The organism is Streptomyces sp. SID8352, assembly GCF_009862265.1.
Lineage (GTDB): Bacteria > Actinomycetota > Actinomycetes > Streptomycetales > Streptomycetaceae > Streptomyces.
Genome location: NZ_WWGX01000075.1, coordinates 1 through 51,906, shown reverse-complemented (window position 1 = coordinate 51,906; position 51,906 = coordinate 1). Strand labels below are relative to the sequence as shown.

75 protein-coding genes and 1 pseudogene (1 of these 76 only partly in view) are annotated in these 51,906 nt (G+C 68.7%); 27 read left to right on the top strand and 49 right to left on the bottom strand.

All coding sequences use genetic code 11. The annotated features are described in order from the left end of the window. Together GTY84_RS23235 and ctaD are read right to left on the bottom strand one after the other, a co-directional pair. Positions 1-237 carry the 5' portion of a hypothetical protein gene (locus GTY84_RS23235; protein WP_202551634.1) on the bottom strand. 333 nt of this gene lie to the left of the window's left edge, so only the first 237 of its 570 coding nucleotides appear in the window; the start codon lies at positions 235-237; its stop codon lies beyond the left edge, outside the window. A 3-nt stretch (positions 238-240) separates the two neighbouring features. Continuing rightward, the gene (gene ctaD / locus GTY84_RS23230) at positions 241-1,941 is read right to left on the bottom strand and encodes a cytochrome c oxidase subunit I (RefSeq protein WP_161228316.1); all 1,701 of its coding nucleotides are present in this window, start codon (positions 1,939-1,941) and stop codon (positions 241-243) included. A gap of 485 nt (positions 1,942-2,426) precedes the next feature. Here ctaD and GTY84_RS23225 point away from each other — a divergent pair. Continuing rightward, a pseudogene (locus GTY84_RS23225) lies at positions 2,427-2,801 on the top strand (lamin tail domain-containing protein); the annotation flags it as partial. 199 nt (positions 2,802-3,000) lie between these two features. On the opposite strand, the gene GTY84_RS23220 reads toward GTY84_RS23225, so the two are convergent. Next, positions 3,001-3,342 carry a hypothetical protein gene (locus GTY84_RS23220; RefSeq protein WP_161228314.1) on the bottom strand — a complete coding sequence of 114 codons (342 nt, stop codon included), beginning with the start codon at positions 3,340-3,342 and terminating at the stop codon, positions 3,001-3,003. Positions 3,343-3,448: 106 nt separating this feature from the next. On the opposite strand from GTY84_RS23220, the gene GTY84_RS23215 reads away from it, so the two are divergent. The 4 genes from GTY84_RS23215 to GTY84_RS23200 all read left to right on the top strand — a co-directional run bounded on the left by GTY84_RS23215 (position 3,449) and on the right by GTY84_RS23200 (position 4,917). Further along, a complete protein-coding gene (locus GTY84_RS23215; RefSeq protein WP_345943502.1) occupies positions 3,449-3,688 on the top strand; it encodes a helix-turn-helix transcriptional regulator in 240 nt (79 codons plus the stop codon). Between the two features lie 424 nt (positions 3,689-4,112). Continuing rightward, on the top strand, positions 4,113-4,376 hold the full coding sequence (locus GTY84_RS23210; protein ID WP_161228313.1) for a GntR family transcriptional regulator: 264 nt from the start codon (positions 4,113-4,115) through the stop codon (positions 4,374-4,376). A 33-nt stretch (positions 4,377-4,409) separates the two neighbouring features. Continuing rightward, the gene (locus GTY84_RS23205; protein ID WP_161228312.1) at positions 4,410-4,589 is read left to right on the top strand and encodes a hypothetical protein; all 180 of its coding nucleotides are present in this window, start codon (positions 4,410-4,412) and stop codon (positions 4,587-4,589) included. Between the two features lie 100 nt (positions 4,590-4,689). Further along, positions 4,690-4,917, top strand: coding sequence for a hypothetical protein (locus GTY84_RS23200; protein WP_161228311.1), 228 nt, complete (start codon positions 4,690-4,692; stop codon positions 4,915-4,917). Positions 4,918-5,242: 325 nt separating this feature from the next. On the opposite strand, the gene GTY84_RS23195 is transcribed toward GTY84_RS23200, so the two are convergent. Beyond that, a complete protein-coding gene (locus GTY84_RS23195) occupies positions 5,243-5,440 on the bottom strand; it encodes a hypothetical protein (RefSeq protein ID WP_161228310.1) in 198 nt (65 codons plus the stop codon). After that, complete coding sequence (locus tag GTY84_RS23190) at positions 5,437-5,661, bottom strand: hypothetical protein (protein WP_161228309.1); 225 nt, start codon at positions 5,659-5,661, stop codon at positions 5,437-5,439. The genes GTY84_RS23195 and GTY84_RS23190 overlap by 4 nt, the downstream gene beginning before the upstream one ends. A gap of 45 nt (positions 5,662-5,706) precedes the next feature. On the opposite strand from GTY84_RS23190, the gene GTY84_RS23185 reads away from it, so the two are divergent. After that, positions 5,707-6,045: a DUF6233 domain-containing protein gene (locus tag GTY84_RS23185; RefSeq protein ID WP_161228308.1), complete on the top strand. Its 339-nt coding sequence runs from the start codon at positions 5,707-5,709 to the stop codon at positions 6,043-6,045. Here GTY84_RS23185 and GTY84_RS23180 read toward each other — a convergent pair. The 6 genes from GTY84_RS23180 to GTY84_RS34710 all read right to left on the bottom strand — a co-directional run bounded on the left by GTY84_RS23180 (position 6,042) and on the right by GTY84_RS34710 (position 8,174). Further along, on the bottom strand, positions 6,042-6,965 hold the full coding sequence (locus tag GTY84_RS23180; RefSeq protein ID WP_161228307.1) for a Ku protein: 924 nt from the start codon (positions 6,963-6,965) through the stop codon (positions 6,042-6,044). The two genes, GTY84_RS23185 and GTY84_RS23180, sit on opposite strands and share 4 nt — an antisense overlap. A gap of 120 nt (positions 6,966-7,085) precedes the next feature. Beyond that, positions 7,086-7,337, bottom strand: a complete 252-nt coding sequence (locus GTY84_RS23175; protein ID WP_161228306.1) for a hypothetical protein — start codon at positions 7,335-7,337, stop codon at positions 7,086-7,088. A 17-nt stretch (positions 7,338-7,354) separates the two neighbouring features. Next, positions 7,355-7,561, bottom strand: a complete 207-nt coding sequence (locus GTY84_RS23170) for a hypothetical protein (RefSeq protein WP_161228305.1) — start codon at positions 7,559-7,561, stop codon at positions 7,355-7,357. 11 nt (positions 7,562-7,572) lie between these two features. Next, positions 7,573-7,698 (bottom strand): hypothetical protein, encoded by a 126-nt coding sequence (locus tag GTY84_RS34715; RefSeq protein WP_272919254.1) that lies wholly within the window; start codon positions 7,696-7,698, stop codon positions 7,573-7,575. A gap of 83 nt (positions 7,699-7,781) precedes the next feature. Then, positions 7,782-7,943: a hypothetical protein gene (locus tag GTY84_RS33115; RefSeq protein ID WP_202551655.1), complete on the bottom strand. Its 162-nt coding sequence runs from the start codon at positions 7,941-7,943 to the stop codon at positions 7,782-7,784. A 99-nt stretch (positions 7,944-8,042) separates the two neighbouring features. Continuing rightward, positions 8,043-8,174 (bottom strand): hypothetical protein, encoded by a 132-nt coding sequence (locus GTY84_RS34710; protein WP_272919253.1) that lies wholly within the window; start codon positions 8,172-8,174, stop codon positions 8,043-8,045. A 148-nt stretch (positions 8,175-8,322) separates the two neighbouring features. Here GTY84_RS34710 and GTY84_RS23165 point away from each other — a divergent pair, with 148 nt between their 5' ends. The 4 genes from GTY84_RS23165 (at position 8,323) to GTY84_RS33110 (ending at position 12,709) form a co-directional block, all read left to right on the top strand. Further along, a complete protein-coding gene (locus tag GTY84_RS23165; protein ID WP_161228304.1) occupies positions 8,323-8,829 on the top strand; it encodes a helix-turn-helix domain-containing protein in 507 nt (168 codons plus the stop codon). Positions 8,830-8,860: 31 nt separating this feature from the next. After that, positions 8,861-9,436: a hypothetical protein gene (locus tag GTY84_RS23160; protein ID WP_161228303.1), complete on the top strand. Its 576-nt coding sequence runs from the start codon at positions 8,861-8,863 to the stop codon at positions 9,434-9,436. Positions 9,437-9,495: 59 nt separating this feature from the next. Continuing rightward, positions 9,496-12,408 carry a DEAD/DEAH box helicase gene (locus GTY84_RS23155; RefSeq protein WP_161228302.1) on the top strand — a complete coding sequence of 971 codons (2,913 nt, stop codon included), beginning with the start codon at positions 9,496-9,498 and terminating at the stop codon, positions 12,406-12,408. Positions 12,409-12,523: 115 nt separating this feature from the next. After that, positions 12,524-12,709: a hypothetical protein gene (locus GTY84_RS33110; protein ID WP_202551654.1), complete on the top strand. Its 186-nt coding sequence runs from the start codon at positions 12,524-12,526 to the stop codon at positions 12,707-12,709. 216 nt (positions 12,710-12,925) lie between these two features. Here GTY84_RS33110 and GTY84_RS23150 read toward each other — a convergent pair whose 3' ends face one another. The 5 genes from GTY84_RS23150 to GTY84_RS23130 form a co-directional block, all read right to left on the bottom strand. Next, positions 12,926-13,294 (bottom strand): helix-turn-helix domain-containing protein, encoded by a 369-nt coding sequence (locus GTY84_RS23150; protein ID WP_161228301.1) that lies wholly within the window; start codon positions 13,292-13,294, stop codon positions 12,926-12,928. A gap of 96 nt (positions 13,295-13,390) precedes the next feature. Then, positions 13,391-13,648, bottom strand: coding sequence for a hypothetical protein (locus GTY84_RS23145; protein ID WP_237532543.1), 258 nt, complete (start codon positions 13,646-13,648; stop codon positions 13,391-13,393). Positions 13,649-13,812: 164 nt separating this feature from the next. Further along, a complete protein-coding gene (locus GTY84_RS23140; RefSeq protein WP_161228299.1) occupies positions 13,813-14,835 on the bottom strand; it encodes a tyrosine-type recombinase/integrase in 1,023 nt (340 codons plus the stop codon). Then, positions 14,832-15,236: a hypothetical protein gene (locus GTY84_RS23135; protein WP_161228298.1), complete on the bottom strand. Its 405-nt coding sequence runs from the start codon at positions 15,234-15,236 to the stop codon at positions 14,832-14,834. Before GTY84_RS23135 ends, GTY84_RS23140 begins: the two co-directional genes overlap by 4 nt. After that, positions 15,233-15,493, bottom strand: coding sequence for a hypothetical protein (locus tag GTY84_RS23130; RefSeq protein ID WP_161228297.1), 261 nt, complete (start codon positions 15,491-15,493; stop codon positions 15,233-15,235). Before GTY84_RS23130 ends, GTY84_RS23135 begins: the two co-directional genes overlap by 4 nt. A 110-nt stretch (positions 15,494-15,603) precedes the next feature. Here GTY84_RS23130 and GTY84_RS23125 point away from each other — a divergent pair, with 110 nt between their 5' ends. The 3 genes from GTY84_RS23125 (at position 15,604) to GTY84_RS23115 (ending at position 17,378) form a co-directional block, all read left to right on the top strand. Then, positions 15,604-15,954 carry a hypothetical protein gene (locus GTY84_RS23125; RefSeq protein ID WP_161228296.1) on the top strand — a complete coding sequence of 117 codons (351 nt, stop codon included), beginning with the start codon at positions 15,604-15,606 and terminating at the stop codon, positions 15,952-15,954. Positions 15,955-16,064: 110 nt separating this feature from the next. Beyond that, positions 16,065-16,643 (top strand): hypothetical protein, encoded by a 579-nt coding sequence (locus GTY84_RS23120; RefSeq protein WP_161228295.1) that lies wholly within the window; start codon positions 16,065-16,067, stop codon positions 16,641-16,643. A 45-nt stretch (positions 16,644-16,688) separates the two neighbouring features. After that, positions 16,689-17,378: a hypothetical protein gene (locus tag GTY84_RS23115; protein WP_161228294.1), complete on the top strand. Its 690-nt coding sequence runs from the start codon at positions 16,689-16,691 to the stop codon at positions 17,376-17,378. Between the two features lie 62 nt (positions 17,379-17,440). Here the strand turns inward: GTY84_RS23115 and GTY84_RS23110 are convergent, their stop codons facing one another. From GTY84_RS23110 to GTY84_RS23095, 4 genes are read right to left on the bottom strand one after another with little or no spacing between them, the layout of a single operon-like run. After that, positions 17,441-17,803, bottom strand: a complete 363-nt coding sequence (locus GTY84_RS23110; protein ID WP_161228293.1) for a hypothetical protein — start codon at positions 17,801-17,803, stop codon at positions 17,441-17,443. Continuing rightward, on the bottom strand, positions 17,800-18,240 hold the full coding sequence (locus GTY84_RS23105) for a hypothetical protein (RefSeq protein WP_161228292.1): 441 nt from the start codon (positions 18,238-18,240) through the stop codon (positions 17,800-17,802). The genes GTY84_RS23110 and GTY84_RS23105 overlap by 4 nt, the downstream gene beginning before the upstream one ends. Then, the gene (locus tag GTY84_RS23100) at positions 18,240-18,509 is read right to left on the bottom strand and encodes a hypothetical protein (protein WP_161228291.1); all 270 of its coding nucleotides are present in this window, start codon (positions 18,507-18,509) and stop codon (positions 18,240-18,242) included. Before GTY84_RS23100 ends, GTY84_RS23105 begins: the two co-directional genes overlap by 1 nt. A 2-nt stretch (positions 18,510-18,511) precedes the next feature. Continuing rightward, entirely contained in the window at positions 18,512-19,258 is a 747-nt protein-coding gene (locus GTY84_RS23095) for an N-acetylmuramoyl-L-alanine amidase (protein ID WP_161228290.1), read from the bottom strand. 218 nt (positions 19,259-19,476) lie between these two features. Between GTY84_RS23095 and GTY84_RS23090 the strand changes: the two genes are divergently transcribed. From GTY84_RS23090 to GTY84_RS23080, 3 genes are read left to right on the top strand one after another with little or no spacing between them, the layout of a single operon-like run. Beyond that, positions 19,477-20,199: a hypothetical protein gene (locus tag GTY84_RS23090; RefSeq protein WP_161228289.1), complete on the top strand. Its 723-nt coding sequence runs from the start codon at positions 19,477-19,479 to the stop codon at positions 20,197-20,199. 12 nt (positions 20,200-20,211) lie between these two features. Further along, positions 20,212-20,424, top strand: a complete 213-nt coding sequence (locus GTY84_RS23085; protein WP_161228288.1) for a hypothetical protein — start codon at positions 20,212-20,214, stop codon at positions 20,422-20,424. Then, complete coding sequence (locus GTY84_RS23080) at positions 20,421-20,786, top strand: hypothetical protein (protein WP_161228287.1); 366 nt, start codon at positions 20,421-20,423, stop codon at positions 20,784-20,786. The genes GTY84_RS23085 and GTY84_RS23080 overlap by 4 nt, the downstream gene beginning before the upstream one ends. A 203-nt stretch (positions 20,787-20,989) precedes the next feature. Here the strand turns inward: GTY84_RS23080 and GTY84_RS23075 are convergent, their stop codons facing one another. The 20 genes from GTY84_RS23075 to GTY84_RS22985 form a co-directional block, all read right to left on the bottom strand. Then, positions 20,990-21,280 carry a hypothetical protein gene (locus GTY84_RS23075; RefSeq protein WP_161228286.1) on the bottom strand — a complete coding sequence of 97 codons (291 nt, stop codon included), beginning with the start codon at positions 21,278-21,280 and terminating at the stop codon, positions 20,990-20,992. Then, positions 21,280-22,830 (bottom strand): C40 family peptidase, encoded by a 1,551-nt coding sequence (locus tag GTY84_RS23070; RefSeq protein WP_161228285.1) that lies wholly within the window; start codon positions 22,828-22,830, stop codon positions 21,280-21,282. Before GTY84_RS23070 ends, GTY84_RS23075 begins: the two co-directional genes overlap by 1 nt. Further along, positions 22,830-23,540 carry a hypothetical protein gene (locus GTY84_RS23065; RefSeq protein ID WP_161228284.1) on the bottom strand — a complete coding sequence of 237 codons (711 nt, stop codon included), beginning with the start codon at positions 23,538-23,540 and terminating at the stop codon, positions 22,830-22,832. The genes GTY84_RS23070 and GTY84_RS23065 overlap by 1 nt, the downstream gene beginning before the upstream one ends. Positions 23,541-23,560: 20 nt before the next feature. Beyond that, positions 23,561-24,568, bottom strand: a complete 1,008-nt coding sequence (locus GTY84_RS23060; RefSeq protein WP_161228283.1) for a hypothetical protein — start codon at positions 24,566-24,568, stop codon at positions 23,561-23,563. Further along, complete coding sequence (locus GTY84_RS23055) at positions 24,568-25,740, bottom strand: siphovirus ReqiPepy6 Gp37-like family protein (protein WP_161228282.1); 1,173 nt, start codon at positions 25,738-25,740, stop codon at positions 24,568-24,570. Before GTY84_RS23055 ends, GTY84_RS23060 begins: the two co-directional genes overlap by 1 nt. 10 nt (positions 25,741-25,750) lie before the next feature. Beyond that, entirely contained in the window at positions 25,751-26,692 is a 942-nt protein-coding gene (locus GTY84_RS23050; RefSeq protein ID WP_237532542.1) for a phage tail domain-containing protein, read from the bottom strand. Beyond that, positions 26,692-32,592: a peptidoglycan DD-metalloendopeptidase family protein gene (locus tag GTY84_RS23045; protein WP_161228281.1), complete on the bottom strand. Its 5,901-nt coding sequence runs from the start codon at positions 32,590-32,592 to the stop codon at positions 26,692-26,694. The genes GTY84_RS23050 and GTY84_RS23045 overlap by 1 nt, the downstream gene beginning before the upstream one ends. A 15-nt stretch (positions 32,593-32,607) precedes the next feature. Then, positions 32,608-33,006: a hypothetical protein gene (locus GTY84_RS23040; RefSeq protein WP_161228280.1), complete on the bottom strand. Its 399-nt coding sequence runs from the start codon at positions 33,004-33,006 to the stop codon at positions 32,608-32,610. A gap of 14 nt (positions 33,007-33,020) precedes the next feature. Further along, entirely contained in the window at positions 33,021-33,461 is a 441-nt protein-coding gene (locus GTY84_RS23035) for a hypothetical protein (RefSeq protein ID WP_161228279.1), read from the bottom strand. A gap of 104 nt (positions 33,462-33,565) precedes the next feature. Next, positions 33,566-34,162: a phage tail protein gene (locus tag GTY84_RS23030; RefSeq protein ID WP_161228278.1), complete on the bottom strand. Its 597-nt coding sequence runs from the start codon at positions 34,160-34,162 to the stop codon at positions 33,566-33,568. A 10-nt stretch (positions 34,163-34,172) separates the two neighbouring features. Beyond that, positions 34,173-34,607, bottom strand: a complete 435-nt coding sequence (locus tag GTY84_RS23025; RefSeq protein WP_161228277.1) for a hypothetical protein — start codon at positions 34,605-34,607, stop codon at positions 34,173-34,175. A 2-nt stretch (positions 34,608-34,609) separates the two neighbouring features. Then, a complete protein-coding gene (locus tag GTY84_RS33105) occupies positions 34,610-34,909 on the bottom strand; it encodes a hypothetical protein (RefSeq protein WP_202551653.1) in 300 nt (99 codons plus the stop codon). Next, positions 34,902-35,183 (bottom strand): RyR domain-containing protein, encoded by a 282-nt coding sequence (locus tag GTY84_RS23020; protein ID WP_202551633.1) that lies wholly within the window; start codon positions 35,181-35,183, stop codon positions 34,902-34,904. The genes GTY84_RS33105 and GTY84_RS23020 overlap by 8 nt, the downstream gene beginning before the upstream one ends. Positions 35,184-35,269: 86 nt before the next feature. Beyond that, positions 35,270-35,605: an HK97 gp10 family phage protein gene (locus GTY84_RS23015; protein ID WP_202551632.1), complete on the bottom strand. Its 336-nt coding sequence runs from the start codon at positions 35,603-35,605 to the stop codon at positions 35,270-35,272. Continuing rightward, positions 35,605-35,943 carry a hypothetical protein gene (locus GTY84_RS23010; protein ID WP_161228274.1) on the bottom strand — a complete coding sequence of 113 codons (339 nt, stop codon included), beginning with the start codon at positions 35,941-35,943 and terminating at the stop codon, positions 35,605-35,607. The genes GTY84_RS23015 and GTY84_RS23010 overlap by 1 nt, the downstream gene beginning before the upstream one ends. Beyond that, on the bottom strand, positions 35,943-36,317 hold the full coding sequence (locus GTY84_RS23005; RefSeq protein WP_161228272.1) for a hypothetical protein: 375 nt from the start codon (positions 36,315-36,317) through the stop codon (positions 35,943-35,945). The genes GTY84_RS23010 and GTY84_RS23005 overlap by 1 nt, the downstream gene beginning before the upstream one ends. Positions 36,318-36,320: 3 nt before the next feature. Then, positions 36,321-36,653, bottom strand: coding sequence for a hypothetical protein (locus GTY84_RS23000; RefSeq protein ID WP_237532541.1), 333 nt, complete (start codon positions 36,651-36,653; stop codon positions 36,321-36,323). A 68-nt stretch (positions 36,654-36,721) separates the two neighbouring features. Continuing rightward, positions 36,722-37,102 carry a hypothetical protein gene (locus GTY84_RS22995; protein WP_161228270.1) on the bottom strand — a complete coding sequence of 127 codons (381 nt, stop codon included), beginning with the start codon at positions 37,100-37,102 and terminating at the stop codon, positions 36,722-36,724. A 32-nt stretch (positions 37,103-37,134) separates the two neighbouring features. Further along, entirely contained in the window at positions 37,135-37,986 is an 852-nt protein-coding gene (locus GTY84_RS22990; protein ID WP_161228269.1) for a P22 phage major capsid protein family protein, read from the bottom strand. Positions 37,987-38,004: 18 nt separating this feature from the next. After that, entirely contained in the window at positions 38,005-38,790 is a 786-nt protein-coding gene (locus GTY84_RS22985) for a hypothetical protein (RefSeq protein ID WP_161228268.1), read from the bottom strand. 147 nt (positions 38,791-38,937) lie between these two features. Here GTY84_RS22985 and GTY84_RS22980 point away from each other — a divergent pair, with 147 nt between their 5' ends. The 6 genes from GTY84_RS22980 (at position 38,938) to GTY84_RS22955 (ending at position 44,743) form a co-directional block, all read left to right on the top strand. After that, positions 38,938-39,798: a hypothetical protein gene (locus tag GTY84_RS22980; RefSeq protein ID WP_202551631.1), complete on the top strand. Its 861-nt coding sequence runs from the start codon at positions 38,938-38,940 to the stop codon at positions 39,796-39,798. Then, on the top strand, positions 39,798-40,322 hold the full coding sequence (locus GTY84_RS22975; protein ID WP_161228266.1) for a hypothetical protein: 525 nt from the start codon (positions 39,798-39,800) through the stop codon (positions 40,320-40,322). The genes GTY84_RS22980 and GTY84_RS22975 overlap by 1 nt, the downstream gene beginning before the upstream one ends. Positions 40,323-40,441: 119 nt before the next feature. Continuing rightward, complete coding sequence (locus tag GTY84_RS35030) at positions 40,442-41,647, top strand: HNH endonuclease (RefSeq protein WP_161228265.1); 1,206 nt, start codon at positions 40,442-40,444, stop codon at positions 41,645-41,647. After that, positions 41,616-42,872, top strand: coding sequence for a PBSX family phage terminase large subunit (locus GTY84_RS22965; protein WP_345943501.1), 1,257 nt, complete (start codon positions 41,616-41,618; stop codon positions 42,870-42,872). Before GTY84_RS35030 ends, GTY84_RS22965 begins: the two co-directional genes overlap by 32 nt. A gap of 78 nt (positions 42,873-42,950) precedes the next feature. Next, positions 42,951-44,555 (top strand): hypothetical protein, encoded by a 1,605-nt coding sequence (locus GTY84_RS22960; protein ID WP_237532540.1) that lies wholly within the window; start codon positions 42,951-42,953, stop codon positions 44,553-44,555. A gap of 35 nt (positions 44,556-44,590) precedes the next feature. Then, the gene (locus tag GTY84_RS22955; RefSeq protein ID WP_161228262.1) at positions 44,591-44,743 is read left to right on the top strand and encodes a hypothetical protein; all 153 of its coding nucleotides are present in this window, start codon (positions 44,591-44,593) and stop codon (positions 44,741-44,743) included. Between the two features lie 323 nt (positions 44,744-45,066). Here the strand turns inward: GTY84_RS22955 and GTY84_RS22950 are convergent, their stop codons facing one another. The 8 genes from GTY84_RS22950 to GTY84_RS22920 form a co-directional block, all read right to left on the bottom strand. Then, entirely contained in the window at positions 45,067-45,249 is a 183-nt protein-coding gene (locus GTY84_RS22950) for a hypothetical protein (protein WP_161228261.1), read from the bottom strand. 10 nt (positions 45,250-45,259) lie between these two features. Then, entirely contained in the window at positions 45,260-45,553 is a 294-nt protein-coding gene (locus tag GTY84_RS22945) for a hypothetical protein (protein WP_161228259.1), read from the bottom strand. A gap of 267 nt (positions 45,554-45,820) precedes the next feature. After that, positions 45,821-46,120, bottom strand: coding sequence for a hypothetical protein (locus GTY84_RS22940; protein ID WP_161228257.1), 300 nt, complete (start codon positions 46,118-46,120; stop codon positions 45,821-45,823). After that, positions 46,120-46,251, bottom strand: a complete 132-nt coding sequence (locus GTY84_RS34705; protein ID WP_272919252.1) for a hypothetical protein — start codon at positions 46,249-46,251, stop codon at positions 46,120-46,122. Before GTY84_RS34705 ends, GTY84_RS22940 begins: the two co-directional genes overlap by 1 nt. Then, on the bottom strand, positions 46,248-46,556 hold the full coding sequence (locus GTY84_RS22935; protein WP_161228255.1) for a hypothetical protein: 309 nt from the start codon (positions 46,554-46,556) through the stop codon (positions 46,248-46,250). Before GTY84_RS22935 ends, GTY84_RS34705 begins: the two co-directional genes overlap by 4 nt. Before the next feature lie 89 nt (positions 46,557-46,645). After that, entirely contained in the window at positions 46,646-46,846 is a 201-nt protein-coding gene (locus GTY84_RS22930) for a hypothetical protein (RefSeq protein WP_161228253.1), read from the bottom strand. A gap of 97 nt (positions 46,847-46,943) precedes the next feature. Next, entirely contained in the window at positions 46,944-47,534 is a 591-nt protein-coding gene (locus GTY84_RS22925; protein WP_161228251.1) for a hypothetical protein, read from the bottom strand. 37 nt (positions 47,535-47,571) lie between these two features. Then, positions 47,572-47,910 (bottom strand): hypothetical protein, encoded by a 339-nt coding sequence (locus GTY84_RS22920; protein ID WP_161228249.1) that lies wholly within the window; start codon positions 47,908-47,910, stop codon positions 47,572-47,574. A gap of 87 nt (positions 47,911-47,997) precedes the next feature. On the opposite strand from GTY84_RS22920, the gene GTY84_RS22915 reads away from it, so the two are divergent. Genes GTY84_RS22915 through GTY84_RS22900 form a run of 4 tightly spaced genes read left to right on the top strand, consistent with a single transcriptional unit; the run spans position 47,998 to position 49,838 of the window. After that, on the top strand, positions 47,998-48,327 hold the full coding sequence (locus GTY84_RS22915) for a hypothetical protein (RefSeq protein WP_161228247.1): 330 nt from the start codon (positions 47,998-48,000) through the stop codon (positions 48,325-48,327). Further along, positions 48,324-48,821 carry a GIY-YIG nuclease family protein gene (locus GTY84_RS22910; RefSeq protein WP_161228245.1) on the top strand — a complete coding sequence of 166 codons (498 nt, stop codon included), beginning with the start codon at positions 48,324-48,326 and terminating at the stop codon, positions 48,819-48,821. The genes GTY84_RS22915 and GTY84_RS22910 overlap by 4 nt, the downstream gene beginning before the upstream one ends. Beyond that, entirely contained in the window at positions 48,818-49,357 is a 540-nt protein-coding gene (locus tag GTY84_RS22905) for an HD domain-containing protein (RefSeq protein ID WP_161228243.1), read from the top strand. Before GTY84_RS22910 ends, GTY84_RS22905 begins: the two co-directional genes overlap by 4 nt. Beyond that, positions 49,350-49,838 (top strand): DUF6221 family protein, encoded by a 489-nt coding sequence (locus tag GTY84_RS22900; protein ID WP_161228241.1) that lies wholly within the window; start codon positions 49,350-49,352, stop codon positions 49,836-49,838. Before GTY84_RS22905 ends, GTY84_RS22900 begins: the two co-directional genes overlap by 8 nt. Positions 49,839-49,953: 115 nt before the next feature. Here the strand turns inward: GTY84_RS22900 and GTY84_RS22895 are convergent, their stop codons facing one another. Next, positions 49,954-50,565, bottom strand: a complete 612-nt coding sequence (locus GTY84_RS22895) for a hypothetical protein (RefSeq protein WP_161228239.1) — start codon at positions 50,563-50,565, stop codon at positions 49,954-49,956. A 626-nt stretch (positions 50,566-51,191) separates the two neighbouring features. On the opposite strand from GTY84_RS22895, the gene GTY84_RS22890 reads away from it, so the two are divergent. Then, on the top strand, positions 51,192-51,906 hold a 715-nt coding region (locus GTY84_RS22890), incomplete at its 3' end, for an HNH endonuclease family protein (protein ID WP_161228237.1).

Below are 51,906 nucleotides of genomic sequence, written 5' to 3'. Positions count from 1 at the left end.
GGTGACGGCGGCCCCAGCCGAAGCCGCTGCGGCGGGCCAGTGCCACGCCTCGGTCAGCAGCAGGAGCAGGGCCACGCACCCGGCCGTGCTCCAAGCGCTCAGACAGGCGGCCGCCGTGCTCCTCCGGGAGTCCGGGCGGTCGGCCCCCGCGCGGACCTCGGAGAGGGCCGGGAGGTACCAGACGCAGCCGGACGCGGTGGCCAGGGCCGTGCCCAGGGCGAGGACGGGATGCGCCACGGCTCACTTCACCAACTCGGCGGCGGCGATCTCCGGGTGGCGCAGATCCAGGGCCGGGGACTCGGAGCGGATGCGGGGCAGGGAGGTGAAGTTGTGGCGCGGCGGCGGGCAGGAGGTCGCCCACTCCAGCGAGCGGCCGTAGCCCCAGGGGTCGTCCACACCGACCGGCTTGCCGTACTTGGCGGTCTTCCAGACGTTGTAGAAGAACGGCAGCAGCGACATGCCCAGCAGGAACGAGCCGATGGTGGAGAGGGTGTTGAGGGCGGTGAAGCCGTCGGCGGCCAGGTAGTCGGCGTAGCGGCGGGGCATTCCCTCGGTGCCGAGCCAGTGCTGGACGAGGAACGTCAGGTGGAAGCCGACCGTGAGCGTCCAGAAGGTGATCTTGCCGAGGCGCTCGTCGAGGATCTTGCCGGTGAACTTGGGCCACCAGAAGTGGAACCCGGCGAACATGGCGTACACGACCGTGCCGAACACGGTGTAGTGGAAGTGCGCGACCACGAAGTACGAGTCGGTGAGGTGGAAGTCGAGCGGCGGCGAGGCCAGGATGACACCGGTCAGACCACCGAAGACGAAGGTGATCAGGAAGCCCATGGTCCAGAGCATCGGCGTCTCGAAGGAGAGGCTGCCCTTCCACATGGTGCCGATCCAGTTGAAGAACTTCACCCCGGTCGGGACCGCGATCAGGAAGGTCATGAACGAGAAGAACGGCAGCAGCACCCCGCCGGTGGCGTACATGTGGTGCGCCCACACGGTCACCGACAGGCCCGCGATGGAGATCGTGGCCGCGATCAGGCCCATGTAGCCGAACATCGGCTTGCGGGAGAAGACCGGGATGACCTCGGAGACGATGCCGAAGAACGGCAGCGCCAGGATGTAGACCTCGGGGTGGCCGAAGAACCAGAAGAGGTGCTGCCAGAGCAGCGCCCCGCCGTTGGCCGGGTCGAAGACGTGGCTGCCGAACTTGCGGTCCGCCTCCAGCGCGAACAGGGCCGCGGCCAGCACCGGGAAGACCAGCAGGACCAGTAGCGCGGTCAGCAGCACGTTCCAGGTGAAGATCGGCATGCGGAACATCGTCATGCCGGGCGCGCGCATGCAGATGATCGTGGTGATGAAGTTGACGGCGCCCAGGATGGAGCCGAATCCGGACAGCGCGACGCCCATGATCCAGAGGTCGGCACCGAGTCCCGGCGAGTGCACCGCGTCGGAGAGCGGCGCGTAGAGGAACCAGCCGAAGTCGGCGGCGCCGCCGGGGGTGAGGAAGCCGCCGGCGGCTATCAGCGAGCCGAACAGGAAGAGCCAGAAGGCGAGCATGTTCAGCCGGGGGAAGGCCACGTCCGGGGCGCCGATCTGGAGCGGCATGATCCAGTTGGCGAAGCCGGTGAACAGCGGCATGGCGAACATCAGCAGCATGATCGAGCCGTGCATGGTGAAGGCCTGGTTGAACTGCTCGTTCGACATGATCTGCAGACCCGGCCGGGCGAGTTCGGCCCGCATCATCAGGGCCATGACACCGCCGAGGACGAAGAACACGAAGGCGGAGACCAGATAGAGCGTCCCGATCCTCTTGTGGTCGGTGGTGGTGAGCCAGTCCGTCCAGGACGGCCGCGCCGCCGCTCCGGCGACCGCTGGTCCGTCCCCGTGGACCACGGGGCGCGGCGGCACCTCCTTCACCGGGCCCGTCTGGTTGTGCTGCGCCTCGTCCATCGGACGGCGTCCTCCCCATCTGTTCCTGTCGATCGAGGGGCCGGGAACGCGGTGCGCACAGCGTGGCGCGGCGTTCCCGGCCGCCGCCACATGATCGTCCGCGGGCCCCGGGGGGCGGGTAGGGGCGAACGGTCCCCGCCTCGGTCCGGCCCGGGGACCTTCGGCCCCCCTGCGACCAGGGCCGGGTGGCCGCCGCGACGGCCCGTGCCGGGGTGCGGCGCGGTGCGGGAAGAGGGTGGCGGGGTGGCCGAGTGGACGGGTGACGGGAGAGGCCCCTGGGGGCCGGGCGGAATGGATGGAGGGGTCGAGGGGCCGGGGAGGCAGTGGGGACCGGGAGCTGCGTGGTACCGCGAGAGAGTTCAGGCGGAGTGCGTCAACCCTCCACGCAGGGCGCACATTTCCCTCACGTTTCACCCTCTGGCCAATCATATTTTCGGTATGCTCCGGACGCTCTATTCGCACCACTGAGGGGGGAACAGATCCTCATGCGCGTCCGCCGCACCCTGACCACCGCCGTCACCACCGCGTCCGCCGCCGCTCTCGGCCTCGTCGTGGCCGTTCCGGCGCAGGCCGCCGAGTACTCCTCGGCGCTGAAGATCAAGGGTGTCCAGTACGACGCCCCCGGCCGGGACTCCAACAAGTGCTCCGGCGGCAACACCAAGGACGAGTACCTGACCATCAAGAACTACTCGCGCACCGCGAAGGTGAACCTCAAGGGGTACGTGGTCAAGGACGCGACCGGCAACAAGTTCGTCTTCACCGCGAACCACACCCTGGAGCCCGGCGACTACGTCAAGCTGCGCGGGGGTAAGGGCAAGGACTCCGACGCGGGGAATGTCGTCTTCCGCCAGAACTGCAATAACTAGCGGTACACTCTCTGGCCTCCTGGCCGTATGCGGCGCGACCAAACCGAAGCCCTACGACCAGGCTCTTTTGACTTCCCTTCACTCCCCTCATCCTCCTTTGAGTGTTGATTCTGCGGCTCCCCAGCCGCTCCCCCGCCAGTCATTCTCCCCACGCTCTCCCCAGCTTTCGCCCCCCTTGCACCGCTGGGACGGGTCATCCCGTTGCTTCTCCGAGCTGTCCCGGCCGGTACGGCTCGTCGGCGCGCGCGAGCCGCTCGCGAGTCGCGTTTTCCAGGTCGATGACGCAGTCGGTGCAGGCTCTGATGTCGCGCTGGCCTTCGCCCCTCGGGTGGATGACACCGATGACGGTGGTGGGGATGGCCCCCTTGCCGGGGTGACGGAAGCAGATTCCGGGGTGCCAGTCGTAGAGGTGGAGGATCTGCTCGCGGTCCATGGCTCCGTCTCCTGATGTGGTGGCAGTTGTGTGGGGCTGATGCCCGTGCGGGTGGGCTGGATGCGTGGTGGCGGCGTGGTTCACCCGAAGAAGTGAACACATGTTCGGTTTTGGCGAGCATACGGCTTTGCAGCGAAGTCGACGACCGGATTGATGATCAAAGAATGCGTCAGTTTTGCTGCTGACATGCGCCCATGATCGTTAAAGCGTGGCTGAGGTGCCTGCCAGCCACCCCCAATGGGTCCTCGACGCTCGCCGGGCTACCGGCGACCGCATCCGCGTCCGACGCCTGCACCTGAACCTCACCCAGGAGGGCCTCGCCCACACCGCCGGCGTGGACCGGTCGACCCTCCAGCGCATGGAAGCCGGCGCGGAGATGAAGCTGTCGCACCTGCTGCTGGTCTCCTCGGCGTTGCGGGTTCATGTCACCGACCTCCTGCATGGCTGAGGACGGTAGGGACGCGTCCTGACCTGCTACCGACGGTACGGGGAGTCAACAACAAGTTGAGTCCGGGCGGAAGCCCTGCCACACGGGGGTCTACGCGGGTTTCTGCGCTACTGCGGCTTGGGCTGCGCTGGCGGCGGCCTCCCAGGCCCGGTAGAGGGGCAGCACCTTGCGGCACCTGGACGCGGTGTCGACGTCTCGGCACGTGGGGCAGCGAAGTCGGTGGTCGACGTAGGCGCTCCAAGCCTGCTGGGTAGCGGGAAGCCTGGTGTGCGCGGCGACCATCGGGCCGGACTCGGGGCCTGATGGTTCGGGTTCGGGGTCTGGCATAACGGCAGGCTAGCGGGACTTGTATCGGCTTGTCTCGCTACGTCTCGACACGTAGCTCAAGGTGCTGACGTGTATCTGGCTGCCTAGCGTCGTGTTCATGGCCATGAGTGCGGATGCCGAGATTGATCACGAGGGGCCGGTGACCCCGTACCGGCAGCTCGCCGAGATCCTGAAGGCCCGGATCGTTCGCGGGGACTGGGCGCCGGGCCGTCCGATCCCTAGCGAGACGCGGCTGGTGCAGGAGTACGGGATCGCCCGGTCGACGGTGCGGCGGGCTCTGGACATGCTGGTCGAGGAACGGGTGGTGTGGAAGGTGCAGGGGCGTGGTACCTACGTCGGGCAGCCGCCTGCCGATTCCTAGGTGCCTGTCGGGCCTCGCCGATACGATCGGCGCATGTCCTCCACTCCCCCGCCTTCGGGTGCTTCGCGGTCCGCTGCGGTCGTGGATGCGGAGATCCGCGCCCTGCTCCAGGCGACGGGCGGTTGGCTGTGGGGGCCGACGCGGGAGCGGTACGAGGCGTTGCGGGATGAGTGGGTGGGTGCCGTTCGTGAGGAGGTCACGGCGGCGGCTTGATCAGTTTCGCGGCGCTGCGGAAGTGATGCCTGACCTGCTGGTTCGATCATCTTGCGGACACCCGCACAGTGATCATTCGCTCTCGACGTAGACTCCGGGCGTGACCCACACCTTCGATGATCTTGTGGCCCTGGAGCGGGCCGCCGAGGATGCTCGCGCAGCCTACGCCGCCAGCCCCGGCGACGACACCCGCGCCGCCTGGCGGACGGCCGCCGACGGGTTCCTCACCGCCGTCGCGGAACACGCCGAGGCGGAAGACAAGTCCCGGATCGAGGTGGAGATGGCGGCGAAGAAGGCCGTCCGGCACCCCGAGGCCGAAGCCGCCTGATCACGGTTCCTTTGAGGCCTGCCTTCACAAGCAGACCTACCCCAAAGGCTCATCAAAGCGATCCGCCCCTGACCCGGTGCTGTACGGGCAGGGGCGGTCCTACAGCGCCAGCATGGGCTGATAGCGGGCTCAGCCTACGCCGGGTCGCTGACAGTCCCGGGGCGTCGCGTTGAGAGGACGTACACGCCGGGTGTGCCCTGCGGGGCGGGCGGGGGCGGCAGCAGATGAACCGGCAGCCATCCGCCGTGGCGGCGCATTACCTGCCGCAGTGCACGGTCACGGGACGGGAACGGGCGGACGCTCATGACGCCAGGATGGCAGACGATCATGGGGTGTCCGGCCACTCCGTCAGCACGGTGCCGGTCTCCTCATCCGTGAGCGTGACCCGGGTCCCGGGCCGGTCCCCGTGCTCGCCCACCCACACGGCGAACTTCCGCCGGGCCACCTCCTCGCTCCCCCACCACCCGTCCAGCATCGGGCGGCCCCCGACGACCAGCGCGACGTGGTAGCGGCTGAGGCTCATGCGAGCCGAATCCCTCGGGCCCGGCCGGGGTCGCGCCGGATCGCGCCCTTCACTTCCAGCTCGCAGAGCTGGTAGTGGACCCCCGACCAGGACCGCATCCCGACCGCAGCAGCGATCTCCCCGATCGTAGGGGCGACACCCTGGTCGGTGATGGCCGTGCGGATGCAGCGGAGGATCTCCTCCTGTCTGGGGGTGAGGTAGTCGACGCGGTACCGGCTCATGCCCCCAGTAGAAACCTTGTTCGAATATTGGTGCAAGCTGGGCTCATGCCCGATCTGCCGCCCGACCTGCCCCGACTCCGGATCCTGGAGACCTGGCTCACCATGGCGCTCGCCGAGGTGCGGGCCGCGATCACGGCGGCGGAGCGGGCGGAGGCCGAGCGGCAGCGCGGGGCGGAGGCCCGGCCACCGGCGCCGGACTGGCTGCTGGAGGGTGGCCTCAGCCGGGATGCGCCGCCCGTGCAGGTGCATGTCGGCGGCTGCTGGAACGCGGGCAAACGGGGGCGCGCACTCACCCGAGACGACGCCCTGCGGGCCCTGGCCGGCGGAGTCCGCGCCTGCGACGCGTGCCGGCCCGACACCGAGCTGGGCTACCTGGACAGCTAGGCACTGCGCCGCGGCTTCCGCCCGGCCGCCTTCCCCGTGGTCTTCTTCCCTGCGGTCTTCTTCGCCGGCGCCTTCTTCGCGGCCCGCTTGGTCGGCATCTCGTGCACGTCGGCGTCCCGCCCCGCGGGCTCGCCGCGGGAGGCCTTGGCCTTGGCGACGCTCTCGTTGAGGGCGGCCATGAGGTCGACGAGTTGCCCGGACTCCTCCGCCGGCTCCGGCGCGGGGGCGGCGGGCTCGCGGTGCTCGCGTTTCGCTTCGATCAGTTCAACGACGGCCTCGGTGTAGGTGTCGCGGAACTGGGGGTCGTCGAGGTCGTCGCGGGTCATGGTGTCCATGAGGGCGAGGGCCCCGGTGATCTCCTCGTCAGATACCTCGGTGGGTGGGGGAAGGAGTTCGGCGGGGTCGCGGATCTCGTCCGGCCAGCGCATGGCGTGCAGCACGATCGCCTCGTCACGGACCCGGAGCAGGCCGAGGCGTTCGCGGCCGGACCAGGCGTAGCGGGCCACGGCCACCCGCGAGGAGCGTTCCAGGGCCTGGCGGAGAAGCTTGTAGGGCTTGGCAGCGACCTGGCCGTCGGGGGTGAGGTAGTAGCCGTCGCCGATACGGATGGGATCAATGGCGTCCCACGGCATGAACGCCACGATGTCGATGGCCTTCGCGGTAGGGAGGGGGAGGTCGCGGAGTTCCTGGTCGGAGATCGGCACGATCGTGTCGCGGCTGATCTCGTAGCCCTTGCCGATCTCGGCTTGGGTGACTTCCCGGTCTTCCAGCTCGCAGATCTTGCGGTTGCGGACGCGGCCGCCGTCTTCGAGGTGGATGCGGTGGAAGTGGATCGCGTGGTCCTCGGTCGCTGAGACGACGTGGATGGGGACGGTGACGAGGCCGAAGCTGATGGCGCCGGTCCAGATGGTGCGGGGCATGGGGTACCTCCGTGAGGGCCCCGAGCGTGTCCAGCCTACGAGCGGGCCGGGTAGCGTGCATGCCGGTGCCCCCGCCTGCTTTCCTCAGGCGGGGGCACTTCAGTGTGCGAGTTCGGGGCCCTACTTCTCAGCGGGGGGAGCAGTGGTGCAGGAGGGGCAGAATCGGTACATGTGCGCGGCCCAGCTGCTCTGGATCTCGGCACGGGTTCGGAGTGTCATGTACGGCTCCCGGTAGGCGTCCCGGTCGGTGATCCGGCTGTAGGTGCGGATGGCGGGGTCGCAGGCGGCCCGCCGGTCGGGGCCGAAGCGGTGGAGGTCGTACATGTCCTCGGTGGTACCAGCCCACTCCGGCACCTCGGCGACACTGGTCATGATCACTGTCGCTGCCCTCACTTCTCGGTGGCGGCTTTGCCTTTCCGGCGGGCGCGTTGCCGCTGGGTGCAGTTGTGCGGGGGCAGGGTCTCCAGCGTCTTCGTGCGGAGCATGGTGCCGCAGTCCGCGCACCGGATTCGGCCGGTACGCCACCAGTCGCGTTCCTCGTTCTCGATCAGGGCATCCTCGTGCAGCCCGTCCAAGAGCTGTTCCTCCACGGTCATGGCAGGTGTCCTCACTTCGGGGTGGTGGGGTTCTCCTGAGTCATGAGGCTCAGGGCTTCACGGCTCGCCTTGATCTGGGAGCCGCGCTGGATCAGGTCCGTCAGCCGCTGGGACAGGCGGGTCAGCTCGCCGGTCACAGTCAGCGAAGTCGTCCGCGTCAGGTCCGTATCCTTTCGATGGTGTCCCCGCCCGGGGGTTCCGGGCGGGGGTTGAGCAGTGGTCAGGCGCGGCGGTCCTGGACGACCAGCCACACCGTCGCGGCGGCCAGCACGACCCACACCGTCCACACCCACCAGTACGCGCCCACGCCGACCGTGATGGCGACAGCCGCGACCAGGCTCGACACGGTGCACACGATGAGGCGCTTCAACGAGGCCCTCACGTCCGCTCTCCCTTCGGTTTCCGCTCGCGCGGGGGGTTGTCGGGCTATTCTGGGGAGCGGCCCCCGGAGTTGGTGTAAGCATCTCCGGGGGCCTTCCTTTCACCCCTTGCGGTGTCGGCCCTTCGGCTTCCGCTTCCGGTCCTTCCACGCGATGACCGCCGATGCCGTGTTCACCAGGAGGGTGGCGGCTGCGAGGGCCAGGGTGATCTCCCCGATATTCAGTTGTTTCACCTCCCTTCTCTCTAGGAGGTAGTTCTACTATGACGTACGTACGGCAAAGTGTCAAGAGGCGGACCCTGGGGAGTTTTCGCAGGACCCTCTCCTTGCATCTTCGCTGTATGTACGGCATAGTGGAGTCATCGAGAGGGAGGGACACCCGATGAACACCACCACCGCCGCCACCGAAGCCCACGTCACCGTCGCCACCATCCGCGACTGGTGCCGCCGCGGCGTCATCGCCGCCACCAAGACCGCCGGCCGCTGGGTCATCGACCACGTCTCCCTCGCCGCCCGTATCGCCATCGGCAAGATGAGGCGCCCCGCCCGCGCCGTCGTCTACACGGTCGAGGCGATGACCGCGATCGGCGGACGCCGCTGGCAGAAGAACGGCATGGACCGCGTCTACCTCAACGGCTTCACCATCGTCCCCGGTCTGGAGCTGGACCACTACAAGTCCGGAAGCATCTGCTACGCCGCCCTCGACGGCGACAAGGTCTCCAACGCCGAGGGCGGCAGGCTCGCCTGCGCCGTCGACAAGGTCTACTTCGACAACACGGACGGCAAGGTCTACATCAAGTGGGGCTGGGGCAACCCCCGCTCCCTGGACCGCGACGAGATCGCCGACCGGGTCTTCGCTGCCGTCCGCGCCGCTGTCGCCGCCCTCTGACCCCGCACCGCAAACCGACAGGAGAACCCTCATGTCCGACACCACCACCAGCTACGGCACCTGGTGCAACCGCGTCGAGCAGTACTCCACCAGCCCCGACGCCGACGTCGCCGACTACATCGGCGGCGCCGACACCGCCTGGCGGGAGCGCGTGGAGAGGTCCGGCGCCCTGGACGCGATGACGGCCGACTACCGGACCGCGATCAACTCGGCGCTCCCCGACAGCGTCAGCCTGTGCGGAGACGAGTTCATCGGCCCCGCCTACCCGGACGACGACGAGTGGGACGGCTACCCCACCGACGAGGACGGCGGCCTGGACATCGCCGCCTGCGTGGAGGACATCAGCCTTGACCCGATCGTGGAGGCCAACGACCCGCTCTCCCTGGAGGAGATCGGCCGCGACGAGCTGAAGTCCGCGGCGAAGAACCCGGCGAAGGTGGCGTCCGCCGCGATGTCCCGGCTCGGGCTGAAGCCCCACGCCTACGTCCCGCACCCCGACTCCGGCCGCCCCCAGGCCATCTACCTGGCCGGGCAGGTCCGTGCCGCCCTCGCCAAGCGGCCCGGGCAGGGCAAGCGCACCGACCTCACCGACACCGACCAGACGTGACCGTCCCGGCCCCGGATCCGTTATGCCCAGGCAGCCCCGACACCGGCGAGAAGGAACCCGTGAACCACGCACTGCGCCCGTATCAGCAGGAGGCCGTCAAGGCGATCAGGGGAGGAATCGGCAGCGGCGGAGCGGGCCAGGTCCACATGGCCTGCGGGTCGGGCAAGACCATCACCGCGCAGCGGGCGGCCGAAGAACTCCTCCCCGGCGGAGGGACGGTCGCGGTGCTGGCCCCGTCCCTTGCGCTGGTCGCCCAGACCCTGGCCTCCTGGAGGGAGTGTGCGAACGTACCGCTGGAGAAGGCCCTCGCCGTGTGCTCGGACGACACGGTCATGGACGCGCCCGTCCACACCGGCGACCTGCCCGGCCCCAGCACCACCAGCGCCGACGAGATCCGTGCCTGGCTGGACGAGCCCGGCAGCGGGCTGCGGCTGATCGCAGGTACCTACATGTCCGCCGGGCGGCTGGCCGACGCCGTCCGCGGCACCGGCCGCCCGCTGGACCTGCTGGTGCTCGACGAAGCGCACCACCTCACCGGGCGGCCCGACTTCTCCGAGAGCAGCGCGCGCCGTGTGGTCGACCAGGCGTGGATGCCGGCGCGTCGTCGTCTGTACATGACCGCGACGCCGCGGATTGATGCGGCTGCGGCGGAGCGGCACGGCTATCTGTCCATGGATGACCGTGCGCTGTTCGGGCCGGTCCTGTACTCCTATTCCTTCAGCCGGGCGATCGCCGAGGGGTACCTGGAGGACTACCGGCTGCTGGTCCTCGGTGTGTCCGACAAGGAAGCCCGCGCTCTGCTTGCCGATGCGGACCGCGAGTACGTCGACGCGCCCGGCTCCCAGTCCTTACGGACCATGGCCGCCCAGGCCGCGCTGATCAAGGCGAGCCGGTTGTACGGGCTGAAGCGGGTGCTGAGCTTTCACCCGCGGGTGGAGCAGGCGGCCGAGTTCGCGCGGAGCCTGCCGGGGGTGGCCCGTTCGCTGGGCGCGCCCGAGCCGTATTCCGCGCATGTTCACGGAGGGATGGACCACCAGGCCCGGGCCCGGATCGTCAGCCGGCTGCATACCCCGCCGGGCCAGGGCTGGGCCGTGCTGTCCAACGCCCGCTGCCTGGGCGAGGGCGTCGATGTGCCAGCGGTCGACGGCATCCTGTTTGCGCACCCCAAGCGGAGCGCGGTCGACATCGTGCAGGCGGTGGGCCGGGCGCTGCGCCGGGACCCGGACACGCCGGGCCCGTCCACGGTCATCGTGCCGGTCGTCGTGCCCGACGAGGACGGCGAGATCGGCGACCTGGACGCGGGCGACTACAGCACCTTGTGGCAGGTGGTGCGTGCTCTGCGGGCGCATGACGAGCCGCTGGGCCTGGAGCTGGACCATCAGCGGTCCCATCTGTCGGCCGACAATCCGCAACTGCCCGGGAAGATCACCGTCGTGCTGCCCGACGGGACGTCCCGGAGCATCCTGGACACGCTCACCGTTCTGACCGTCCGGCAGTCCACGTCCCCGTGGTGGGAGGGGTACGGGCATGCCTCCGCTTTCCGGGACGCGCACGGTCATCTGGAGGTCAAGGACAGCTACCAGTCGCCCGCCGGGTACACCCTGGGGAAGTGGCTCACCCAGCAGCGCTCCGCCTACCGGAAGGGGTGGCTGGCGGCGGATCGCGTGGCGGCGCTGGAGGAACTCGGGATCGCATGGGACCCGACGGCCGCCCGCTGGCAGCGTCTCCTGGCCGCCGCGCGGTCTTATCGTGCCGAGCACGGGCACCTGCGGGTCCCAACCGGCTACACCGCGCCCGACGGGTATCCGCTGGGAAAGCAGTTGTCGGCACGCCGCAGTCAGTACAGGAGCGGGGAACTGAACCCGGCGTGGGCGGCGGACCTGACCGGGCTGGGCATGGTGTGGGGGCCGCTCCGCAGCGCCTTCTGGGACACCCACGACCGGCTCGCCCGCTGCCTCCGGGACCATGGTCACCTCGATGTGCCGGATTCCTACACCGACCCTGACGGGTATGCGCTCGGACGTCGGATGCGGAAGGTCCGCAGGGCCGGGCCCGGTGCCCTGTCCGCGGAAGAAGCCGCCGCCCTGGACCGGCTGGGTTTCTGCTGGTCGGGCCAGGAGCAGCGGAACCGGCTGATCGCCACGGTGGAGGAGTTCCACGCCGCTCACGGGCACGTCGACATCCCCGTCGCCTTCGAGGCGCCCGCCGGGCGGGTCCGGCCGGCCGGGTGGATAGCCGTGGCCCTCAGCGGTGAGCGTCATCTGACGCGGGCTGAAGTGGCCCGGCTGCACGCTGTCGGCCTTCCCGTTCCGGGCCAGGCCGATCCCCAGTGGGAGTCGAACCTCGCGGCGTTGCGCGCCTACCGTGCGCAGCACGGACACCTGGATGTGCCGGCGAAGTACGTCACTCCCGGCGGGGCCGCCCTGGGCACGGCGCTGGCGACACTGCGCTACAAGCACCGGCAGGGACGGTTGTCCGCGGACCGGGTCGCGGCTCTGGAGAAACTGGGAGTGGTGTGGTCGCCGCGCGAGGAGCAGTGGGGCGACTTCCTCGCGGCCTGCGACCGGTACATCACGGAGCACGGGCATCTGAGGGTGCGGGTGGACTACGTCGATGCCGGGGGGTTCCCGCTCGGCGCCAGGATCGTGTTCTACCGGCAGCTCGCGAAGGGCCGGGCGCGTGGCGGGCTGTCACCCGAGCGCCGTGCGGACCTGGACAGCCGGGGCATGGTCTGGCGTGCCGTTCCCTCCCGCGCCATCACCGCAGAAGAACAGCACTGCCTGCAAGGGCTCACCGGCCCTGAGCTGGGCGCCGCGATCCTCCGTCTGATCGACAACGAGGACGTCACCCAGTCCAGCATCGCCGCGGCCCTGGGCATGAGGCGTTCCGCCCTGCACACCAAGCTCAAACGGTTCCGGGACACGGGCGCCTGGCCCGAACGGGCAAGGTCCCGCACCGGCCGCGCCACGTGAAGGGGAAGCCCCAGCCCCGCCGTCTGCACGGCGGGGCACGAGCAGCAGCCCAGGGCGGGTGCCCCCGCGCCGGGTCCTGGAGGCTGCTGTCAGTGCTGCGAGGCAGGATGCATCCATGACTAAGACGATGCAGAGCTACGGTTTCACCTGGACCGATCCCGACGGCCGCCCCCAGGCGTCCGCCGTCGCCTACGACCGGACCAGTGCCGACCGGCGGCGCACCGAGCTGGAGCAGGCCGGGGCCACGGACATCGTCGAGGTGGCGGTCAAACCCGGAGAGATGCCCGCGGTCAAAGGCTGAACACCCGAGTGCCCTCCCCCGCGTCTCAGGGGAGGGCACTCGGAGTTTGGCCGTCGCGCCACGGTGGCAGCACCGAAACCACGACCACTGAGCACCGCACACGGCGCGTCAGCGCTTACAGCCCGCCCGGCTATGAACCGATCTGATCTCGGGTGCCCCGGTTTCCCGCAAGCAGACGAGCGTGACCACCACCAGGATGCCAGAGCAGGCAACCGATCAGCAGTCCTTTGCCATCACGCGGACCAGCTCGACCAGCGCAGCCTGCTGGTGCTGTGGCAGAGCGCCCACCATGCGGAGCAGTTCGGCTGCCTCTCCCGACGCCTCCCACTCCACGCGCACACCGAAGAACTGCGCGGCAGCAGCCTCCCGAAGCCTCGTCGGCTCCAACCTGAGACCGGCGGCCAGCGTGTCCAGGCCCTCCAGAGACGGAGCGTTGACCGGGGCGCCGGTCTCCAGCCGATGCAGCCAGGCCGACGACACCGCCGCGCCGCCACCAGTCTCCCGGCATGCGGCAGCCAGCGACTGGTACGACAAGCCGACCTCCCGCCGTCGACTGCCCACCAAGCTGCGCAACTCGTCACCCACAGCAGCATCCTTCCGGCAGATAGCCCCGTCGCGACGGGGGATGCACGACGGGGCCGAGGTCAGTCTGGCATGAGACGCCGATCGTCGACGGACACTTCAGAAGCCGATGTTGTCAGGCCGTGCGATGTAGTGCCGCTCCACGCGACCCACAGGACCAACGAGCACGCCTTCGCCGACCAACTGCCACTGGGTCCAGTAGGTGCCGCCGCCGTGGTGCTCCCCTCGGCAGGAACAGGTGCAGTCGTCACCGGCCGCCGTCTGGCACTTGTCGTGGCACTGCTCGGTGGTTGAGAACTCCAGGTAGACGTGCACCTCTCCGAACCGGTTGGCGAGGGCTTCGACTAGCGTCCTCAAGTGCGGCTTGGCTATCTCCCACCGTCCGGGGCGTACCGTGTTGTTCCAGTCCGGGCGGATGCGGTCGCCCAGTTCTTCGTGCAGCCATGATCGGTTGGCGCGACTGAATGGCATTCGCATCCAAAGGCGCGTCTCGTCGTAACCACGGCGTACCCAGGGTTCTCTCACAGTCCGATGTCCTCGCTTGCTGCGTCGGTCCACTTGTCAGCCTCGCGAATGTATCCCCAGAAGGCGGGGCTGTTCTCGGCGTGCCCGGACTGTTCGCGGATCTTCTCCTCGCGCTTCCCGGCTCGGCGCGACGTGGTGATGAACCCGGCCCGCATCGAGTGTCCTGTGAGGCGGACGGACAGGCCGGCTCGTTCAGCGTTGCGGGCGATGATCTCGCGGACGGCTTCCGGGGAGAGGGCGCGGTCGCCGAGGCGCCCGTGGACGGTGATGGGCAGGAAGGCGGGTCCGGTGGTGATGCCTGCGGCGGCGCGCCAGGTGAGCCAGGCGCGGACGGGGCAGGTGTCGGGGTTGCGGCCGTAGCCGACGACGACGTCCCGGGGTGGCCGCCCCTTCACGGCGGGAACGTGGACTTCGAGCCCCTGGCTGACGTGGGCGATGGTCTCGACGCGGAGGGCGGCGACTTCGGCGGAGCGTCCGGCGACGGCGAAGGCCATAAGCCAGAGGGCGCGGTCGCGGATCCCGGTGAGCCCGTCGGGTACGGCGGCGGCCATCTGGCGGAGCTGCTCGGGAGTTGCCGCCTTGGCTGCGCCTCGCCCTCGCGCGACGCGGTCCTCGTCGTTCTTGAGCGGCTTGAGGGCTTTGCGGGCAGCGACGGTCGCTTCCTTCGGCACCTCGACGCCGTGCGTGCGGCGGGCGGTGACGGTGACGCCGGTGATTCGCCGGTCGATGCTCGCGGGCGCGGCTAGCTTGATCGTGTCGAGCCAGACGACGAAGCCGACGAGGGTGCCTTTGGTGACGGCGGTCGATGGCATGCGGTGGCCGGTGCGTTCGGCGAGCCAGTCGTGGAACTCCTCCCAGAGTGCCCAGTCGTTGGCGTATCCGCGCTTGGTGTTGTCGGGGATGATTCTTTCGAGGTGTTCGTCGGCGGCCTTCTCCATGGCGGCCAGGACGGCGAGCGTCGCAGCGTCGTAGGCGGCAGGGATGGCGTCCGACTGACGCGGGATGAGGGTGCCGCTCATCGCTCACCCTCCGTCCCGGTGGATACAGCTTCGTAGTGCTGAGCCCAGAGCGCCTTGGGGTTCGGCGTGGACCGGGCCAGGCGCTCACCGCAGGAGCAGGCGACGGACGCGCCTTGGCCGCCCTCATTGTCGGTCTGCGGCGCGTGCTTCCCTAGGGCACCCACGTGGGTGGGGCACAGGTGGAGCCGGAATCGTCCGTGTGACCGGAGGGACCGGACGTCCAGAGCCCGCAGCAGGGTCCGGCCCGCCTTCACTGACGGCAGCGGAGCGTGCGACTGGTGAGCGATGCTGTCGATCGTCGTCCAGCCGACGGGGGCATCGTCGGTCTCGGAGAGGTCAGAAACCGTGCAGTTGGCTGCGTCGCACCGGAAGCGGTACGTGCGCAGGACTTCGGCGGTCATGCGGCCGCCTCCAGCTGCTCCCACAGCCACGGCGTGTGCGTGGTGTGACGGTGTTCCCGGCCGCAGGTTCGGCAGTGCGACGGTCGCCAGTGTGCCTGGGGGATGAACGTGTGGAGCGGCTTCAACCAGTGGCCTTCGGCTTGTAGGTGGTCGCCTCGGTGCTGGCCGCAGCGGTCGCAGATCCAGTAGCCGTCCGAGCCGTCGAGCTGGACGGGGCCTTCACGGAACCAGTGATCGGTGATCAGCTCTCTGAGCATAGCTAATTGTACCGGTTTTTCGCCCGCGATATGGCATGTTATCGAGAGTGCTTGTCGATCAACTGCCCCAAGCTGCTGTCTGGTTGCACGGCGGTGGCTAGCATCGCGTCATGACTTCAAGACCCCGCTTCCACCCCGGCGACGGGCGCCCTCGCTACGTCGGCCCCGCTGTCGTGATCTTCCCTGACGGCCGAGAGGCGCCCGTCGACGTGTCTCTCGTGCTGCGCTACGACCCGAGCCGCACGGACAACCGCGAATCCGACCGCGACAGCACTTGGGCCGGCGGCATCACGCTCGCCGACGAAGTCACCGATGTGGATCTCTTCGATGCCGCGCCCGGGATCCTCCGCCTGCCGGATGGTCGTGAGAGCGAGTTCATGGCCACCAGCGGTCCGCGCAAGTCCGGCTGCTCCGGGCTGGGGCCCGCTCCGTTCGTAACGCCGGACCCCAGCAGCGCATAAGGGAACGTTATGCGCTAGCAAGCCACGCGCCCCTCGCCGAGGCGTTCTCTCCAGCCCGATCAGGCTGTCGGTGCCCGCCGCTATGCTCCCGCGCCATGAGTATCCCTTGGGTGGACATCAGTGCCGCCTCTACCGCCGGCCTCAGTGCGATAGCCGCGTGCGGCGCTTGGCTTGCCGCCCGACGTTCGACGAAGACCGCGGAGACGCTAACGCGGATCGAGCGCGATCGGCGCCATGAGGAGCGTCGGCCTCGCTTCAGGTTCTCCCTGGGCGGGCCGTACCGCGAGTGTTCCACATTGAACGTGCATCTTGCCGGCCCGGATGAGCTTGGCGAGGTCGAGGTCGTGAGTATCCGTGTCGACGACGATGACAAGGACCGCTCCAATCTGCTTGGGCGGGGAGCTACGCGAGAAGATATTGAGGCTCACGTGTGGGGCCCATACCAGTTCACGCCACACAATGACACGGCAGATGAAAACGGGCGGGCGGTCGGCCCGTTCTCTCTCAAGGTCGGTCGGGGTCGACCGTTTCAGATGGACCGGACACGTCCCGGGGCCTGGATGGAGGGGAAGACTATGGATGCCTGGCAGGAGGAGTATCTGGGGCACCCGGTGCGTCTGGTCATCACCTGCCGAGTTGGCGATGAGACGTGGACCCTCACCCAGGCGCTGCCGACCGATCCCTGGTAACCCGGTTCATCACAGGCTGGTAACCCGCGCTCACAGGTCCCTCACATGTTCTACGGTGACCCTTCAACCTTGGGGGTTCTGATGCGCGTTCGTGCGACGGCGGCGGTGGCCGCGATGCTTCTGGCTGCTGTGACTGGGTGCGGGGGGTCCGATGACGGCAAGGACGTGGCGACGAAGCCGCAGCCCGCAACACCGACCGCGCCGGCGGAGTCGACGGGCGCCGGGAACCCGGAGGTGGACTGCTCGGATGAGTCGCTCAGCCAGGCCGACTGGATTGAGCACTGCGCCGAGGAGGGCGGGGGGACCGGCGGGGACGGGACAGCGGGGCGGCTGACCGGATTGAAGTTCGGCGAGTCGTTCACGTGGCCAGATGGGCTGAAGGTGTCGGTCGTGGATGCGAAGGAGTGGACGAAGTTCGTTGAGGACGACTACTCCGAGGACGATCCTGAGGCGACCGAGTTCCGAATCCGGCTGAAGATCACCAATGGCAGCAAGGCGCCGGTGAAGCTGGATGACCTGTCCACCTTCATCGACGGCGCCACGAACGGCGGCGAGGCGTCTACTACCCAGTTCGTCACGGACTCGGATCCGCTGGAAGGCCGGCTGGCTCCCGGCGTGACGGTGACCAAGACCGATGACAACAGCCTGGAGTCCCGATACGGGAAGAAGATCGTGGTCACGGTGCAGCGGTCCGGAGAGGACTTCCCCGAGTTCGAGGGCGAGATCACCGGCTGACGTACCTCAGGCCGCCCCCGCTTCCTGCCTCGGCAGGGGCGGGGGTGTCGTCGTTTCCCGAGTCAGACTCCGGTGCGGTTGTACTCCTCGACCAGGGGGTGGGCTGGCTCGGGGTCGATGCCGGCGCGGTTCATCTGGCGTGCCCATCGGTCGGTTGTCCAGGCGAAGGCGCGGACGACTTGTTCCAGGCGGGACATCTTGCCGCGTAGTTGGCCGTTCTCTTCGTCGACGCGTCGGACGGTGGCTTCGAGGACTGCGAGGTTGGCGGCCTGTTGGGCGGGGGCGGCGTTGGCTCGGGCTGCTGCTTCCTGTGCGGCGGCGGTGGCGCGGGCGGCGTCGCGGGTGGCGCGGGCGACGAACCAGCCTCCGCCGCCGAGGATGCTGCCGGTGGCTCCGATGATGGTGGCCCATTCGGCGACGGTCATGGTGCCTTGCCTCTCCGGGGCCGTGGCGCTGGGGGGACCGAGTATTCGGGCACCGTGGCCGCCCACAAGATGACCCCGACGTGCGAGGTGAGGTACCAGATGGCGACGAAGCCGCCTCGGGAGTAGTTGCCGGTGATGACGGCGGTGGTGTAGGCGGTGGCCCACGCGGTGGGGGGTATGAGGGCGGCGAGGTAGCCGAGTTTGTCGCGGCCGACTTGGAGGAAGGCGCTGGCGAAGGTGGCGGTGCCGCAGGCGATCCAGAGCCAGGCCCAGTTTCGGAGGCTAGTCGCTTGGGTGAGGAGTTGCAGGCCGTGGTCGGTGGGTGGGTTGACGAGGAAGCTGATGCCCCAGCAGGTCTTGCCGGTGCCGATGACGGCGAGGAAGGAGCCGCGGCGGCCCAGGGTCTTGCGGAGTCGCCGGGCCGCACGGCACCGCATCAGACGCCCTTGGCGAGGCTCGCGGAGTTCTTGGTGCCGAAGGCGCGGGCGAGCATGCCCTTGAGCAGGGATCCGGCGGCGGCGATTCCGGCGGCGGCCATGGTCTGCCAGAAGGTGGCGTGGAACATGTCGGCCGGGCCGGCGGCGAGGGCGACGCCGCCAGCTGCGACCACGGCGGTGGACAGGGTCCGTTCGGCGAGGTCGCGGGCGTAGGCGGCGGTGGTCTTCACGACGGTCTGTGCGTCGGGGAGGGAGATGTGGTCGGCCATGGTCAGGCCCCCTTCTTCTGCGCCGCGCGGATCTCGCGGACTAGGTTGCGGGTCTCCAGGGCGAGGTCGTAGATCTCTCGGAGGAAGCTGATGGGCTTCCAGGTCGGGTTGGTCTTCAGGGTCGGGGACTTCGACGGCGCTGGGGCGATGTCCTGCTCCCACATCTCGCGGTACGACATGGGCTTCTCCTTGCTCGGGGTGGGGTTGGGTGCGGGGGTCTTGCCGCTGGCGCGGGCGACGATCCCGGGGAACACGACCTCCCGGAACTGCTTGATCCGTGCCGGGCCGGGACAGGAGTGCGCGTCGGGGTTCCAGGCGGCGTGCATCGCGTGCCAGCCGTAGCCAGGGTCGTCGGCGGTTCGGCACAGGCGGAGGGGGATGCCGTGCTGGTGATGGACCCACACCCCGGCCTTGATCAGTTCCTCGACCTGCTTGTCCGTCCAGGGGTCGGTGGCGGTGAGGTTGGACGCGGTCTCGACGGAGATGGCGCCGGTGCCATCGGGACGGCGGTTGGCGGAGGCGTTGGCGTCGGCGCGGGTCTCGGTGCCGATGTACTGGGCGATGTCTCCGGCGTAGCCGATGCCGAAGTGGGATTCGAGGTTCGTGGAGTCGCGCCAGTACTCGTAGGTTCGGCGGGCGGTCCAGGGGCCGACGATGCTGTGCACGAGGAACTGGGTCGGCCGGATCGCGGGCTGTTGGTCTGATTCGGGTTGCAGCTCCATCTTGGTGGCGCCGGGGTACCAGGCCATGGGGTCTCCTGTTGTTGGGGTGCGGAAGTGATGGCACCAGCGACCATTGACCTTTGAATCATAGGTCAACACCAGCAATACACCTACGATTCGTAAGTTCTTGGGGTATGGTCGGTGGTAGGGAGGCGCCGGGGGTCCTTGCGCTCCCTCCGCGGCGGGCCTGGCTGTGCGGGTCCGGCCCGCCGCCACCCGCACCCCAGCCCGCACGGAGGCTTCCCGTGCATGATCCGCTGACCGTCGCCTTCGAGATCCGCCGCCCGTGGCCGGAGCGCTCGCCCCTCTCGGCCGCAGGGCATCAGGCCGTGCGCTGGCGGATCCGCCTCCACCACGACTGCGGGACCTGGTGCGCCGACGATCTGCCTCACCGCGAGGGCGCGTTCCCCTGGTGGAAGCCCTCCAGCTACAGCGCGTTCTGGCGGCTGGGAGGCCGGGACTACTACTTCCCGTCACTGATCACCGTGTGGCACCGCGAGCCGGGCGGACGTGACAGCCTGTCCGTCTGCGGGAGGCGCGTCCAGCGCCGCGACGGGACGTGGAGGTTCGCACGCGGATGGCGCTGGCACATCCACCACTACAAGATCCAGCTCCGGACCTACCAGCGGCTACGCCGACGCTTCCTCACCCGCTGCGCCTGGTGCAACGGCCGCTCCGTCAAGGGCGATCAGGTCAACCACTCCCACTCGTGGGACGGACCCCGCGGGCGCTGGTGGCAGGGGGAGCGGGGTCTCTTCCACGCCGACTGCTCGTCGATCGAGCAGGCGCACAGGACCTGCGTGTGCACGCGACCCGCGCTGGACCACGATGTCTACGGCAAGTGCTCACGCTGCGACGGGTTCCGGCCGTTCGGCTTCACCGACGCCAACCTCGCCCGCGCGCGTGACCTGCAAACGATCCCGCACGGCGAGCGCCACACCGACACCAAGGAGGCGCCCCATGACTGACGTTCAGGGCCGATGCCCGCCTGCGGCGGCAGCAGTCTCTTCCTCGCCGAGGGCGGGCACGTCACCTGCTCCCGCATCGACTGCCCGGCACCCGACACCGTTGACGCCCTGCTGCACGGCAGTGGGGCCACCCTCCCCGAGAGGTGTCCGTCAGTGGAAATCCGCAACGCCTTCTCCGAGCGTCTGCGCGTGGAACTGTGTGTCGAGCTGAGGGAGCGGCCGTGACCGAGAAGGATGCCGCCCGGTACGCCCGCTATGCGGAGGCTGTGAGCACCATCGTGGGCTACCCCTCCGAGACGATGATGCGCGCCGTCATGGCGGTGGCCGATGCCGAACTCGCCGAGCGGGAGATGCCCGATCCGCTCGTCGGACGGCTCGTCGCCTGCGCCGACCCCAGCACCGGCAGGGTCCTGGCTGTCGGCAAGGTCACCGAAGTCAACCGAGCCGACGGCAGCATGCGACTGACCGCCATGCGGCACGACGATCCGGACGCGCCTCATGTGGACGCCGACCCTGCGGCCCTCCCGCCCGGCATGAACTGGCGCGACCACCTCGACGCCGCTGGAGGGCGCCATGACCGCACCTGACACCGAGTTGCAAGCCGCAATGGACCGCATTGGGCAGACGATCGCGCGCGCCACCCTGCGAGCCCTACGCAGTAACGCCAGCGACTTCGCCCTCACTGGCCGTTGGCGTCCCGACGCCCACCGGATCGTCTACCTGTTCGGCCGGGCGTACTGGTGGGACCGGGACCCTGACGGGCGACTGACGCTGCGGCCCGCCGCGTGGATCAGCGCTCCCGCCCCACCACGAACCCCAACCGTTTCCCGTAGGTGGCCCGGTACTGGTCTGGTGTCCACGCCCGGCCCGTACTGAGGAACACAGGGTCCACGCGGGCGCCGCCCGTCGTCTCGTCGTCGGCGACCAGCACCCAGCCCACCACCACTCCCCCACCCGGCACCCCGGACAAGCCCACCCCAGCCGGCGCCGTCACCTCCACCCGCAGCCCACCGGCCGCAGGCACCAGAGCAGAAATCAGCGCTGCGGGCGGAACAGGCTGGGGTTGCATGATGAACGGCATCAGAACCTCCGGATGATGCGCAGGCTGGTGGCGTAGAGACCGGTACCATCGAGGATGGAGGTGCCGCCCAGGTCACCCATCGTGGGGCCGTTGGGCGTCTTCCTTGAGTTCAGGAAGCGGTAGCGGCCGTTCTGGTCGATGCCGATGAAGATCCCGTTGTGGTCGATCTGGCCGGACGTAGCATCACCGGAGTCCGCGTCGAACAGCGGCACATCCCCGATCCGCAGGTTGGCCAGCGGCGGCGGCGCGCTGGCAGCCTGGGCGACGACGATGCCCGGCCCGCTGGGACCGATATCCCGCGTCCGACGCGGCAAGTTGATCCCGTCGAAGTCCCGGTCCCGGACCATAGGGATGCCCAGGTGGTAGCCGTACACCATCCGCACGTAGCCCGAGCAGTCCATGCACTGCCGCCACTCCGGAGACGTGGCCTTCGACTCCCCGTTCGGATAGGTCCAGGGCATCCCCATGTACTCATGCCAGTCCGCGCCCTCCCGGCGCGTGCCGTCAGCAGCGTTCGGCCCGTACATGGCCTGCCCGGCGACCTGCACTCCCCCACCCATCCGGGAGTCCATCACCACCAACGCCCCGGTGATGTACGCCATGGCGTGCGCGAGCGCGTCGGGGGTGGTGTCGACCGCCCACGCCCGGATCTGATCCGCGAGCGCCGGCGTCCACGTGCCGTCGAAGGGGGTGGCGAGGATGCGTACCCACGTGTTGTGTGTGACCGTCGGCGTGCTCGGCCAAGTGCCGGAGTAGAGCTGAATCTCGTGTACGCGGAACAGGATCGGGATGGCGGTGGAGCCAGCGGAGGCGAACGCCCTCACGCCGATCCGTCCGGCGCCGAGGCTGGTGTCGACGACCTCGTGCGTCCACGTGCCTGGCTCCGTCGCACCGTCCTTCCAGGCCCGGCACCTGAGCGTCGTCCCGGCCCGCTGGGCGCGGATGTGCCAGATGTCCCCGGCGACGTATCCGGTGCCGACGGTTGTCAGGGCGCCGATCGTGGTCGTCCCTGCCGATGTCTGGCACTCCAGCACGAGCTGCACCGTCCCCGAGGTGAGGACAGAAAGTCTCGCGCGATACTGCGACGTCGACGAGGTGTAGGCGAAGGAGAGTGCCAGCGACGATGCGTTGCCCGTGGCTGGCTTGTCCATCGACCACGAGAGCCGAGCATCCAAGTCCGATATGTCGTTGACCAGCGACGTGTGCCGGGACGCGTTCTCCGCGCTCACGGAGATCAGCCCGCGCCCCGGAGTGACGGTGTAGTCGGCGTCGGTGCCGTTGCTGTTCGACCAGGTGCCGCCACCTGGCGACGGACCCCAACCAGCCGTGGTTGTCCGCTGGAACGTGTCGGCGAACGGCCGCTTCTGCTCCGTGAATGTCCTCTGCTGTCCGCGCATCGTGACGGTGCGCGCGCCGACCGTCAAGGTCGCAAGGAGCCCACGCGCATCAGACACCTGCAAGAGCTGCGGCGGCCCCGGCACCACGCTCGTCGTCAGCGCGGCAGGCGGGTTCACGTGCAGTCGGTCGTCCTGGACGAGCAGCAGGTCCATCACGCCTCCTGCACATCGATCTGGATTGTCACCGCGGACGGGCTTCCGGCCACGGACCGCAAGGCGACCGATACCGAATCCCCCGCAAGCACAGCCTGGTTCTGGAGGGTGGGCCCGGACAGCCAGGTCGCGGCCGTCGACAGGGAGAGATCCGTGACCAGGATGTCCAGACCGTTCTTCGCGGCGTTGATCGTGGCTCCCGTTCCGCCCGCCCGGTACCCGCGGACCGCCGTGATGGTGCAATCCCGGGGTGCCCGCCAGACCACCTCCGAGACAGCGCCCGACGGCATTCTGATCACGGCGCCCTTGGTGGCCACCCAGTCCTGCTGTGCCGGGAGCTGGCTGACCGTCAACCGGCCCGACGAGTCGAGCTTGGCCCATCCGTCGGGCAGTCCGCCGCGGGCGATGAAGTCGTTCAGGGTCTTGCCGAGGTCGGTGGCGGTGAGGATGTAGCGGCGGCCGTAGCCGAAGTCCACGTACAGGTACGTGATCGTGTCGTCGTCGGGGCCCAGGAAGGCGGCCCCGCCGTCCGCGTCTGCTGTGACCGTGGTGGTGGGGTTGAGCTGCAGGTCGGTGAGGTCCGTGATCTGTACGCCGCCCACCCGGGAGTCCCACACGGTGCCCTGTGAACCGGGGCGGAGGACGAGTTGGTCGCCGACGCGTTCCATGGCGAAGTCAGCGGGGCTGCCGCCGAAGAGATGCCTTGCCACTGGGAGGTTCCTCGTTTCTGTCAGGCGAGCCAGTAGGAGCCGTCGATCGTGAGCACGTCATCCGTGCGGATGTTGAACGGCGTGTTGGTGAGGAGGTTGTAAGCATCGGGGCCGCCGCCGCTGGTGGTGGCCGGGTAGCGGAGCCGGGAGATCCGGGTGACGGATTCCGTGGTGGCCACGTAGCCGACGCCGGTCGCGGATCCTTCGCCGTTGTTGGAGGTGAAGTTCCACTGGAACAGGCTCCTGAGCTGGCCGGTGGCCGGAAGACCCGGCGGGAGGCTCACCATGATCGGGTCGGGGTAGCCGGGCGGATTCCCCGACGGGATGAGCTGGATCGTCACATCCACCCGGTTACCGACCGCCTGGTACCGCCCGATGTTCTGGCTGCCGGAACCCCAGTTGATCGTGGTGGTGCCCGCCGTCCAGACCGGGGTGTAGGCCGAGTCCTCCACACCAGACGAACCCAACCACCGCCACCCGGCCCCATCCCCCACAAAGAGCTTGCCGCCCTCGACGAGGAGCTGGTTCCGGATGCTCGGCCGGCGGGCTCCCGGCACGGACGGGAGCGCGCCGCGGTCCGTGAGCCATCGGCGGTCGAGGACCGATACAGCGGTCACGACGGACGACCCGGCAGCGACGGTGCACTGGGCGAGAGGGACCTCGTAGATGCCCTCGTCGTCCTGGGTGAGGCTGGGCGCGCTGGCCCCGCCAGCCTTGTAGACGGCGGTGACCTGCTTGGCCGTGATGGGGTCGGCGCGGAGGATGACGAGGTCAGTGCGTGCTGTCCCGCCGGTGTTCGGCGGGACGGGGAGGTTCTTCGTGCTGCTGTTGTGGTAGTAGAAGCCGTTCACGCTGGCACGGCCCGGGGCAACGGCCACGGTGGTCGTCCCGGAGGCGGTGACCTTCAGGAGGTTGCTGGATTCGCTGAGGGCATGCACGCCATCAAGCCCCCAGCGCTTAGCCATGCCGGACCACTGGGACTGGGTGGCGATCGGGGAGCCGTCGAACGGCCCAGAGAACTCAGCCATCAGGCCGCCTTCCGTGTCTTGACCCTCGCAAGATCCTTCTTGAGACGGGCGATGTACCCATAGATCCGAGCGACCGTGTCCTGGCCGCCGTCGCCGCCGACCCTGGCCCGGACGCCGGCCTCGCCAACGGAGCTTGTCAGCGTGACCTCTCGCACCACGTCCGTGTACCAAGCCCCGCCGCGGAGCTGCGCGGACACCGTGTCGCCGACGTTATAGTCCCGCCCGTACCGGAGCTGAGGTAGATCGATCGGGGCGATGGACAGCGCACCCTGCCCGGCCCCGCTGGCAAGGGCCTCCGCCCCGGCCTGGTCCATCTGCGCGGCCAGGTCGACGGACGCGGTGTCGACGCTGGTCTGATCGACGAACTGCTCAAGGACCAAGCCCGGGAATAGGGGGTCGGCGCGGTCGTAGGTCTTGCAGACGCGTGGGCTGGTGCCGCCACCGGCGACGACGATGGCGCTGGTGCAGGTTGGCGGTGTCGTCGAGTAGGAGGCGTCGGTCAGGTTGCCCAGACCGAATGAGAATCGGGCGGTGCCGCTGAGGTCGGCGGGCTGGAACACCTGGAACTGGAGGGCGCTGCCCACCTGGACGACGCGGAAGCCGAGGCCGGCCGCCTCCGCAATGTCCTGGAGGACTGTCAGCAGGTTGTCGAACTGGTTGACCTCCCGGACCAGCGCCGACCCGCGGGCGCCGTTCGCGGCGAGGGTGAGGAGCGCGTTGCGGCGGCTCGCGAGCGCCCCGGGGCCGGCGTTCAGATTGACCAAGTTCCGCATGCCGGTTTCCGCCGCAGGCACGTTGATCTTGTAGACGGATGCGGTCTGCGATCCGATCGCGGCGGTCGGGGAGGGCCAGCAGGTGTAGCGGGCGAGCACCTCCTCGTCGGACACGGCGCCCACGGTGAGCCGCCCGGCGCCGGAGTCGGATTCGGAGCGGGACCAGTCCGGGGTGCGGATCGGCCCGGAGAGGACCGTCTCGCCCGTCGGCCTTTTCACGATCAGCCCGTTGCCCTCGACCAGCAGCAGCGCGGACGGCGAGTCGGCGGAGATCTCTATGCTCATCGAGCCGATCGCGTTGTGGCGGGGTACGACGGTCAAGTTGGTGTAGTCGGCGACCTGCCCGATCCGCTGCAGCGTGCTGTTGCGGACGTACACCCGGAGCGCAGTAGATTCCATGGCCAGCCCCCTACGACGCCAGGTAGCGGGGTTGGTAGGTCATGGAGACGCTCGTCAGCGCGGTCGAGCCGTCGACGACCAGGTTGAGCTTGTTCTCGCCCTCGTCGAGCGGCCACAGCTCGGAGGCGGTGGACAGGTCGGGCCACAGGTTGATGCTGCCGTTGAGGAGTGCGGTCTGGCGGCGTTCACGCGTGTCGATGACGATCTCGTCCGCGCCGGTGATGGTACGCGTCAGGACGATGGCGCGGCCGAACGTCTGGTTCGTGAGCGTGACCTTGGTCGCCGGGCCTTGGATCGTCCACACCGGGAAGGCGACGTCGTCGCCCGGATTGGTGACGGTGACCTCGCCTAGCACCTGCGAGTCGCCTACTTGCAGGGGCAGGACAGGGAAGAAGACCGCGCTGGTTCCGGCCTTCCAAGCGTGGGTGACGGCGCCCCCGATCCAGTACGGAGAAGGGCAGCCGAAGGTAAGGGCGTTGATGCACCAGCGTTCCCCCGCGGCATCGAGGGACTCGTCTCCTTCGAGGCCGCTTCTGTAGTAGGCGCCGATGCTGCGTGTCGCCCCGTCGGGTTCGATCAGTGTCAGTGCGCCGACGCCGCGCTTCGGATTCAGCGAGTTGATCAGCTTCCGGCGCCGTTCCTTGTACGCGGCGCGGCTGTCGCTGGCCCAGAATGCGATCGGAAGAGTGATCTCCTTACCCTCCGCTCGGGCATCGCGCAGCTCGTACCCGTCGATGCCGGGACTCTCGTCGGTGATGAACTGGTAGCCGGGCATGTCGAGCCCCTTGGCGCCGGGCTGGAGGAGCCAGCCGCGCTCCCAGTCCGAGAACTGCGTGGTCACGCCCCGCGGGTCGGTGAAGGAAACGGCCGGCATCCGGTTGAGGAGGGTGGGCCACGGCGGACCAGGCTGTTCCTCCGGGGGGAGGTAGACCGGGGGGACGAGGATCGGCATCAGACCACCACCGTTCTGTTGAGCATGTCGTCGATGGCGAGTGCGTCGAGGAGCGCCTTGCGGGTCGGCACTTCGCGGGTGGTGGCGTTGAAGTGGAGGTGCCGGTCGCCGCCGTTGTTGATCGTGGACTGCTGCTGGATGCGGGTGGCGGTGGCTGCTGCGGTGCGGCGGACAGCTCCCGCCATGCGCGCGGCAGCGGCCTGGGTGGCGGGGATGGTGCGTTCGACGCCGCGGGCGTAGCCAAGGCCGGTGAACCGGCCGAGCGCTTCAAGGATCCGAGACGGGCTCTTGATCTTCAGTTCGACCTTGATGGTCTTCTGGATGGCCTTCGCGAGCTTCGCCATCTGCTGCTCGATGAGCTTCTGCGTCGATTGGAGGCCGGTGAGGAAGCCCTTGCCGGCCTGTGTGCCGGTGTCGTACATGGCGTTGGCGGCGCCCTTGCCGAACGCGGTGGTGGCTTTGCTGATGGCGGTCTGGGTGGCGTTGATGTTCTTGAGTTCGGCGGGGGTGGCGTCGACCAGGGCCTGGGCGTAGGCGGCGCCCTGTTCGGGTCCGGCGGTGATGATCTGCTGGAGCAGGTCTTTGTTGAGGCCGCGCTTGGCGAGGGCGGTGAGGTTGGTGCCGAATTTCTTGAGTTGCCCGAGGCGGACGTTGAGCCCGGCGAGGATGCCGCCTGCGCCGAACGTGAGTCCGCTGTTGGGGAGGCCGGTCATGCTGGTGAAGCTGACGGCCTGGTCGGTAGCGTCGGCTGCGAGCTGCCGTGCGGCGGTGATCTTTGCGGCGATGGCGTCCCGCTGCTTGGCGAGGGCGTCGAGCTTTTTCGTCTGGGTGCTGATCTGCTTGAGGAGCTTGTCGTCGAGGGTCGTGTTGACGCCCTTGAACGCCGTCTTGATCGCCGTGGCGACCTTGGTCATGGCGGCGTCGATCTGTGCCGCGGTCCCGGCAAGCTGCTTGAGGAAGTCGACTCCGACGCTCGCGGCGATCGGCCCGGTGTCGATGCGCTTCCCGCCGACGGTGATCGTGCCGCCCTTCGCGTAGCCGCGGGGAAGGCCGCGGCTGATGCTGACGACGCCGCCGCGGGCGTAGCCGCCCGGCCGGTTGTACGCCTTCGGCAGGGAGCCGTACCGGTCGAGGGCGTACCGCATCGACGCGTAAATGTTGGCCATCGGGTCGACGGAGACGCCGTACATGAACGGGCCGGTCTTCCGGTACTTCCCGGCGTAGGCAGCGAAGGTTCCCTTGATGACCTGCATCAACCCGACGCTCGGGTGACCGGCCTTCCAGTTGGAGTCCCACCGGTTGACCGAGCGCGGGTCGCCGCCGGACTCCTGGCTCATCCGGCGGAGCGTCGTGGAGACGAGGCCCATGGACTGACGGAGCTCGCCGAGAGCCTGCTGGACGACACCGGTCCAGCGCTGCACGCCACTGCCGCCGGCGTCGCCACCGGACAGGTACGGCATGGGGTCGATGCCCTTGCCGCGGAGGCGGGCTTCGAGGTGGAGGTGTGGGCCGGTGACGTTGCCGGTGGCGCCCACCGCACCGACTCGTGCGCCCTGCTTGATGCCGTCTCCGGCCTTGGCGACCATGGAGGACAGGTGGGCGTACAGGCTGGCGAGTCCGCCGCCGTGGTCGATCGTGATGTGCTTGCCGTAGGGGCCGCCGTTCTCGACCGCGCGGACGGTGCCGTTGTCGACGGCGACGACTTTGGTGCCGGTCTTTGCTGGGAAGTCCAGGCCCGTGTGCTTCCCTGATGCCCACATCAGGCCCGGCTGCCCGAACGGCGTCCCGAACGGGGCCGTCACGGGCTTGCGCCAGGCGCCGGACGGCTCGGGGATGTCCTTGCCCCTGATCCAGTCGATGGCCTTGTCGATAAGGTTGAGGGGGGCCGAGGCGATCATGCCCTTCCAGCCGCCCGTGTCAGCGCCGAGGACCGACCGGATGCCCTTCTTGATCGGGGAGAACGCCTTCTCGGCGAGGTTCGCGAGGCCACCGCGTGCGACGTCGGCGCCCTTGTCGAGTACCTTGCCGACGCCGGAGACGATGCCCGAGCCGGCGGCCTTCAGCCCGCCGAGGATGCCGCCCTCGGCGAATCCGTACTGGCTGCGGGCGATGGCGGGGTGGGTGCCGCGGATCGCGGCGGCGTTGAGGGCGTGGAGGCGGGCCCGCTCGTAGGGGTCGCGCATGACCTCGGATACGTAGACGCCTTCGCCGCGGCGCATGGGCACCAGCTGGTCGTCGCCGTCGCGCCAGGTGGACCAGCCGGGGAGGATACCGCCGCGTGCCTTCCCGAGGCCCTTGGGCATGGACATCTTCTGCAGGTCAGGGACGCCTGGGAGCTTGGCTGCGGTGGCGTTCCACACGGAGACGATGCCGTTGTTGTAGACGGTGTCGATCCAGAAGCGGATGGGGGCGGCGACGAGGTTCTTGATGCCTGACCAGATGTCGCCGATGCCGTCGCGCATGCCTTCGAAGGCCTTCTTGAGGCCGCCTGCGAACCGGTCGAAGCCTTCGCGGACGAGTCCCCACGCGTCGGAGGCGATGGACTTCACGCGCCGCCAGAAGGCGTCCCAGATGGCGATCGTGTCGTTCTTGAGGTCGCGGAAGAAGCCGACCGTGCCGGACACGATCCCGCCTATCAGCTCCTTCAACCACCGCCAGAGCCTCTTGAACCAGCCGACCGTTCCGTTCACGATGTCCGGGATGATCGAGTGGCCGAGGAGGACATCCCACAACCACCGGAACCGGTCGACGACCCACTTCACCGCGGCCGTGCAGGCGTCCGTGAACGCCGTGAACCAGCCGATCACCGTGCTGATGATCGAGACGAGGAAGCCGACCGCACCGGCGAGGACCCCCGTGAAGAGTCCGGCGAGGCCGACGATCAACGGCATCAGCGGGGTAATCACCTGAAGGGCCAGGGTCAGCAGCGACACCGCCAGCTCACCCAGCGGCGGCAGCAGCGGCATCAGCGCCTGCAGCAGCGGCGGGAACAGCGGAGCGAGCTGGCCGAGGATCTGACCGATCGCTCCGACCGCGGGCAGCAGACCGAGGATCACCGGGACGAGGGCCTGCACCAGCGGCATGATCAGCGTCGTCAGGTTCTGGCCGATCATGCTGATGATCGGGCTGACCGCCGTGACGATCGCGCCGATCAGCGTCCCCAGCGGCGCCAGCAGCGGAAGGAGCTGGACCGCGAGATCAGCGATCACGGTGACGACGTCCACGATGACCGGCATCAGCGCCTCGATGACGGGCATCAGCGCCGTGGCCAGCTCCGTGAAGATCTGCGCCAGGACCGGACCGAGCTTCTCCGCAAGCTGCACGACCACGGGGGCGAGCGCGGCGAGGACCGGCAGGAACGCCTGCAACGCAGCACCCAGCGCACCCGCCAGCAGACTCGCGACCGCGTTGAGTGCCCGGAAGACCGCGGTCAGGGCCTCCTGCATCTCCGGCAGCTCGATGACCCTGCGGATCTCCTTCAGTGCCGCACCGATCACACCGAAGAAGTCACCGCCCGCGGCGTCGGCGGCCTTCATGATGCCGCCGATGATGCCGCCCAGGTCGCCGAGGACTCCGCCGAACTGCACGGCCACATCGAGGGCGGTGGAGATGGCCTTCTCCAGGCGGCCGTCCTCGAATGCCTTGCCCATCTTGGCCATGGCGCGGTCCATGGATTCGGCGAGGCCGCCGGTCATGCGGTCGAACGCGGGGCGGGCCGCGACGGAGAGCTGCCCGAACGCCGTCACCAACTGCCCGGGGAGCCGGGCGAGGTTGCCGAGGCTGGAGCGAATGCCGTCGAAGACGCCGGCCAGGACTCCGGTCTTCTCCAGGCTGGCCACCGCGCCGAGCGCGTTGCGGCCCATCAGGTTCAGGTCGCCGGCGGCCCCGGCCAGTCCGGTACGCACGGTGGGCAGTACCTGGCTGCCCACCTCCTTGAGGCGGGCCCCCAGCCCCGCGAACAGGGAGTCCTGCACGTCAAGGCGCATGGCACTCCACGCGGGGGCCATGCTCTGGATGGTGCGGACGAAGCCGCGTGCGTTCGGGGAGAGTTTGGCGAGTGCTTCGTCGAGCTTCGTGGTCTGGGCGGCGGCGTTCTGCTGGGCGTCCGCGACGGCGCGGACGGCGTCGGCGACGGCTTCCTGCGCGTCCGCTATCTCTCGCTGCCCCTCCACCTGCGCCTTCGTGACCTGCTGCTGGGCGGCAGCGACCGCCCGGCCCCGCTCGGCAACCTGTTCGTCGGCTGCGGCCACCTGCCGTTTCGCGTCGACGACGGTCTTCGAGCCCTCGACTCCGGCCTTATTCGCGGCGGCGGTGTCCTTCTCCAGCCGGGCGAGTTCGATCCGCTGGTCCTCCAGGGACTGCACGGCCCGGTCCCGGGCGAGTTCGGCCTGCTGGATCTGGAGCTGCGTCGCCGCCGGATCGGACCGGGTGGCCTGCAAGTCGAGTTCGGCCTGCTGGATGGCGAGGGTGGCCTCCGCTTCCGACAGGCGGCCCGCCTTCAGCCGCTGGTTCAAGTCCTGCAGGTCCCGGGCTGCTTGCCGTCGGGCCGCGGTCAGGTCGAGCTGGGCGCGCTGGGCGTCCCGCTGGGATCGGATGAGGGCGCGTTCGGAGGTGGTGACGGCTTCCTGTGCCTGCCGGACTCGTTCGGTGGCCGACACCCGGGCATCCTGCAGAGACCGCTGGGCCCGGGTGAGGGACCGCTGTGCGGTTTCGACCTGCCGGGTGGCCGAGGCGGCGGCTTTCGCTTCGCTGCTGGTGTCCTCGAACGCGGCCTTCAGGGCGTCGCCCACGCCCTTGGTGCCGAGTTTGATGGCGGTGAAGCTGCCGATGAGGAGGCCGAGCGCGGGCGCGGCCGTGGCGGCCAGGGGCCCCATCTGTGCGAGGGCGGAGCTGAGCGACGCGATGGCGGGGAGGGCGGAGAGCGCGGCGGTGGTCAGGGCGGTGATGCGCCCTGACGTGGACAACATGCCGCCCGCCACACCGCCGCCACTGCTGCTGAGTCGGCCGAGGCTGCCGGTGAGCGCGGCGAGCCCGGTGGTGCGGACCCGGACGTTCATGGTGCGGTCGCGGGTGAGGAAGGTCAGCGCCGTGTTCGCGGCGGCCGTGTCGGCGCGCGCCTGCACCGTCATCTGCCGGCGGCGGGTGAGGTTGGCGAGGCTGTCTGCGGCGACGCGGGTGTCGACGTCGATCCCGATACGGACCTGGCGGCGCTGGGTGAGGTTGCGGATCTCCTGCGCACCGACCCGGGTGTCCACGCTCGCCCGGATGTTGACGACGCGGTCGGCGGTGAGCTTGTCGAGCTGCCGTTCGGCCGCCCGATACGCGGCCTGCTGGATCCTGGGGAGGACATCGACGGTCCGCTGTCCGAGGATGCCCCGCAGCTTCGCCTTCGCCGCGGTCTCATCGAGCCCGACCGTGACCTTCACCGTTTGACTGGCAGTGAGCCTGGTCAGACCGTCCCGCGCTGCCCGGTCGTCCAGTCCGGCCGTGACCTTGACGGTGCGGTCCGCGGTGAGCCGGCCGAGCGCGGACTTCGCCCCGCGGTCGTCGAGTTGGGCGGTGACCTTGACGGTGCGGGCGGTGGTGAGCCTGCCGAGTTCCTGTTTGGCGGTGGCGGTGTCGGCTTGGGCGGTGATGGTGGCGGTGCGACGGGCGGTGAGCTTGCCCAGCTCGGTCTTGGCGGCGGCGGTGTCGAGGCTGATCCCGACCTTGACGACCGGCTTCATCTTGCTGACGGCGGTGCGGACCTTGCCGGTGATGATCTGCCCGGCAAGGTCGCCCGCCCGGATGGCCCCGGGGCGGATGGCTTTGGGGAGCTCGACTCGGAGGAGGCTGCCGAAGTTCGAGGTGTCGGGGGTGAGTGATACTCGGGTCCGTCCAACTACCGTGGCCTCGGCCATGCCGTCCTCCTTTCGCTATCCGTGTGCTGCTTCAAGCGCGGCGATCCGCGCCTGCCACTCGTTGATGTCCGCCTGTTCGTCTTGCCTGGTCCCTGCCGGGGAGTAGGAGTCGAGGTACTGCTCGGCTCGCTGCTGCGCCTCGGCCAGTTCGGCTTCGTCTGCTTCGTGTGCCTCGATTCGTGGTGGCTGGATGGGGTCCATGGCTGGGGCCTTGCCCTTGAGGTGGGCGGTCCAGAGGATCCGGACGAGCATCAGGAGGGCGTTGTACTGGGCGGCGGCGAGGAAGGTGCTGGCTGACCAGCGTTGGCCGTCGATGTCGCCTGCGAGAGCGGCCTTGGTGGCGGAGTCCTCGGGGAGGGCCTGGACCAGGTCGCGGAGTTCGGCCCAGTTCATGGAGCCCTCGCCCCAGGACATGGCCCAGAACTCGTTTAGACGACGGCCGGGGTAGTACCGCTGGAGGTCGGCGCGGAGGCTCCCGGCGTGCTCGCGGAGGACGTCGAGGAGCCAGAGCCTTCCCCCTCGTCGGTGCCCGCCTCCTTGCTGAGCTCTCCGATGAGTTCCTTCAGTTCGCCTACGGTGAGCTGCGCGGTCCTCACCAGGGCGTCGAACGCGTCCGGCGGGGATGCGACCTTGCGGAGCATGGACAGGTTCGCGTTGCCGTCCTCGGCTTCGACGGCCTCGATGAGTTCGAGCGGCCAGTAGTCCTGCACGAGGAAGGAGCAGGTGCGCTCCTCCGGGACGGCGCCCTCGGGCTGGTCGTCGACGGGGGGCAGTTCGAAGACGAGGTCGACGTATTTGATGCCAGCAGCCTGCGCGATCTGGGCGCGCATCTCTTGGAGGCGTATGACCTTGCGGTTCGGCTTGGACACGGTGTCCTCTTCCTTGGGCAGGGGCTGGGGCGGGGGCTGTGCAGGTGGCCTGTCGTGCCGCCCCCGCCCAGGGATTGAGCGCGACAGGCCACCAGTCCGGAGGGTTACGGGGTGACGGCGGGGAGGGGCACGTCGGTGATCTGGTGCTGGACGCTCTGGAGTCCGCCCGGCGCGGCCAGCGCGGTGAAGGTGAGCCCGTAGTTGCTGGAGTCGTCGGCGGAGTGCTTGATGGCCTCGCGGTCCGACACGCCACACCGGGCGATCATGATGCGGTGTCGCTTCCCCGACATGATCACGTCGAGGCCGAGGGCGATCTCCACGGTGTCCGCGAGGCTGCCCGACCCGAAGGACAGGAACTGCTTCTTCGGGGTGCCCGTCGTGACGGCCGGAGTGGACACCATGTTCGCCAGGCTGACCTGGTAGTACAGGCTGAGGAGTGGCGCGGTCGTCTGGCGGAACACCAGCTTGAACGTCTGCGTCCGCTTCTTCGCCAGGTCGATGACCGGGGCATCCTCGCCCCACGCGTCGAGTTGGGTCCGCTCCTCCTCCAGAGCCTCCTCCAGGCCGTCCGGAGTCACGAACCCCAGGTCCGTGAAGTCCGCACCCCACGGCTCCTCGGGCCCGGTCGGGAACGTCGACCCGACCTCGCCCATGTAGGCCTTGCCGGCTGTGCCGACGATGATCGTCGATGAGTCGCCCACGATGGGCCTCCTAGCTGGTCGATCGGGGTGGGCTGACGCTCATCCCCAGAGTCATCCCGACACGAGCGATGTCGGAGTTCGGTTCCTCGGGGCGGTCTTGGGGGCCGGTTTCCTGGCTGATGCCGATGACGGTCCCGTCCTCGGTGGAGCGGCCGTTGAGCAGCTCCCAGGCGGCGCAGACTCGGCGGGCGAGCCGCATGGCCTGCTGGTCGTCGCTCGCGTAGCAGTCGATGGAGAACCGCGGGTTGTCCCTGGCCGCGGGGTCGCTCCAGCCGCGTATGTCAGCGGTCCCGCCGATGCGGAGCACCCTGACGGCGGGAAGCGCAGCGTTGAGGGCCTTGCCTTCGGGGAGCTTCCCGGTGACGTGCACGTCCGGCAGATCGGCCGCCAGGAGCTGGATGGCGATCTGCTTGCCGTCGGGGAGAACCAGCGGCGGGGTCGTCATGGCTACGCCTTGGCTCCGGCCCGGGCCTTGTCCGCGAAGTCGACGAGGTCCGCCTTGGTGGCCTTGTCGGCGGTGGGCTTGTCCATGCCGTGCCGGATGGCGTAGGCGCGCCAGTCGTCGATCTTCGCGGTGTCGGCGGGCCGCCCGTCGGGGGTGCTGCCGTCCGGGGCGGGGTCCTCGACCTGGGTGGCGAACCCCTTCCAGCGGTGGACTTCGTCTGCGGGGACTTCGACCACGGTCCCGGGCCGCTGGGTGCCTCGCCAGAATGTGAGCTTCATCTTCACGGTGTCGCCGTCAGCCATCGTGGCTCTCCTCGCTGGTCAGTGCGGCGACGATGGCCGCGAACAGTGCGTCCTTGCGGCGCTGCTCGGGCGGCAGGTCGCGGTAAGACATGAGACAGGGGTGGGTCTTGGCGGCCTCGTCCTTGACAGGCCCGTAGACCCAGCCGTCGCTGGTCTTGAAGTCGCACCAGTCCTGGTGCAGCTGCTCGGGTGTGGCTCCCTCCAGGGCCTTCCGCACTCCCTGGATCGCGCTGACGCGCTGCCACTCGGGTGACTCGTCCCACGAAGGCGACACGGCGGGATCGCCCGAGGCGATCTGCCACGCCCGGTTGGCGTCGTGGCAGACGCGAGCAACGTCGCTGATCTGCTTGTCGTCGGCCATTAGTGGTCGCCTCCTGAGGCGTCGAGTGCGTGTCCGAGGGTGTGGTGGGGCAGGTGGATGCGCCGCCCGGTCCGGTCGGTCTGCCGAGTGCCGAACTCCACGTAGATGGAGTGGGCGGCGTCCGCCTGAACGTGGACGGTGCCGTCGTCGTCGTGACCCGGCATACGGTGGATCTTCGACACGTACTCGCCGGTGTCCACCGGGCCCATCGCCTGCCCAACAGCGACCACGGCATCCATCCGCGCGGCCATGTCCGCTTGAACCGTGTCGCTGACGGCGAGGCCACGGACCGCGCCCTCGTCCACGTCGACATCGATCACGACTTCGGTGGCCATCAGCCCGCCACCTCCTTCAGATCGACTCCCTGCCCCGACAGGGGCCCTGCCAGCTCGGGCTCTACCGGGACGCCATCGACTTCCCAGTCACGGCCCTGCCACCGGACCCGCATCCACTCCGTCACACGCGGGGCGCGCGGCGGCATGAACAGCCGTGCCAACGTGACCGTTTGATCGCCTGCGGTCTTCGTCTCTGTGCCGCCCGTGTAGTCGACCGTCACCCGCCGCACCACCGTCTCGACAGCGTGCTCCCAGTCACGGGTCTGCTCGTTGTAGCCGCGCGTGACAAGCGGCGCGTCGAGCAGCACCACCGTCTGGCGTCCGATGTGGCCCGGCATCAGCCCTCCACCCACACGAAGGCGTCGAAGAGGCCGCTCGTCTTCAGCACATCGGCTGTGAACGGGGCAAGCCGAGGCGTCGAACCGGCTCCCTGGCCGACCGTCCGCCGCGTGAAGGACCGGGAGCCGGTCGACATCGACTGCAGATCGTCCTGCGCGCCGGTCTCGTCGTCTCGGTCGATCATCCAGTGCACCTGGCGGACGCACGCCCGCGTGAGCACATCCCGGACCACCGGGTCGGTGGGGTCGTATGCGAGGCCGTACAGCGCACGGTCGATCGCCGTCGACGCCAGATCCAGCAGGCGCACAGCGTTCTCGGGGGCGGGCTCAGGGGTGAGCCACGCCTCCAGGTCACTGACGCTCGCATACGGCACAGCTCAGTCCCCCGAGCCCTCGGTCGCGGACTCGGCCACCTTCACCCAGTCCTGCAGCTCGGCCTTCGTGGCATCGGCCGCGTCCTCCTCGGGCATGCCGAGACTGACCGCGTAGACACGCCAGTCGTCGACCTTCGAGTTGGCGTTCGGGCGCTTCACGCCGTCCTCAGCGCCGCCAGCCTGCGCGTGCTCCGGCGTCGCGGTGCGCTCCGATGCGGCAGCGTGCGCCTCGACCCGGGCCAGCTCTTCAGCGGTGAGCGGCGTACCGGCCGGCGGCTCCGACTCGGCCGCGTCGTCGACGGGGACGAGGTAACCGCGGGCGATCTGGTCGGCCATCTGCGGAGACAGCGGCTCATCCAAATGCAGCCGCAGACCGCCGGACCCCCGATACTCGCGGCCCGCCATCACAAACCCGCCTTCGGAAGCCGCAGGACCGTGATCGTGCCGGTGAACCCGGTCTCGAAGTCGACGTGCATCGACGAGCCACGCTGCTGGAACCGGGCCGACGTGAACGGGCCGAGGAACTCCTGCCCGGTGTCCGCGGCGACCGTCTGCACGTAGTCCCCGGCTCCGGCCAGCCAGGACTGTCGGCCGGCACCCGCGCGGATCGTGACCTTCTTCGCGCTGGTCGCGGAGTTGGTGACCCGGAGGAGCGTGCGCTCGGGGTCGACGTTGCTGATGACGACACCATTCGTGACGAGGGTGGCGTCGATGGTGGTGCCCGCCGGGCTGGTCAGGTGGCCATTGGCGATGAGCGGGCTGTACGGGACGGCGGTACGCGCCATGGGATGCTCCTGGAGTCAGGTGAGGTGACGGATCACGGAGTGACGAAGGCGACCGCGATACCGGTCGGGCGCAGGAGCTTCGCGCCGTACACGTGCAGGCCACGGATGGCGTCGGCGATGGTGTTCTGCAGCCGGAGCGCCTCGGTTTCGAGGATCTGCTCGGCGTAGGTGATCGCACCGGGGTAGCCGGCCTGCATGACCTGCACGCTGCCGGTGGGGTTCGGGGTGTTGTTCGACTTGAGGATGTCGAACCCGGCGGCGCGACCGGTCATGCCGTTGCGGAGCCCCTGCTCCGTGCCGCTCGCGTCGACGCGGACGAAGCGGTCGTCGCGCAGGAGGGCGCCTTCGAACTCAGGGGAGCCGACGAAGTAGCGGCCCTCGGTGGGCACGTTGGCCCGGTCGAGCTTGGTGCGCAGCGGCACGAGCACCTTGTCGTAGGCGTCCTTCGGGTCGCTGAGGCTGATGGGAGCGCCGGTAGAGCCGATCACGTTGGAGGCGGCGGCGCCGGTGTAGAGGCTGGCGACGAACGCGTCGGCCTTGTCGCGGAGCCCGTAGGCCGCGTTCTGGGCCATCTTCATCATCGGGTTGAGGAGGGCCTGCGCCTTGTCGACGTCGTCCAGCCTGAAGGCGAACGCCTTGGCCTGGTCGATGATCAGGTCCGTGCCCGCGGTCTCGACTTCCTCGTAGTTGAGGTTCGACGACTTGTCGTAGTCGAAGATCGTCGGGTCGCCGATGGTGGTGATGTGCACCGACTGGCCCTGCGTGGAGATCTCGCCCTCGTAGTCGCGGTTGACGAGCGCGGGCTGGGCGTAGACGAGTGCGTTCTCCAGCGCGTCCAGGAGCTGCGCACTCCAGATCTCGGGCTTGAAGTTGTTGATCGACAACGGAGGCTCCTAGGGAGGTCAGCCGCTGCCGAGGTAGGCGTTGAGCCTTCCCTCCCGAACGGCCTGGGTGATCTGCTTCGGGGTCATCCGCGCCAAGTCCGCTGCCCCCAACTGCCGCTTGCTGCTCGGCGCCCCGTCCATCGGCGCTCCCCCGGCCGGCGTCGGCTGCGGCTCCTTCGGCTCCGGCGCCTTGGCCTTGAGCTTCGGGTTCGCGTCGGTCGCGCTGGTGATGGCGTTCTCCACCAGGGTGTTGAAGTCGCCCGCGGTGGGGTCGAGCTTCGCTACGGCCTCGGCGAAGGTTCGGGAGTCGAGGAGGGCGTCGGGGTCGGCGCCGTGGCGAGCGGCCGACTTGTAGACGGCGAGCTCCACTCGCGTCTGGCGGGTCTCGTCGCGGGACGCCTTGGTCTCTCCGCGGGACTCCTCCAGCTGCTGGGCGAGCTCCTCCAGGGTGGGCGGCTTCTGCTCGTCGGTCTCGATACCGAAGGCGGTAGCGACCCTCTTCATGAAGGCGGCCTGTTCCTTCTGGCTCTTCTTCTCTGCGGCTTCGCGCTTGGCCTTCTCGGCTGCGACGTCTCCGCGGATGTTCTCGACGAGCTTCTCGAACTTCGTCGGGTCGAACTCGCCGGTGAACGTAGGCGCCTTGGCCTTGGGTTCGGGCGTGGTCGGCTCGGTGGGTTCGGGTGTGGCGGGGGTTGCGGTCGGCTCTGGCGGAGTCGGCGCGGGGGTGCCTTCGGGCGCGGGCGGGTTGGCTGGCTGGTTGCCGGGGGCCGCGGGTGCGTTCTCGGGCTGGGCGGGGGTCGTCATCGGGAGCCTCCTTGGGCGGCCGTCGCGGTGTGGCGATGCCTTGATCGCTACCGTCGGGCACGATGTTAACCCTGAACCCATCTCAATAGTGCACAATCAAAGGCACGAAGGCAAGATTGCCTTAGTTTCGAAAGCAGGAGGGGTGTGGTGGACAGTCAGCGCGCAGCAGTACTCGCACACCGCCAGCCCGCCCGCATTCGCGCCCTTGAGCAGCAGGCCATCGCCGACGCCACCCGGCCCCTCGCCCAAGCCCTCGCCACCGCCCACAAGGCAGCCCTAACCCGATGGACCCGCGAAACCAGCGGCCAGCAGATCCCCGCTCGACTCGACGACCTGATCGCATGGCTCCGCAAGACCCTCCGTGAAGCCTTCGCCGGACGAGGCCGCCAAGCCCAACGCGCGGCGACACAGGCGGCATTCGCTGCGGCCCTGGATGCCGCGCTCCGAACAGCCCAGCTCGCTGCTGGCATGCGCGGCAAGCCCGCCCCGCCGGTCTCCCCCGCTATCGGCACCGATGCCCAGGCCACGGCCGACGCCATCCCCGCCGCCGTCGAGGAAGAACACGGGCACGCGCTTGCCCTCCTCACCACGGCCAGCCTCACCGCCATGGGCCTAGCCGGACTCAACGCCGTCTTCAGCCGGGCCCGTCGAGCGATCGGCAGGATCGCCCGCGGCGTCGCCGTCGCCATCGGCCACGCCGCCACGCACGCCGCCCAGCTCGTCGCGCGCGCCCTCGGCTCCGATACTCGCCTCCTCTGGGTCACGGAACCCGACGCGTGCGCCGCATGCCGCGCCTACGCCGGCCGCCACATCCGGCCCGGCGGAAGATTCCCCGGCGGCCTCAGCCTCGACCCGCAGCGGACCAGCTTCCCCACGGCAATCCCTGGACCGCCGCGGCACCCCCACTGCCGATGCGCCCTGGTCCCCTGGTCGCCCACGTGGCGCGTGTCGGGGCCGCCCCTGCCCACTCTCCTGCGTCAGCAGGCGCGCATCACCCGGAGGCCCTGATGCCCAGCGGCACAGTCGGCGAAGGCCGGTTCGGCGAGTTCCGGGACCTCCACGCGGAGGGCCTCGGTCGGAACGCCATCGCCCGCGCCATGAAGATCAGCCAAGTCGTGGCCTCCCGGACCGCCGAGCATCTCGGTCTGACCTTCGACCGGTCCCGCATCCAGGCAGCGGCAGAGGCGCGCAAGGCGGACATCGAGGAGCGGCGCAGCCTTCTCGCCGCCCGCTTCCTCGATGTGGCTGAGGAGTCCCTCGACCGCGTCGACGAGCCCACCACCGTGTACGCGTTCGGCGGCAAAAACAACGAGTACAACGAGCACGTCTTCGACCAAGCGCCAATCGCCGAGCGGCAGAAGCTGGTCACCACCGCTGCGATCGCCGTGGACAAGTCACTGAAGCTCGTGCCGGCGGAGACCTCCGGCAGTGGCGCGGACGACGCGAAGTCCATGCTCGGGAAGCTCGCCCAGGGCATCGCCGCCATCGTCAACGAGGGCGAGCCCGCGCCCGAAGGTGCGTTGGACGAATGATCACTGCTCCAGCAACTCCAGTGCCCACTAATAGAATTGGGTGCAACAACCTCATGAGAGACCCCGGCAACGGCGGCAACCGTCCCGGGGCATGGCCGACACTTTCAAGGAGTGCCGACGTGACCGAGCGTACCTGTAGCGCGTCCGCATGCGCCAAGCCTGCCCGTGCCCGCGGCCTGTGCATGCAGCATTACCAGCGCATGATGAAGCACGGGAGCACCGACCTCCCGAGCCGCACCAAGGCGTCCGAGATGAAGTGCTCCGTCGACAACTGCCAGACACCAGCGAAAGGCGCGAACGGCTGGTGCCACATGCACTACCGGCGCTGGCGCATCCACGGTTCCCTGGAACTCCCCGCCAAACCGGCCAGCCCTGAAGGCTGCGCCGTGGAAGGCTGCACGAAGGGCGGCAAGCTCGTTCGCGGTCTGTGCGCCACGCACTACTACCGACTCCGAGCCTACGGGGACGTCCAGGCCGACACCCCCATCAAGGAACTAGGACTCGGTGGCCAATGCAGGGTGCTCGAATGCGCCCGTAGCGGCAAATTGACGCGCGGCCTGTGCAGCATGCATTACCAGAGGTGGGCCAAGTACGGTGACCCGCTTCATGAACCCCAACGCCAGGCCAAGATCTGCACAGTGGATGACTGCGAGGGCGGGCCGACCGTCGGCAAGGGGCTCTGCCGGAAGCACTACAAGCGGCTCCACCGGACTGGCACCACGGCGGACCCCGTCAAGAAGACGCGGGCGGACCGATCTTGCAGCGTCGATGGCTGCTCCAAGCCGGTGGCCCGCCGCGAGATGTGCACGATGCATTACACGCGCTGGCTGAAGCACAGCGACCCCTCAATCGTCTTGCGTACCTGGACGCCGCAACGGGCGCAGGTTTGCAGCGAGGCCAGATGCTCCCTCGGCGCTCATTCACAGGGACTTTGTCGCCGCCACTGGGCAGCCGCCTACCACCTGAAGAACAGGAAAGAGCGGAACGCCCGAATGCGCGAGCATTACCTCGCCAACCGTGAGGAGTACTACGCCAAGACCAACCGGCGCCGCCAGATCGTCGATGCGGCCATGGATGCTCTCGACAAGGCTCTGTCCGCGGACTATCGGCGCGCCATCGCAAGCGATTCCTGTTCATACTGCGGCGCGCCCTCATCGCAGGTCGACCACTACTTCCCCGTGTCGAAGGGCGGCACGGACCACTGGTGGAACCTGACAAGGGCCTGCGAGCCGTGCAACAAGTCGAAGGCGGCCCACTGCGGTACATGGTTCCTGCTGCTTTGGGGAGGTGGCCGTGAACCTGTCGACCTTGCCAATGTCGCGTAAGCAGCTGAGGTCTATCGCGCAGTCGGCGCGCCACCGCATCGCGATCTGGTCGGGTGCAATCCGGTCCGGGAAGACTATCGCGTCGCTGATCGCGTTCCTAATCGCGTTGGCGGTGGCCCCGTCCACGGGGTTGGTGATTATCGCAGGGAGGTCCCTGCAGACGATTGAGCGCAACTTGATCGAACCGCTACAGGACCCGGCCCTGTTCGGGGCCTTGTCGCACCAGATCGTGCACACCCGTGGGTCAACGACCGCGATCATCCTGGGGCGTACTGTACATCTCGTAGGTGCGTCGGATGCCCGAGCCGAGGGGCGGCTCCGCGGCGCGAGCGTGTGCCTGGCCCTGGCCGACGAGATCACGCTTCTGCCGGAGGCGTTCTTCAAGCAGCTCCTCGGTCGGCTCAGCGTGCCGGGCGCGCGGCTCCTGGGGACGACGAATCCTGACTCGTCTGGCCACTGGTTGAAGCGGGACTTCATAGACCGGGCCGACGAACTGAACATTGGTCACTGGCACTTCACTCTCGATGACAATCCATCCCTGACCTCCCAGTACGTCAACTCGATCAAGGCCGAGTACGGGGAAGGCACGCTCTTCTTCAAGCGGTTTATCGAGGGCCTGTGGATCGCCGCCGAGGGAGCCGTCTTCGACATGTGGGACGAGGATCGGCACGTCGTCACCAGCCTGCCGCGCATCCACCGCTGGATCGGTGTCGGTGTCGATTACGGCACCCAGAATCCGTTCCACGCCACGTTGCTCGGGCTTGGTGAGGATCGTCGGCTGTACATCGCTTCGGAGTGGCGATACGACGGGCGGCATCAGCGTAGGCAACTCACGGATGCCGAGTACTCAGAGCGGCTGCGAGGCTGGCTCGGCGACGTGCCGGGATTCGGACCGGTCCGGCCGTCGTTTGTCACCGTCGACCCTTCGGCGGCCAGCTTTGTGACCCAGCTCAAGCGGGATCGACTCACCCCGACCCCGGCCCGCAATGACGTCTTGGATGGAATCCGCACCCTGTCCACGCTGCTGTCCGCCGGGAAGCTGCTGGTGCACTCCTCCTGCAAGGGCCTGATCAAGGAAATGCCGGGCTACGCCTGGGACGACAAGGCCGCCGAGAAGGGCGAGGACAAGCCCATCAAGGTCAATGACCACGGAATCGACTCGTGCCGGTACGTCACATTCACAACCCGCCCGCTGTGGCATTCCAAACTCATGCTGGCTGCGTAGGAAGGACTCGTCATGCCGCTACCTCCGTCTGGGAACACTCCGTGGCCGCCCCCGCAGTTGGAGATCCCGCATGCCGACATGGACATGTGGCGTGCCTGGTACTCCGGCAATACGGATCACCTCGCCGCGGTGTACGGGGGGCCGGCGAACTACCGCAGCAACGCGGTGGCCCGTCAGTTCTTCGAGGTGGATCAGCGGCGTGCGGCGGGGGGTGAGGAGCTGCGCATGTTCTGGGGGCAGGCTGCTGCGCCGGGGCAGCAGGCGGCGAAGCTTCACATTCCGCTGGCGGGGGACGTCGCGGAGATGTCCGCGAATCTGCTTTGGTCGGACGTGCCGACGGTGTCGGTCGATGTCGATTCCAGTGATCTGGCGAAGTCGACGACGGCGCAGATCCGCCGGTACCTCGACGACCGTGGGCACGCGAAGATGCGCGAGGCCAGCGAGATGGCCGCGGGCCTGTCGAATGTGTACCTGCGGGTGGTGTGGGACACGAAGCTGCGGCCGCGGCCGTGGACGGATGTGATCGCGGCGGAGGCGGTGGTGCCGACGTGGCGGTGGGGTGAGCTGGCGGAGGCGATCGTCTGGCGGGAGCTGGCCCCGCTGACGAACGAGTCGAAGGTGTGGAGGCTGCTGGAGTTCCACACGCCGGGCGCGATCGAGTACGGCTTGTACGAGGGCAGGGTGGGCGTGCTGGGGATACGCGCGGACAGCCTGGCTGAGCATCCGGACACTGCGGACCTGGGCAAGCGGACTGATGGGCAGGGCCGGCAGGCGACGGGTATCGATCGGCTGTTGATCACGCATCTGCCGAATGTTCTGCCGAACCGGCAGTGGGATGGCGTGCCCGACACTGCGCCGCTCGGCCGGTCGGACTACGCCGGGATCGAGCCGATGATGGACGCCCTGGACGAAGCCTGGACGTCGTGGATGCGGGATCTGCGGCTGGGGAAGAGCCGGGTGGTGGTGCCGCAGTCGATGCTCGACACGGACGGGCCTGGCACGGTTGGCTCGTTCAACCTGGACAAGGAGTTGCTGGTTGGTCTGAATCTCCTCGGCGACGAGAGCATGAAGGACTCGATCACGGATCTCCAGTTCAAGATCCGGGTGGAGGAGCACGAGCGGACGTGCAAGGCGCTCCGGGCGCAGATCCTCGCCTCGGCCGGCTATTCGGGCCAGTCGTTCGGGGATGAGGGGCGTGTGGCGGTGACGGCGACGGAGGTCGCGGCGCGGAAGGAGCTGTCATTGTCGACGCGCGGGTTGAAGATCCTGTACCAGCGTCCGGCGCTGCTTGCTCATCTGACGGTCAAGATGATGGTGGATGTTCGGCATTGCGGCGCGAAGGGTGTGGACCCGGCAGCGGAGTTGACGGCGTCGTGGCCGCAGGCGGTGCAGCCGGATCAGGAGGCCACTGCGCGGACGCTCCAACTGCTGGACTCGGCGGAGGCGATCAGCACGTACATGAAGGTGAAGCTGCGGAGTCCGGAGTTGGAAGAGGCTGACGTGCTGGCGGAGGTGCGTCGTATCCGCGACGATCAGCGACAGTCCACGGTTCCGGCCGGGGATCCGTACAACACGGGTGGCGGTCCGGGTGAGCCGAGCGTCGAGACCGACAGCGATGGCACAGAAGCTGGAGCGGACGAAAGCCAGGACGAGGCCGAGGACGGCTTGCGGGCAGCGTCGTGAGCATCTGCGGAGCGACCCTGAGACACGCTCACGGTGTGGCTGTCTGCGACCTGAAGCCCGGCCACGAGCCGGGTGAGGAGCACGGCGCTTTCTGCGAGGTCTGCCGGGAGAACGATCCCGGCTACGGCGACCCGAGTGACCGTCTGCGCTGGCAGGGGGACGGGGAGAGTTGGGTGGGCGGGGGCTAGCGGGGGCGGGCCGTTTAGCGGCGGCGGATACCTCTGCGCGCGGGGAGGGTTCGGTATCCGGTGATCTTTCCCTGGCTGCGTTTCCGGGCTCGGCTCCAGCGTTTCGCGAAGGGCTGTCTGGTGGCGTACATCCAGCGCCATTGGGCTTGGCTGCGTACCTTGCCGGTGTGTCGTTGCCCTGGCATGGTCACCTCCTTTCGGGGTCTCTCATCAGTGTGCCCGCTGCATGCCTGCGGGCCCGCTCCGGTTGGGAACGGGCCTGCGAGGTGGGGGCGGGCGGCTACTGACGCGCTTTCCCGATTTCGATGCGCATAGTCAAACCCTCACTTCTCGGTGGCGCGTTGGCAGGCGGGGCAGGTGACGGGACTGTCGTCGTCCAGGAATTCGCCGGGTTCGGCGTTCCGAGCGCAGGCGGTGACGCGGTCGGCGAGCCCTGCCATGTAGCCGACTGCGTGGGTGTGGCGGCCGCGCAGGAGTCGCACTCGCTCAGGCCAACTCGTGGTCATGGCCTGGTCCTCACTTCTCGGTAGCGGGTTCGCGGTACAGGGTGCAGTGGCAGACGCCTCGGCAGTGGTCGCAGGTGCCGATGAGGTCGTGTGTACGGTCCTCACACGAGCTGCCGCACGGATTGCCGTCGGCACGCGCGGAGGCCAGTTCGACGTGCGCGGGCGGGTATAGTCCGCTCCCTCCACGCAGGTAGTAACCACTGTCCGTGGCGAACATGCGGACAGCGCTCACCGTCAGGCACTGCCCCCGCTCGGGGCCTTCCAGGACAGAGACTCGGTCCCCGGCCTTGAGGTACTTCCGCACAGCAGGGCTCCTCACTTCTCGGTCCCGCAGGACTCACAGGTCCACATGGTCGGTCTCCTCAGGTCTCGGTGGCCTGCATGCAGGCGTGGCATTCGCGGGCGGGCTTGGTGGGATAGCCGCTGGCCTGGTATCCGGTCCTTCCGCAGGCCGCTTCCAACAGGTCCCACCACCGCTGATCCTTGGGACGGCGAGTGCGATGCAGGGTACGACCCCGCACAAACCGCACACCACCCACCGGGAACTCAACAGCGGGCGACGGGGCGGTGCTCACAGGGCCAGCCCTGCGAGTCGGTTCAGCATGGCCGTCTGATCCCCGATGCTGGTGACGAACGCCCCGGTCGGCCCGTAGGCGGTCGTCTGCGTCGGCAGGTACCGCTGGGTGTGTCCGTCGGGCGGGATCAGAAGGGACCCTCGGAAGGTGGCGTCGCTGGGCGCGTCGCCCGCGTAGAGGCAGACTCGGAGCATTCCGAGGGAATCGATTCCGAGGACCAGGACGTGCCCAGTCGGAGTGGTGTTGTCCGTCCCGGTCCAGCGGACGTCCAGGTCGGCAAGCCGGATAGTGGTCATCAGTCCTCGTCTCGGTCGAACCAGTCACGGTCGTAGCGGGCGGCTTGGGCGGGGGATTCCTCCCACCAGCCATACGGCAGTCGGCGGGCCGGGGGCGGTTCCTCGGGGGCGACTTCAGGGGTCTCGGTCATCGGCGGGGCTCCGTTACCCATCGTTCCCAGTCGGCGAGTCCGCGGGCGGCGGCTTGCCGGATGGTGGTTTCGTGCCGGCTGTCCCCGGACGGGCCGAGGGCGGCGAGCCACCACCGCCAGCCGGTGCGGCTGCCGCCGCCGTAGAAGGGGCTGATGACGACCAGAACCTCCCCGCCGGACACGACATGCCAGGCGCGAGTGTCCGGCCAGTCGGGGGCCTTCACGACGTCGGCGGCGTCGATGATCGCTCGGGCAGCGCGAGCGGACAGAAGGCGGCGCTTCGCCTCGTACTCCTTGGGGGTCATGGGGTCTTCCTCTCTGCTCGTCGGGCGAGCATGCGGTCTCGGATCTGCTGCTGGGTGGGCTGCTCCCACTTCGTCCTGCCGGATGCCGTTTACAGCTCGCCTCGCAGCCGGAGTTCGTCAAGGTACTCGTCGGCGAGCAGGTGGCAGTGGCAGTAGTCTTCGAACTTCTTCGGCCCGGTCTGGGCGTAGCGCTTGGCGTCGACGCTTGTTCGGGCGAGCGCGGTCTTGAGGGTGCCGGTGGAGTCGTTGCGGTGCGGACGCTCGAGGCGGCTGATCTTGTGGACGTTCATCGGTCTACTCCCGGGGGGTCTCCGTTCGGGCGGGCGGGGCGTCAGGGGGACGGCGGTGCGGGCCCGGCCGGTGAAGCCGGGCCCGCGCGGCGGGCGGTCAGTCGGAGGACCAGCCGGCCCACTCGGGCTCGACGAAGGTGACAGCGCCGCTGGTGTAGCGGATCAGCTGCCCGTGCTTGTGCAGCCAGCGCACGCCGCCCTGGTCGTCGGTCACGCGCCACGACGAGCCGAGCGGGTCCTCGACCGTGGCGATCGTCCGCCCGTCGGGCAGCGGGGCACCGGGGGTGATGGCGAACCGGTCGTAGCCCAGCAGCTGGCCCCGGGCGGGGAACTTCTCCAAAATCTCGGGCTCCGGGTGGGAGACCGAGATGACGCAGATGGTGTCGAGGAAGTCGGGGTCGGCGCAGCGGACGATGCGCAGCGGCTGACCGTCGTAGTCGGTGACGTGCCACTCGTCGATGGCGGTACCGGCCGCGCGTTCGCGGGCGATGAGGGCCTCGGTGTTGGCGATCGTGTCGCAGCCCCAGTATGTGCCGTGGTTGTCGAAGTTGAGGACGGGCGTCGGCTCGGGCTCCGGGGCCGGCACGGGGAGCGGGGTGTTGAGGTCGCGGATCGGCTGCGGGTCGATCGGGGCGAGGACCAGGGCGGTCCCGGCGACGACGGTGGCGGCGAGGTTCATGGTGCTCAACGTGGGGCTCCAATCCGGGGGGTACGCGGGAGGGCGGTCAGGCGGCGAGGGCGAGGCGGGCGGCGACCAGCTTGTAGGCGGGCTTGCGGGCCTTGTAGTTGGCGGCGATGACGGCGACCTGGGCGGCGGTGAACCGGCGGCAGTCCCGCATGTGGCGGCCGGCGTGGGTGCGGGCGGCGCGGCCGATCACGCCGAGCTTGGCGGCGACCTTGCGGAGGGTGCCGGCGACGGAGCGCGCCTCGCGGGGGGCGAGGCCCTGCGCCATGACGTGGGAAGCGAGGGTGCCGGTGCCGCGCCGCTGGATGCGGGCCTGGGCGCGGGTGGTGCGGCTCCGTGCCTTCAGCGTCTGGCGGCGGGCGCGGGTCGAGCGGATCATCTGGCGGGTCCCCCCTACATTTCGACTGCCAACTTTCTTGGCACTTCGATAGTGACACAGCCGCCCTCGTAGTGCAACATAGTTGGCATGATGAATCCTCAAGTCAGTGCCCACTCGGTTGGCAGCGCACTGCATACCGACTTGGCACCCGCCCGTGAGACCATCTGGGACATGACGCCACGCCCAGACCCGCAGACCGAAGCCACCTGGCTTCGCAAGCTCGACCGAGCAACCACCGCCCACGAGAAGGCCAGGGTCACACTCGACGAGCTCGTCGCCGACGCGCGCGCCGCTGGCGTCCCCCTCATGACCATCGCCAAGCACACGCCCTACAGCCGCGAGTGGGCACGGAAGATCGCCGACCGCATCGACAAAGAGCGGGCCGCCAAGGAAGCCGCCAACGAGGAGGACGCATGACGACTGTCGCTACCCGCACGGCTCTCTATCGCCTGTACGACGTCGACGACCAACTCCTCTACATCGGCATAGCTGTCGATCCGGAGACTCGGATGCGGGTGCATTCGCGGGAGAAGACGTGGTGGCCCCTGGTCGCCCAGCGTTCGATCGAGTGGTTCACCGATCGTCCTGCTGCCGAGGCGGCGGAGAGGTCGGCCATCATCACCGAGCAGCCGGTACACAACGTCTCGCATTCCACCACTCGCCAGCGCGGCGACGCGAAGCACGAGTATCGGAGCCCGTACCCCAAGCCCCGCCAGGTGCGTATCGCGACTCAGCGGTGGATCGAGTTCGGACGCGCGGCCAAGGTCGGAGGAACATCTCGGGGAAAGGTCGTGGCGCAGCTCATCGACTGGTACATCCGCGAGCCCGGCGCCAAGCTCCCCGACCGACCCGAGCGGGCCGTCACCGAAGCGGCCCGCAAAGCCCGGCAAAGCAAGGAGGGGCAGGCATGAAGACCGTCAGCGAGGTCGATGCGTTCGCCGCTGCTGCCCACGCGGGGCAGGTCGACAAGATCGGCGTGCCGTACATCGAGCACGTCCGGGCTGTTGCTGCCGGGCTCGCCCCGTTCGGCGATGAGTTGGTGATGGCCGGGCTGCTGCACGACGTCATCGAGGACACCGACTGGACCGCCGAGCAGCTACGCGGGGCTGGCGTCCCGGACTACGTGGTCGCGCTCGTGGAGGCGGTCACGAACCAGCGGGGTTTGCCCTACGAGGAGAAGGTCGCTCGCATCACCGGGCAGGGGCGCGACGCGGTTCTCCTGAAGATCGCCGACAACGCGCACAACAGTCACCCCGACCGGGCGGCGCAGCTCCCCGAGGAGAAGCGGGTCCGGCTGGCAGCGAAGTACAGGGCGGCCCGGGACGTCCTCTGGCCTGCAGTCATCGACCGCGATATTGCCGCTATCGTCTCGATCGTCAACCCGGCGCTCCTCGACGAACTCCGCGAACGACGGACCACCCAGGCCGGGGAGGCGCAGGATGGATGAGCTGGTGGTGTGGCTGCACGCACAGCTCGATCAGGAGGAACAGCAGGCGTTCACTGCCGGGAACACGCTAGGCGGTCAGCTCATGCTCCGCTGGAGAGCGGCTGGCTCCGGGGTAGAGGTCGATGGCATGCGAAGGCCAGTGAACGAGCCGCTGGTGGTGACCAACCGGCTCATGGAAGACATGCCTGGGTACGAGGTGGAGCGCGCGAGGGCTCTGCACATCGCGAGCCATGATCCGGATCGAGTGATGGGCGAGGTCGCCGCCAAGCGGCGCCTGCTCGACCTCCACGCCATCACGGGCGACGAACTCATCGGCGAACGGTTCACCCTCGACGGCCGCGAGATTCCGACGGAGTACGACGTCGTCTGCGCAGTGTGCGGCCGGACCGAAGGGGTGACGGCACCGGCGTGCGCCACGCTGCGCCTGCTCGCCCTGCCCTACGCGGACCGGCCCGAATACCAGGAGGCGTGGCGACCGTAGCCCACCGTGCACACCGATGCCCCCGTCTCAGCAGGTCGAGACGGGGGCGCCCTCATGCCCAGGCACTGGAGCGGAAGGAGGATTCGGCATCCGGAGGAGCTGGCGCCATGACCGCTCAGCGCAGTTTAGACAGGGTGGTGCTCACGATTCTGGCAATGGCCGCGTAGGCGTCCCGCATCTTGCCCCTAGGGGGGACACCTTCGATACGGAGCTGCAGAGTGCATAAAAGATTGCTATCACGCGTGGTGAGGTACAACTCGGCGTCCCATGGCCGTCCATCCTGCTCGTGATTGTACTGAAACGCCTGATCCCCGATACCGGGGATGTCTTTTACGCCACCAACCGCATACTTGACACCAACGCTACGTTGGTATTCGAAGGTGTGAACTGCGGCCGGGACGTCGTAGTCAGCACTGCACGCCATCTTGACTTCGTTTTGGGCGAATCCTGGGCCCATCTCATGGTGGCATATAGACCCATTCCACCCAGAATCTTGGCCGAGAATCTTCTCCTCCACGGGAACCTTCTGAAGCTCGCCAACCACTGCAGCCACCGGGCTGAAGTCGGTCACCGGGCAGAGTTCCTCGATCTCACGGTAGCGCCCGGGGTCGACGGTGGCCTTCGGCGTTGGGTCTGCGATGCCCCTCTCATCTATGCCGCCCCCATCAGAGCTTCCGCAAGCGGCCGCGCCGAGCAGCGTGACGGCCAGAGCAAGAGAGATGACCAAGCGGCGGCCGTGCCGTATTGCGCCCATGATTCCCCATCAGTCGAATTCGCATTGCACCGGGCAGAGTAGTAGAGCAGCTCTGCACGCGCTGCCGAATCTGAAATACAAGACAGCTCACGGAATCCGTCGAGGGAATCAGGCCAAGCCCGGCCGCCAGGATGACAGGAACGGCCGTCCGTCGACCAGGGATCCGGGGCCGCCGAGGTACCCGCCGCTTGGGCGGCCGGGGCCGCGGACGTCGATCCCCGGCCCGAGCGGCGACCGGGTGCCGAGNCCGAAGGCCGGCCTCCCGGGGCTACACCACGGGCTGGCTGCTCGGGGCAGGTGTGCCANGGGCTCCTGCCGCCTGGTTGTCGGCCAGTCCGGCGCCGACCCGGCCCCCGCACNCAGGGCAGGTGCCGGTGAAGCCAGCGGGCGGGCCTGCGGCCGGGGCGGTGGTGCGTGCAGTCCATGTCCAGCTCCTCACATCCATGTGATGGTGCTGACTGGTCGNGCCGTGCACTCCCCCGCGTGCGCGGGGACCACCTCGGGCAGCGGTCCGGACGGTGTTCCTCCGGATGATCTTGGACGACTGGAGACACACGGCGGATAGGCTGCCCGCAAAGTCANCTGCTTAGGGTGGGTCTATGAGCCGTCAGTACGCTTGGTGGAAAGTCGGTTTGGCGGTCNCGGCGGTGGTTGCTGTGTCCGGATGCTCGGTCCTCGACGAGCTCACCGCGGAAGAGGATTCGGGCGGGTCGCCCGACTCCAAGCCGGCCGCCTCAGCCCCGCAGACACCGGGAGCCGCCGGCGGCGAGTCCGCCGCCGGTGGAGCGACCCTGCCCGGTTTGCCCACAGCGGACCAGGCCCGCACCCAGCTGGCCGGGCTGACGGTCGCCAAGCAGCGGTCGATGGCCGGCTACAGCCGCGCGAAATTCCCCCACTGGGCGCAGCAGGGTGAGCGGTGCGANACCCGGGAGACCGTCTTGGGGCGTGAGGGCACGGATGTGGAGCGGGATTCCGAGTGCCGGGCCGTGGCCGGGAAGTGGGTCAGCCTCTACGACGGGAAGTCCTTCACGAAGGCCGGTGACCTGGACATCGATCACATGGTGCCCCTCGCGAATGCCTGGCGGTCGGGGGCCGGTGACTGGGACCAGGAGAAGCGGAAGAAGTTCGCCAACGACCTGGACGGTCCCCAGCTCCTGGCGGTGTCCGCGGCGACGAATAGGTCGAAGGGCGACCAGGGGCCCGAAGCGTGGAAGCCGCCGGCCACGGAGACCTGGTGCGTCTACGCCCGGGCCTGGACCGGCGTGAAGGCCGACTACGGCCTGTCGGTCACGGCCGAGGAGAAGAGCGCACTCG

Coding starts and splice junctions, on each gene's coding strand:
- ctaD (WP_161228316.1), bottom strand. CDS start 1,941: ATGGACGAGGCGCAGCACAACCAGACGGGCCCGGTGAAGGAGGTGCCG.
- GTY84_RS23220 (WP_161228314.1), bottom strand. CDS start 3,342: ATGTGTTCACTTCTTCGGGTGAACCACGCCGCCACCACGCATCCAGCC.
- GTY84_RS23210 (WP_161228313.1), top strand. CDS start 4,113: ATGGCCATGAGTGCGGATGCCGAGATTGATCACGAGGGGCCGGTGACC.
- GTY84_RS23205 (WP_161228312.1), top strand. CDS start 4,410: ATGTCCTCCACTCCCCCGCCTTCGGGTGCTTCGCGGTCCGCTGCGGTC.
- GTY84_RS23195 (WP_161228310.1), bottom strand. CDS start 5,440: ATGAGCCTCAGCCGCTACCACGTCGCGCTGGTCGTCGGGGGCCGCCCG.
- GTY84_RS23190 (WP_161228309.1), bottom strand. CDS start 5,661: ATGAGCCGGTACCGCGTCGACTACCTCACCCCCAGACAGGAGGAGATC.
- GTY84_RS23185 (WP_161228308.1), top strand. CDS start 5,707: ATGCCCGATCTGCCGCCCGACCTGCCCCGACTCCGGATCCTGGAGACC.
- GTY84_RS23180 (WP_161228307.1), bottom strand. CDS start 6,965: ATGCCCCGCACCATCTGGACCGGCGCCATCAGCTTCGGCCTCGTCACC.
- GTY84_RS23175 (WP_161228306.1), bottom strand. CDS start 7,337: ATGACCAGTGTCGCCGAGGTGCCGGAGTGGGCTGGTACCACCGAGGAC.
- GTY84_RS23170 (WP_161228305.1), bottom strand. CDS start 7,561: ATGACCGTGGAGGAACAGCTCTTGGACGGGCTGCACGAGGATGCCCTG.
- GTY84_RS23165 (WP_161228304.1), top strand. CDS start 8,323: ATGAACACCACCACCGCCGCCACCGAAGCCCACGTCACCGTCGCCACC.
- GTY84_RS23160 (WP_161228303.1), top strand. CDS start 8,861: ATGTCCGACACCACCACCAGCTACGGCACCTGGTGCAACCGCGTCGAG.
- GTY84_RS33110 (WP_202551654.1), top strand. CDS start 12,524: ATGACTAAGACGATGCAGAGCTACGGTTTCACCTGGACCGATCCCGAC.
- GTY84_RS23140 (WP_161228299.1), bottom strand. CDS start 14,835: ATGAGCGGCACCCTCATCCCGCGTCAGTCGGACGCCATCCCTGCCGCC.
- GTY84_RS23135 (WP_161228298.1), bottom strand. CDS start 15,236: ATGACCGCCGAAGTCCTGCGCACGTACCGCTTCCGGTGCGACGCAGCC.
- GTY84_RS23130 (WP_161228297.1), bottom strand. CDS start 15,493: ATGCTCAGAGAGCTGATCACCGATCACTGGTTCCGTGAAGGCCCCGTC.
- GTY84_RS23125 (WP_161228296.1), top strand. CDS start 15,604: ATGACTTCAAGACCCCGCTTCCACCCCGGCGACGGGCGCCCTCGCTAC.
- GTY84_RS23115 (WP_161228294.1), top strand. CDS start 16,689: ATGTTCTACGGTGACCCTTCAACCTTGGGGGTTCTGATGCGCGTTCGT.
- GTY84_RS23110 (WP_161228293.1), bottom strand. CDS start 17,803: ATGACCGTCGCCGAATGGGCCACCATCATCGGAGCCACCGGCAGCATC.
- GTY84_RS23105 (WP_161228292.1), bottom strand. CDS start 18,240: ATGCGGTGCCGTGCGGCCCGGCGACTCCGCAAGACCCTGGGCCGCCGC.
- GTY84_RS23100 (WP_161228291.1), bottom strand. CDS start 18,509: ATGGCCGACCACATCTCCCTCCCCGACGCACAGACCGTCGTGAAGACC.
- GTY84_RS23095 (WP_161228290.1), bottom strand. CDS start 19,258: ATGGCCTGGTACCCCGGCGCCACCAAGATGGAGCTGCAACCCGAATCA.
- GTY84_RS23085 (WP_161228288.1), top strand. CDS start 20,212: ATGCCCGCCTGCGGCGGCAGCAGTCTCTTCCTCGCCGAGGGCGGGCAC.
- GTY84_RS23075 (WP_161228286.1), bottom strand. CDS start 21,280: ATGCCGTTCATCATGCAACCCCAGCCTGTTCCGCCCGCAGCGCTGATT.
- GTY84_RS23070 (WP_161228285.1), bottom strand. CDS start 22,830: ATGGACCTGCTGCTCGTCCAGGACGACCGACTGCACGTGAACCCGCCT.
- GTY84_RS23060 (WP_161228283.1), bottom strand. CDS start 24,568: ATGGCTGAGTTCTCTGGGCCGTTCGACGGCTCCCCGATCGCCACCCAG.
- GTY84_RS23055 (WP_161228282.1), bottom strand. CDS start 25,740: ATGGAATCTACTGCGCTCCGGGTGTACGTCCGCAACAGCACGCTGCAG.
- GTY84_RS23050 (WP_237532542.1), bottom strand. CDS start 26,692: ATGCCGATCCTCGTCCCCCCGGTCTACCTCCCCCCGGAGGAACAGCCT.
- GTY84_RS23045 (WP_161228281.1), bottom strand. CDS start 32,592: ATGGCCGAGGCCACGGTAGTTGGACGGACCCGAGTATCACTCACCCCC.
- GTY84_RS23040 (WP_161228280.1), bottom strand. CDS start 33,006: ATGTCCTGGGGCGAGGGCTCCATGAACTGGGCCGAACTCCGCGACCTG.
- GTY84_RS23025 (WP_161228277.1), bottom strand. CDS start 34,607: ATGACGACCCCGCCGCTGGTTCTCCCCGACGGCAAGCAGATCGCCATC.
- GTY84_RS33105 (WP_202551653.1), bottom strand. CDS start 34,909: ATGGCTGACGGCGACACCGTGAAGATGAAGCTCACATTCTGGCGAGGC.
- GTY84_RS23015 (WP_202551632.1), bottom strand. CDS start 35,605: ATGGCCACCGAAGTCGTGATCGATGTCGACGTGGACGAGGGCGCGGTC.
- GTY84_RS23010 (WP_161228274.1), bottom strand. CDS start 35,943: ATGCCGGGCCACATCGGACGCCAGACGGTGGTGCTGCTCGACGCGCCG.
- GTY84_RS23000 (WP_237532541.1), bottom strand. CDS start 36,653: ATGGCCGACCAGATCGCCCGCGGTTACCTCGTCCCCGTCGACGACGCG.
- GTY84_RS22995 (WP_161228270.1), bottom strand. CDS start 37,102: ATGGCGCGTACCGCCGTCCCGTACAGCCCGCTCATCGCCAATGGCCAC.
- GTY84_RS22985 (WP_161228268.1), bottom strand. CDS start 38,790: ATGACGACCCCCGCCCAGCCCGAGAACGCACCCGCGGCCCCCGGCAAC.
- GTY84_RS22975 (WP_161228266.1), top strand. CDS start 39,798: ATGCCCAGCGGCACAGTCGGCGAAGGCCGGTTCGGCGAGTTCCGGGAC.
- GTY84_RS22960 (WP_237532540.1), top strand. CDS start 42,951: ATGGACATGTGGCGTGCCTGGTACTCCGGCAATACGGATCACCTCGCC.
- GTY84_RS22950 (WP_161228261.1), bottom strand. CDS start 45,249: ATGACCACGAGTTGGCCTGAGCGAGTGCGACTCCTGCGCGGCCGCCAC.
- GTY84_RS22940 (WP_161228257.1), bottom strand. CDS start 46,120: ATGACCACTATCCGGCTTGCCGACCTGGACGTCCGCTGGACCGGGACG.
- GTY84_RS34705 (WP_272919252.1), bottom strand. CDS start 46,251: ATGACCGAGACCCCTGAAGTCGCCCCCGAGGAACCGCCCCCGGCCCGC.
- GTY84_RS22935 (WP_161228255.1), bottom strand. CDS start 46,556: ATGACCCCCAAGGAGTACGAGGCGAAGCGCCGCCTTCTGTCCGCTCGC.
- GTY84_RS22930 (WP_161228253.1), bottom strand. CDS start 46,846: ATGAACGTCCACAAGATCAGCCGCCTCGAGCGTCCGCACCGCAACGAC.
- GTY84_RS22920 (WP_161228249.1), bottom strand. CDS start 47,910: ATGATCCGCTCGACCCGCGCCCGCCGCCAGACGCTGAAGGCACGGAGC.
- GTY84_RS22915 (WP_161228247.1), top strand. CDS start 47,998: ATGATGAATCCTCAAGTCAGTGCCCACTCGGTTGGCAGCGCACTGCAT.
- GTY84_RS22910 (WP_161228245.1), top strand. CDS start 48,324: ATGACGACTGTCGCTACCCGCACGGCTCTCTATCGCCTGTACGACGTC.
- GTY84_RS22905 (WP_161228243.1), top strand. CDS start 48,818: ATGAAGACCGTCAGCGAGGTCGATGCGTTCGCCGCTGCTGCCCACGCG.
- GTY84_RS22900 (WP_161228241.1), top strand. CDS start 49,350: ATGGATGAGCTGGTGGTGTGGCTGCACGCACAGCTCGATCAGGAGGAA.